Source organism: Streptomyces sp. NPDC047525 (assembly GCF_040643025.1).
Lineage (GTDB): Bacteria > Actinomycetota > Actinomycetes > Streptomycetales > Streptomycetaceae > Streptomyces > Streptomyces durmitorensis.
This window is the reverse complement of sequence record NZ_JBEYTL010000004.1, coordinates 396867-454537: the sequence shown is the minus strand read 5'-3', so window position 1 is coordinate 454537 and position 57671 is coordinate 396867. Positions and strand designations below refer to the sequence as shown.

Sequence of the window (57671 nt, the reverse complement as noted above, 5' to 3'; positions counted from 1 at the left end):
GGCAAGTGCGGTGGCCACGAGCTGAACTACGTGTCGGACGTCGACGTCATCTTCGTCGGTGAACCCGCGGAGGGCACAGGCGGCACGGACGCCGCCGACGAGGGCAAGGCCATCCAGGCCGCCACCCGGCTCGCCTCGCACATGATGCGGATCTGCTCGGAGACCACGGTCGAGGGCACCATCTGGCCGGTCGACGCCAACCTCCGCCCGGAAGGCCGCAACGGCCCCCTGGTGCGCACCCTCAGCAGCCACCTCGCCTACTACCAGCGCTGGGCCAAGACCTGGGAGTTCCAGGCGCTGCTCAAGGCCCGCCCGGTGGCCGGGGACCTGGCTCTCGGCGAGGAGTACGTCAGCACGCTCGCGCCCCTCGTCTGGCACGCGGCCGAGCGCGACAACTTCGTTCCCGACGTGCAGAAGATGCGCCGCAGGGTCGTCGAGAACATCCCGGCGGGCGAGGTCGACCGTGAGTTGAAGCTGGGCCCCGGCGGCCTGCGGGACGTCGAATTCGCCGTGCAGCTCCTGCAGTTGGTGCACGGCCGCGGTGACACGTCGATCCGCAGCGGCTCGACCCTGGCGGCCCTGGAGGCGCTCGCGGCCGGCGGGTACGTGGGGCGCGTGGACGCCGTCCAGCTCGACGACGCCTACCGCTTCCTGCGCTCCCTCGAGCACCGCATCCAGCTCTTCAAGATGCGGCGCACCCACCTGATCCCCGAGGACGACGCGGACCTGCGGCGCATCGGCCGCTCCCTGGGCATGCGCACGGAGCCGATCACCGAGCTGAACCGCGCGTGGAAGCGGCACACCTCGGTCGTGCGCCGTCTGCACGAGAAGCTCTTCTACCGCCCGCTCCTGGACGCCGTGGCCCAACTCGCCCCGGTCGAGACCCGGTTGAGCACGGACGCGGCCCGCGAACGTCTGGTGGCCCTCGGCTATCACGACCCCGCGGCCGCCCTGCGCCACCTGGAGGCGCTCGCGTCGGGCGTCACCCGCAAGGCGGCGATCCAGCGCACCCTGCTCCCCGTGCTCCTCGGCTGGTTCGCCGACTCGGCGGACCCCGACGCGGGCCTCCTGAACTTCCGCAAGGTGTCCGACGCGCTCGGCAAGACCCCCTGGTATCTGAGGCTCCTGCGCGACGAGGGCGCGGCGGCCGAGAACCTGGCCCGCGTCCTGTCCGCGGGCCGCCTGGCCCCCAACCTCCTGCTTCGCGCCCCCGAAGCGGTGGCCCTGCTCGGCGACCAGCGCGGCCTCGACCCGCGCGACCACGCCCACCTGGAGCAGGAGGTCCTGGCCGCGGTGGGCCGCGCGGACGGCGCCGAAAAGGCGGTGACGGCGGCACGAGGCGTCCGCCGCCGCGAGCTGTTCCGCACGACGGCGGCCGACATCATCGGCTCGTACGGCACGGAGGAGAGTCCCGCCGCGGAGGATCCCGGCGCCCTCCTGGACCGGGTGGGCAACGCGGTCTCCGACCTCACGGCGGCGACGATCGCGGGGACGCTGCGGGCGGTGGTCCGCGAAGGCTGGGGCGACACGCTGCCGGTGCGGTTCTCCGTGATCGGCATGGGCCGCTTCGGCGGCCACGAACTGAGCTACGGCTCGGACGCCGACGTCCTCTTCGTCCACGAGCCGCGCGAGGGCGTGGGCGACCACGAAGCGGCGAAGGCGGCCGCCCAGGTCGTCTCGGAGATGCGCAGGCTCCTGCAACTCCCCAGCAGCGACCCGCCGTTGCTGATCGACGCGGATCTTCGCCCGGAGGGCAAGAGCGGACCGCTGGTGCGGACCCTCGCCTCGTACGAGGCCTACTACCGCCGCTGGTCACTGGTCTGGGAGTCCCAGGCGCTGCTGCGTGCCGAACCGGTCGCGGGTGACGCCGAGTTGGGTCGTGCCTTCATCGACCTGATCGACCCGCTGCGCTATCCGGCGGAGGGCCTCGGCGAGGACGCGGTCCGCGAGATCCGCCGTCTGAAGGCCCGCATGGAGGCCGAACGCATGCCGCGCGGCGCCGACCCCACCCTCCACACCAAGCTGGGCCGCGGCGGTCTCTCGGACGTCGAATGGACCGTCCAGCTCATGCAGTTGACCCACGGCTGGGTCGAGCCGGGCCTGCGCACCACCCGCACCCGGGAGGCCCTCGCGGCGGCCTGCGCGGCCGAGCTGATCCCGACCGAGGACGCGGCGATCCTGGACGAGGCGTGGGTCCTCGCCGCGCGGGTGCGCAACGCGGTGATGCTGGTGCGCGGCCGGGCGGGCGACACGTTCCCGTCGGACGGCCGCGAACTGGCCGCGGTGGGGCGCTACTTGGGCTACGACCCCGGACACGTCGGGGACATGCTGGACGACTACCGACGGGTCACGCGCAGGGCGCGGGCCGTGATGGAGGAGCGGTTCTACGGGGCGTAGACCGTCGCCGTCTCGCAGGTGCTCTACAGCATGGTCCGCGCATGCGCCAGGAACCCCGTGAGCGCCAGCTCGAAGGCGCGGTCGGCGCGCCCCCGCGGCGCCGCGTCAAGGGCCCGTGCGAGCGCGGGCGTCGACGTCTCGTCCGGCAGCTCCCACATGGCCTCCGGCGCGGCCAGGTCCAGCGCGGAGCCGAGCACCAGGTTCTCCAGGGCGATGATCACCGGCATGACGTCCGCGAGGGCGAACCCGGCGTCGACAAGGAGCGTCACCGCGCACTCGTACTGCTCAAGTACGCGTGGGGCGCGCACCGGTGAGGTCATGAGGAGCGGGATGACCTTGGGGTGGGCCGCGAAGGCGGCGCGGTAGGAGCGGGCCCAGCCGGACAGGGAATCTTCCCAGGGGCGTCGCGGGTCGAGGGTGCTGGTGTCGATCGCCTCGCTCACCCGCTCGCGGAGCAGCTCCACGATGCCGTCGCGGCCGTCCACGTGGTGGTAGACGGAGCCGGTCTGCGCGCCGAGGCGCTTGGCGATCTGCGGGACGCTGAAGTCGCCCTTCTCGTCGATGAGGGCGAGCGCGGTCGTCGTGATGCGGTCCCTGTCGAGCAGGGGGGTGCGCGGCCGTCCCATGTCTTCGATCTCCTCGCGATCTCTTCCCGTAAGCCCAACGAGAGGTTACATTGCCAAAACCGAAAGCCTTTAGGTTTATGGCTTCCTGCGGTCGGTCCCCGCCGTCGGAAGCCCTTGCCCCGCCTGCCGTCGAAGGGCTTCTCCCCGCATGTCCACAACCACCCGGGGCCCGGCCGCCGAGGCCGGGCCCACGCTCCGCAGCGGCTCACTCGGCACCGCCGACATCGCCTTCTTCGTCGTCTCGGCCGCCGCCCCGCTCACCGTCATGGCGGGCGTCGCCCCCATCGCCATCTCCCTGGGAGGCATCGGCGCACCCGTCGGCTATCTGCTCGCCGGGATCACGCTCGCCGTCTTCGCCGTCGGTTTCACCGCGATGAGCCGCCACGTCCGCAGTGGCGGTGCCTTCTACGCGTACATCACGCGCGGCCTCGGCCGCCCCGCCGGCATCGCCGCCGCGCTGCTCGCCATGCTGGGCTACAACGGCATGGAGATCGGCGTCTACGGACTCCTGGGCACCGCCACGCAGGACACCGCCCACGCCCTGTTCGGCGCGGACATCCCCTGGCTTCCGGTGTCCCTCGCCGGGCTGCTGCTCATCTGGTACGCCGGATACCGCTCGATCGACTTCGGCGCGAAGCTGCTCGGTGTGCTGCTCGTCGCCGAGACCGGGATCCTGGTGCTGCTCGCGGGCGGCGTCCTGATCAAGGGAGGGTCGGGGGAGGGACTGAGCCTGGACGGCTTCGCCCCAGGACACGTCCTCGTCCCCGGCACGGCCGCCGTGCTCGCCTTCGCCTTCGCGGCGTTCACCGGATTCGAGTCGACCGTCATCTACCGCCGCGAGGCGCGGAATCCGGACCGGACGGTGCCGCGAGCGACGTACATCGCGGTGGCGTTCCTCGGGCTCTTCTACGCCTTCGTCGTCTGGACGGTGATCCAGGCCTTCGGCGACGAGGCGGTGGTGAAGGCCGCGGGCTCGGACCCGGCGGGCCTCTTCTTCTCGGCCATCACGACCTATGTGGGCGGCTGGGCCGCCGACTTGATGCACGTGCTGATCGTGACGAGCGTGCTGGCGTCGCTGCTGGCCTTCCACAACGCGATCAACCGGTACGCGCTCGGGCTCTCGGAGGAGGGGGTGCTGCCGAAGGCCCTCGGCAGGGTGCACGGGCGGCATCGGTCTCCCTACCTGGCGGGGGCGGCGCAGACGGTCCTCGGGGCGGTGGTGGTCGTCGCCTTCGCCGCGGCGGGCGCGGATCCTTACGCGCAGCTGCTGCTGTGGGTCAACACCCCCGGGATGATCGGTCTGTTGGCGCTTCAGCTGATCGCGGCGGTCGCGGTCCCCTTCTACTTCCGGCGCATCAGCCATGGGGAGGGTGTGCTGCGGACGGTGGTGGCGCCGGGGGTGGCGACGGTGCTGCTTAGCGCGGCGCTTGTGCTGGTCGCCACGCACATCGACGTCTTCACCGGGGCGAGCCCCTTCGTGAACACGATCCTGGTCGGGGTCGCCCCCGCGGTGTTCGTCCTCGGGCTCGTCCTCGCGATGCGGCTGCGCCGCAGCCGCCCGGAGGTGTACGAGGGCTTCGCCGCGGAGCCGCCGGGCTGACCTCTTTCTTGTCCCCAACCCCGCCCCTTCCCGGCTGTATCTATTGGCGGCTCCGCCGAGTTCGTCCTCAAACGCCGGACAGGCTGGAGATAGCCCGGCCGGCGTTTGAGGCCATCTTGTCGGGGTCTGGGGCGGAGCCCCAGTTTCGGGAAGGGGCGGGATTGGGGAGAGCCCCGCAGGGCCGTCTTGACCGTAACTACCCACCCACCTGAACGGAGTTCCCCCGTGACACCCGCCGACCTCATCCTCACCGGCGCCCACATCCGCACCCTCGACCCCACCAACCCCCACGCCACCGCCCTCGCCGTCCGCGACGGACACATCGCGGCAGTGGGCCACGAGGCAGACGTACGCGACTGGAAAGGCCCCCGCACCGAGCAGATCGACCTCGGTGGAGCCACCCTCACCCCTGGTCTCGTCGACTCCCACAGCCATCCGGTCTGGGGGCTTGAGATGGCCACCGGCCTCGACCTCTCGGCCGTGGCCGATCTCGAAGAGCTCCGCGCCGCCCTGCGCACAGCGGCCCGCGTCGATGGATGGGTCATCGCCTGGGGGCTCGACCACAACGCCTTCGGCGGGCGGCCCGTCGACCGGGCGCTCGTCGAGGACGCCCTCGACGGCGCACCCGCCTTCATCCGCCTCTACGACGGCCACTCCGCCCTGGCCAGCGGCGCGGCCCTGCGCGCGGCGGGGGTCACAGGACCGCGCGAGTTCGCCCAGCGGTCGGCCATCGTGTGCGACGAGGACGGGCGCCCCACCGGCCACCTCGTCGAGCACGCCGCGATGGACCTCCTGAACGACGTCCTGCCCCGCCCCTCCCACGCCGAGCGCCGTACCCGCCTGGTCGAGCTGCTCTCCGCGATGGCGGCCACCGGCCTGACCGGCGCGCATGTCATGGACCTCGGAGGCGGCGACGTACCCGGACTGCTCGCGGCGGTCGAGGGCGACACGGACCTTCCGCTGCGGCTGCGGCTCGCCCCCTGGTGCATGCCCGGCGTCGACAAGGAGGGGCTCGACGAGCTCGTCGCGCTGCAGGCCGAGCGCGGCAGGCACTGGCGCGTCGGCGGTGCCAAGTTCTTCATGGACGGGACCGTCGAGGGCGGCACCGCCTGGCTGGAGCACGCGGACTGCCACGGGCAGGGCACCGACGCCTTCTGGCCGGACCCGGAGGCCTACGCGGACGCCGTGCGGCACCTGCACGCGGCCGGGGTGCGGACGGCGACCCACGCCATCGGGGACGCCGCCGTGCGGCACGTGCTCGACACCGTCGCCTCGCTCGGCCCCGGCGGGCGCCTCGCGCACCGGATCGAGCACATCGAGACCGTCCCGGACGACACGATCCCGCGCTTCGCGGAGCTCGGGGTGATCGCCTCGATGCAGCCGCCGCACACCGCGTACACGCGCGCCGACCACACCGACGAGTGGTCCAGGCGCCTTGGGGACGAGCGGGCCGCGCGGGCCTGGCGGACCCGGGATCTGCGGGACGCGGGCGCTGTCGTCGCCCTGGGCTCCGACTGGCCCATCGCGCACCATGACGCGCGTCAGGTGCTCGCTACCGCGCGTACGCCCCGTGGAGCGGCCTCGGCGGCGGCCGGCCTCACCGGGCTCATGGCTCTGGAGGGGGTCACCTCCCACGCCGCGATCGCGGCGGGCGAGGGGGAGGTCGCGGGGCGGATCGCTCCCGGCTTCCGGGCGGATCTCACGGCCTTCGGGCTCGACCCCGTCCAGGCGCCCGCCGACGAGGTGGCGCAGGCACCGGTCCTGCTGACCGTGTCCGGAGGACGCGTCACGCACCGTCACCCGTGACCGGGTGGGGCAGGGCTCCGCTCAGGCCTTGGACCGGGACTTGAACCAGGTCCTGAACCGGGCCGAAAGGAGCGGAGCCCGCTCCTCCTGCACCGCCACCTCCTGAGGCATCCCGTACGGCATCGCGCCGTACCAGAGCCGCGCCACCGCGAACCCGAACGCGAGGCAGATCATGCCGCCCACCGCGTCGAGCCAGAAGTGGTTGGCGGTGGCCACGATCACGATCAGGGTCGCCGTCGGGTAGAGCAGGCCGAGCACCTTCACCCACGGCACCGAGGCCAGGGCGAAGATCGTCAGGCCGCACCACAGGGACCAGCCGATGTGCATCGACGGCATCGCCGCGTACTGGTTCGACATGTGCTTGAGGTCGCCGGAGGCCATGGAGCCCCAGGTCTGGTGGACGAGGACCGTGTCGATGAAGTCGTGGCCGTTCATCAGGCGCGGGGGTGCCAGGGGATACAGGTAGTAGCCGAGCAGGGCCACCGCTGTCGTCGCGAAGAGCACCATGCGTGTGGCCGCATAACGACCCGGGTGCTTACGGAAGAGCCACACCAGGACACCGAGCGTCACCACGAAGTGCAGCGTCGCGTAGTAGTAGTTCATGCCGACGATGAGCCATGTCACCGAGTTCACCGCGTGGTTGACGCTCTGCTCCACGGCGATCCCCAGGTGCTCCTCCACCCGCCAGATCCAGTCGGCGTTGCGCAGGGCCTGCGACTTCTGTTCCGGCACCGCGTTGCGGATCAGGGAGTACGTCCAGTAACTCACCGCGATCAGCAGGATCTCGAACCAGAGCCGAGGGCGTCGGGGCGTGCGAAGACGGCGCAGGAACGTCCGCCCATTGCGGTCTTCTCGCTCGCCCGCGATGGGTGATGTGGTGGGCCGCTGCTGGCCTTCCAGTGTCGTCACAGTCATCTCACCCATAGGCACAGAGTCTGCCAGATACCGACCCTCCGCCCGATCATCCCAAGGTCTGGTTCAGGTCGCATTCTCTACGCCCTACGGACGAGCGCGTCCCCGAGGGGAAGAAGCGGTTGAACCCCGAACGACCAGCTCCGGCATGAACACGAATTCGCTGTGCGGGGCGGGCGTGCCGCCGATCTCCTCGAGGAGTGTACGCACCGCCGCCTGCCCCATCGCCGGTACGGGCTTGCGCACTGTGGTCAGGGGCGGATCGGTGAACGCGATCAGCGGGGAGTCGTCGAATCCCACCACCGAAATGTCGTCGGGGACCTCGAATCCACGCTGCCGCGCCGTCCGTATCGCCCCCAGGGCCATCATGTCGCTCGCGCACACCACGGCCGTGCAGCCGCGGTCCATCAGCGCGGACGCCGCGGCCTGTCCGCCCTCCAGCGTGTACAGCGAATGCTGGACCAGATCCGACTCGATCTCCTCGGGGTGCAGGGCGAGCAGGTCCTGCACCGTGCGTACGAAGCCCTCGATCTTCCGCTGTACGGGCACGAACCGCTTGGGGCCCAGGGCCAGTCCGATCCGTGTATGACCCAGGGAGACGAGGTGGGTCACCGCCAGGCGCATCGCCGCCCGGTCGTCCGGCGAGATGAAGGGCGCCTGCACCTTGGGCGAGAACCCGTCGACCAGGACGAACGGCACGCCTTGCGCGCGCAGCTGTTCGTAGCGCTGCATGTCGGCGGAGGTGTCCGCGTGCAGGCCCGAGACGAAGATGATGCCGGAGACTCCGCGGTCCACGAGCATCTCCGTGAGCTCGTCCTCCGTGGAGCCGCCCGGCGTCTGCGTCGCGAGGACCGGCGTATACCCCTGGCGGGTCAGGGCCTGCCCGATGACCTGGGCGAGCGCGGGGAAGATCGGGTTCTCCAGCTCCGGCGTGATCAGCCCGACCAGACCCGCGCTGCGCTGGCGCAGCCGCACCGGGCGCTCGTAGCCGAGCACGTCGAGTGCGGCAAGCACGGACTGGCGGGTGGCACCGGCGACGCCGGGCTTGCCGTTGAGCACCCGGCTGACCGTCGCCTCGCTGACCCCCGCCTGCGCTGCGATGTCGGCCAGTCGCGCGGTCACAGGATTGGACTGTACCGGTCACATCTCAGGCTGCCCACCAGACCGTTGAATCTGCCGGGAGGATCGTCGTGTCGGCGCCGGGCGCCGTCTCCGCGCTCGACAGGAGCACGGTGCCGGTGCCGGGGGTGGGGATCGTGACGGGTGCGGCGCCGATGTTCACCGTGCAGACGACCGAACCCCGCGGGCTCGTGCGGCGGAAGGACAGCACGCCCTCCGGTGAGTCGAGCCACTCCACGTCGCGCCCCGCGCCGAGGGCCGGGTGTGCGCGGCGTACGGCGAGTGCGCCGCGGTAGAACTCCAGCGTCGATGTGGGGTCGCCGTCCTGGGCCTCGACCGTGAGCTCCTTCCAGTCGGCGGGCTGCGGCAGCCAGCTCGGGCCGCCCTCGGCCGGTCCGAAGCCGAACGGCGCCCGCCGCCCCGACCACGGCAGCGGCACCCGGCACCCGTCCCGCGTCCCGTCCTGACCCGTGCTGCGGAAGAACGCCGGGTCCTGGCGCACCTCGTCCGGAAGGTCGGTCACCTCGGGCAGGCCGAGCTCCTCGCCCTGGTAGATGTACGCCGAGCCGGGCAGCGCCAGCATCAGGAGCGTGGCCGCCTTCGCCCGGCGCAGGCCGCGCGCCGCGTCGCCGTCGGCGAAGCGGGTGGAGTGGCGCACGACGTCGTGGTTGGAGAGCACCCAGGTGGCGGGCGCCTGCACGGCGTTCATCGCGTCGAGGGAGCGGTCGATGACGGCGCGCAGCTCGGCCGCGTCCCAACCGGTCGTCAGATACTCGAAGTTGAAGGCCTGGTGCAGCTCGTCCTCGCGCAGGTACCGCGCGCTGCGCTCCACGGTCGGCGTCCAGGCCTCGGCGACGGCGATCCGCTCGCCCGGGTACTCGTCGAGGATCCGCCGCCAGCTGCGGTAGATCTCGTGCACGCCGTCCTGGTCGAAGTAGGGGACGGCCTGTTTGCCGAGCAGCTTCACCTGCTCCCCGTGGCCGATGTCGGGCAGGCCCGCCGCCTTGACCAGGCCGTGGGCCACGTCGATGCGGAAGCCGTCGATGCCGAGGTCGAGCCAGAAGCGCAGGATCGAGCGGAACTCGTCGTGGACGGCGGGGTGTTCCCAGTTGAAGTCGGGCTGCTCGGGCGCGAAGAGGTGGAGGTACCACTCGCCGTCCGGCACCCGCGTCCAGGCCGGGCCGCCGAAGACGGACTCCCAGTCGTTGGGCGGCAGTTCACCGTCCTCGCCCTTGCCGGGCCGGAAGTGGAAGCGTCCCCGCAGCGCCGACCCCCTGCCCTCGCGCAGCGCCCGCTTGAACCACTCGTGCTGGTCCGAGCAGTGGTTGGGCACCAGGTCGACGATCACCCGCAGTCCGAGCGCGTGCGCTTCCCGTACGAGGTCGTCGGCGTCCGGCAGGGTGCCGAACACGGGATCCACCGCGCGGTAGTCGGCCACGTCGTACCCGGCGTCGGCCTGCGGGGACGCGTAGAAGGGGGAGAGCCAGACGGCGTCCACGCCGAGCCGCTTCAGGTGGGGGAGGCGGGCCGTGGCGCCCGGCAGGTCGCCCATCCCGTCGCCGTCGCCGTCGGCGAAGCTGCGCGGATAGATCTGGTAGATGACGGCGTCGCGCCACCACTCGCGGCGCGCGGAGTCGTCGGACGAGGCGTCGGCGGGAAGGGCGGCGGTGACGTGCTGGGTCATGAGTCCCTCAGGAGTACGGGGGGTGTGCGGCACTCCGGTGAACGCCGCACGGAAGGTGAAGGTCACGAGGGCGTCCTCCGCACGCCCCGACAGCGACCGAGGGTACGTCGGCCGCGTACGGTGAACTGCTGAGGATTCGTGCGACCGGCCCCGCCCCCGGCCTCCGTACGGCGGGCGAGGGGTGACGGACGCCGTGCCGGTCGCCCGCCGGGGCGAGCGGAGGCGCCGAGGCCTTCGCCCTCCGGCCCGGCGCTCTCTCCGTGGTCCTCGACGCCACCCCTGGAGGTCTGGAAGCAGCAGGTCACGTCAGGCGCGGGCGCGCTGGGTCCCGTACGGGCCGAAGTCGGAGATTCTACTGTCAAGCGGGCCGTGGACGGGGAGAGTTCGCCGAGCTGCACCGTTCCGGGTCGCGCTGTCGCCGTCTTCTCCCCGGGCGTGCGGCGGGGCGCTAACTTGTTGGGGCAGGCACGAGTCGGCCTGCCTCGTCCCGCGGTGAGGGGCTGTCCCGCGTGAGCGTCAAGGGCAAGGCAGTGAGCACGGTCAGCACGGTCCTGGTGGTCGACGACGTGCCCGCCAGCAGGTACGCGCTGAGCGCGGTCCTGCGCAGGGACGGACACCGCGTCCTGCTCGCCGCGAGCGCGGGCGAGGCCCTGATCGAACTCGACGTGCGGATGCGGGCGGGGGACCTGCCGGACGTGGCCCTCGTCGACGTCGGCCTGCCCGACATGAGCGGCTACGAACTCTGCCGCCGCATGAAGCAGTCGCCGCCCATAGCGGCGCTGCCCGTCGTCCACTTCTCGGCGGCGGCCCGCCCGCCCGCCGACCGGTGCCGAGGGCTCGACGCCGGGGGCGAGTCCTATCTGACGGTGCCCGCCGAACCCGAGGAGATCCAGGCGGTCGTACGGGCCGCCGCGCGCGGGGGCCGCTGCCGCAGTGACGCCCAGCTCCGGGTCGGACGCCTCGCGTTGCTCGCCGGAACGATCCTGGACGTGCAGTCGGCGCGCTGCCTGGGCGAGCTGGCCGAGGCGGCGGCCGTGGGCACGGCGCGGCTGACCGGCGTCCCCGCGACGGTGTTCGTGCTCGGCGAGGACGGAGAGCTCCACCTGGGGTTCTCCCGGCGCAGAGCCGCCGAATCGCTGCCGGACGCCGGGGCGCACGAGGCGGTGGCCCGGCTGATGCAGCGCGTCATGTCGGGGCGTACGGGCGTGCGGCACTCGGTCGTGCCGGCTCCGCTGTGGCCGCCGGGGTTCTTCCGCCCGGTGGCATCCGCGGGGCACCGGGGTGACGGGACGCCGGAGGACGCCGGGCTCGCCCTGGCCCGGCTGAGCCAGGGGCGCACGCTGGTGTGCCTCGCGACGCCCGCGTACCAGGAGGAGCCGGCCCCCGAGACGGGGCACCTCGTCGAGCGGCTCGCCCACGCCACCGCACTGGCCGCGGAACCGCTCCTCATGTACGAGGAGGAGCGTCATGTCGCGCTGACCCTCCAACGCAGCTTCCTGCCCTCGCAGTTGCCGGAGCTGCCCGGCACGGACGTCGTCGTCCGCTATGAACCGGCATCGCGCCAGGCGGAGATCGGCGGGGACTTCTACGCGGCGCTGCCCACGCCCGCGGGTGTCCTGACCGGCATCGGTGACGTGGTCGGGCACTCGCTCGAAGCGGCCACCGTGATGGTCGAGATCCGGCACGCGCTGCGCGCGTACTGCGTCGAGGACCCCGACCCCGGCGTGCTCGCGCGGCGCCTCGACCGGATGCTGCAGCACTACCACCCGGGCGTGACGGCCACGATGTGCCTGAGCCTGGTCGATCCGGCCACCGGGCGGACCCGGATCGCCAACGCGGGCCACATCCCGCCGCTGGTCGTGCGGGACGAGGGCACGGCCGCGTACGTCGACGCGAAGGGGCCGCTCCTGGGCCTCGGGCTCGGCCTCGACAGGCCGCCGCCGAGCGAGGTGGTCCTCGCGCGGAGCGAGCGCCTGCTGATGGTCACGGACGGGCTCATCGAGACGCGGGGCACGGATCTCGCGGTGTCGATGGAGCAGTTGCGCCTCGCGGCCGCGGGCGCGCCGCTGGGCGTCGCCGACCTGTGCGACACGCTCCTGACCTGCTTCGGGCACGAACGGGAGGACGACATCGCGCTGCTCGCGCTGCGCAGGACGGGCTGAGGCGCCGCGCGGGGCGGGCTGAAAGAAACCGCCGCACGGACCTGTACCCACGGGCCTACCCGTCAGTACATTGACGCCATGTCTAATACGCAGAGCCGGGAGCCGAAGCCCGTCGCGTCCGAGCACATACCGCTCAAGGCACGCAAAGTCTCCTTCTCCTGGGAGGACACCCCGCTGCACTGGGTGCCGGGCGACCCCTTCGCCACGCACACGATCAACGTGCTGCACCTGCTTCTCCCGGCGGGTGAACGCTGGTTCGTCCACGTGTACAAGCAGGTCCTGCCGTACATCCGTGACGACCGGCTGCGCGAGGACGTGATCGGCTTCATCGGCCAGGAGGCCATGCACGCGCAGGCCCACGACGAGGTCCTGCCGCACCTCAAGGAGCAGGGCCTGGACCCCACGCCCTACACCGCCCAGGTCGACTGGCTCTTCGAGAAGATGCTCGGCGACCGGACGCTGCCGCCCGGCAAGGCCCGCAAGTGGTGGCTGATGGAGCGCGTCGCGATGATCGCGGCCATCGAGCACTACACCGCCTTCCTCGGCAACTGGGTCCTGAACGCCGACGAGCTGGACCGCAGGGGCGCCGACCCGACCATGCTCGACCTGCTGCGCTGGCACGGCGCGGAGGAGGTCGAGCACCGCTCCGTCGCCTTCGAGCTCTTCATGCACGTCGACGGCAGCTACCGCCGCCGCGCCCGCACCTGGGCCACGGCCTTCTCCGCCCTGGTCTTCCTCTGGCAGCGCGGCGCGCGCTTCTTCATGGAGAACGACCCGACGCTCATCGGCGGCAAGGCGTCGTTCAAGGACTTCTACCAGGGCGGCAAGAAGGGCACGCTGCCCACGACCCCGGACATGATCCGCTCCATCCCCCGTTATCTGAGCCGCGCCTACCACCCCTCCCACGAGGGCAGCACGGCACAGGCCGTCGCCTACCTCGCCTCGTCCCCCGCGGCCACCGCCGCCGAGGCCGCGACGGAATCGCTGCCGAAGGGAGCGCACTGACATGCCCCGTATCCGCACCGTCCTGCTCGTCACGGGCGCGGCCCTGCTCGCCAAGCGGGCCATGCGGCGCCGCATCGACGCGTCCCCGCTGTGGCCGCTGCCCGCCCTGGAGGAACCGGTCTCGGGCCGCCCGCGTTCGCGCGCGCTGCGGCTGCTCGTCACCCGGCACGAGACGGTCGCCGACGGCGTCGTACAACTGCGCCTGGAGGGCGACCACTTGCCCGCCTGGGAGCCGGGCGCCCACCTGGATCTGGTCCTGCCATCGGGCCTCGTCCGCCAGTACTCGCTGTGCGGCGACCCGGAGGACACCTCCTCGTACACCGTCGCGACCCGCCTGATCGGCGAGGAGCAGGGCGGCCGCGGCGGTTCGCGCGAGGTGCACGAGCAGCTTCAGGAAGGCACGGAGGTCGAGGTGCGCGGCCCGCGCAACCGCTTCCCGCTGGCCGACGCCGATGCGTACGTCTTCGTGGCGGGCGGCATCGGCATCACGCCGATCCTGCCCATGCTGCGGGCGGTCGAGGCCAGGGGCCACGAGTGGCGGCTCCTGTACGGGGGACGCTCCCGTGCCTCGATGCCCTTCCTGGAGGACGTGGAGAAGCTGGCGGGCACGACCGCGGGACGGCTCACGGTCGTCACGGAGGACGAGGGAGGCCGCCCGGACCTCACCGACTTCCTCGCGGACCTGGCGCCCTCCACCGCGGTCCACGTCTGCGGCCCCGAGGGCCTGATGGAAGCCGTGGCGGCGACGCTGCCCGAGGGCGCCGAGCTGCACCTGGAGCGCTTCACGCCCCACACCTCCACGGACGGCAACGCCCCCTTCGAGGTGGAACTGCGCCGCAGCGGCCGGACCCTCTCCGTGGCCGCCGGCACCACGGTCCTGTCCGCGGTGCGCGCCGAGCTGCCCAACACCGCGTACTCCTGCGAGCAGGGCTTCTGCGGAACCTGCCAACAGCGGGTCCTGGAAGGGGAGATCGACCACCGGGACGAACTGCTCACGGACGCCGAGCGCGCCGACTCGATGCTGATCTGCGTGTCGAGGGCGAGCGGCGAGCGAATCGTCCTCGACATGTGAGACATGTGGCGAGAGATGTGAACAGTTGGGGCGGACCGACCCCTTGGACGGCCGGATCTGCTCGGTAAGGTGTTCGCATGACTACCGGGGTGCGCCGCAGAATGGGTGTCGAGGAGCGGCGGCAGCAGTTGATCGGGGTCGCGCTCGACCTGTTCAGCCACCGCTCGCCCGACGACGTGTCCATCGACGAGATAGCGGCGGCCGCGGGCATCTCGCGACCGCTGGTCTACCACTACTTCCCGGGCAAACTCAGCCTGTACGAAGCGGCGTTGCAGCGGGCGGCCGACGATCTGGCCGACCGCTTCGTGGAGCCGATGGAAGGCCCGCTCGGGGCCCGCCTGCTGCGCGTGATGGGCCGCTTCCTGGACTTCGTGGACGGCCACGGACCCGGCTTCTCCGCGCTGATGCGCGGCGGCCCCGCCGTCGGCTCGTCCACCACCAACGCGCTGATCGACTCGGTGCGGCAGGCGGCGTACATCCAGATCCTCGCGCACCTGGGCATCACCGACCCGCCCGCCAGGCTCGAACTGGTGGTCCGCTCCTGGATCTCGCTCGCCGAGTCCACCGCGCTCATCTGGCTCGACGGACGCCGCATTCCGCGCGCCGAGCTGGAGCTGCAACTGGTGCACGACTTCGCGGCGCTCGCCGCGGTGAGCGCCGCGTACGACGAGGAGATGGCGGGGATGCTGCGCCGCATCCTCGCCGAGGAGCCGCCGGAAGGCCCGTTCACCGAGCTGATCACCCGCCTGGTCGGCCTTGTCCCGCAGGAGCAGAGCAGTTGACCCACCGCCTTGCCGGCGAAGAGGACATCCCCACCCTCGTCGCCCTCTACGACGGCGCCGCGCACTGGATGCGGGCCCGGGGGATCGAGCAGTGGAAGCCGGGCGAGAAGGGCGCGGAGCACTTCCGCGGGCGGATCGCGTCGGACGAGGTCTGGCTCGCGTACGACGGCGAGATGGTCACCGGGGCGTACGAGGTGTGGTGGTCGGACGAGCCCGCCTGGGGCGAACAGCCGCCCGTCGCGGGCTATGTGCACCGCCTGATGACGCGACGCGGCGCCCCGGCGGGAACGGGCCGCGCGATGCTGGCGCGCGCCGAACGGCGCATAGCGGAGGCGGGCCGTGACCGCTGCCGCCTGGACTGCGTGGCGTCCAACCCGCGGCTGCGGGAGTACTACGAGGCGGTGGGTTACACGGTGGTGGGGGAGCTGCCGGGGAAGGTGGCGGCGGACGGGAGCACGTACGGCGTGACCCTCCTGGAGAAGGATCTGCGCGCCCCGGTCCCGTCCGACGCCTGACGCCTCAACGCAGCGTCGACACCTTCGTGCCGTCCGCGAGCCGCCCGGTGAGCCCCGCGCGGGCGCCCCGCTCCAGGGGCGCGGCCAGGGTGTTGCCGCGGGTCGAAGACCCTCCGGCGGCCTTGACCGAGACGACGTCCCTGCTGCCTGCTCCCAGCAGGTACCAGTTCCCGCCGCGGGACTTCCACCGCACCCCCGCGAGCACCGAAGGCTCCCGCGCCCCGCACGCCGCCGAGTCCTCGGCCTTCGCCGCGACGGCCGCCGCGCCCGACGCCTGGAACTGCGCGAGGGCCCGGCCCCCGTCGCCACGCCAGGTGTCGGCCCGGGTGCAGAGCCAGGCCGCCGAGCCGTTGGCCTCGGGCAGCGCCTGACGCGCGTACTGCCAGGAGTTCACGGACCGCACGCCGTTCGAGCGCGCCGCGGCGAGCGAGCAGGCGGTCGACGACCAGTCCACGGCCGACGCCTCGCGCGGGGCCTGCGGGCGGCCCGCGGTGAGATGGGCGGGGACGAGTTCGCCGAGGTCGGAGGAGAGGCGGTTCGTGCCCGTGTCGTCCCGCAGCTGGAGGGCGTTCCAGGACGTGCACTTGCTGGCCTGCGCCGGGCTGGCGAAGGGCCCGGTCACGCCCTCGCCGTCCCGCTCGAGGGGGGTGGCGCTCCCGCCCGGCTTCAGCAGGTCACGTACGCCGACACCGCCCACCCAGGGCGCGGTCAGGTACCGCACGTTGCCGTCGACGCGGTTCACCACCACGGCTCCCGCCTCGGTGCTTGTCGCGCCGTCCACGCGGGCGAAGTCGAGCGCGGCTCCGCTGGTGCCGTCCTTCGGTTCGGCGTACCGCACGATGCGCAGGCCGTCGTAGAGGAGCACGACCCGGGCCGCGTCGACCTCGCCGGCGAAGAGGAGTTGCGCGGGTCCGGGAGGTGCGCCGGCCGCCGTGCCGGGCGTGGCGGAGACCTGCACCGACTCGCCGGGCCTCGCCCAGACGGCCAGGGCCCGCCGCAGCAGGGCCTCGTCGCCGGTGAGCGCGCCCCTGGCGGGCCACACCGAGAAGTCCGCCCGCGCGGAACGCTTCCACGCGCCGGCCGCGACCTTCGTCAGCTGCCCCGGGTCGAGCGCGGCCTGCCCGGCCGGATTCTTCGCGTACGCGGGCGCGGCGGCGCCGTCGGGCCCCCACCCGTCGCCCGGAAGCCCGAGCAGGGCCCCGCAGACCAGGGCGGCCGCGAGCGCGACGCCCGCGGCCTTCATGTGCTGCCTGCGGCGCATCAGATCGGTGGGCCGCGCCTGGAGGGAACAGGGGTCGAACTCGGGGGACTTGAGCAGGTCGTACGCAGCCTCCACGCCGTCGGCCTCGGCCAGCGCGGCGGCCGGCTCGTCGACGCCAGCGGCGTCGAGCACCTTGCGCACGTCGCCGTCGGGGAGCCGTTCAAGGCCCCGCAGCACGTACGCGGCCCGCGCGGCGCCCGACAGGGCCGAGAGCCGCTGGTCAAGGGCGAGTTCGTCGGCGCCGCCCGACCGCGGGAAGAGCCGCAGCCCCCACACCTGCGGAAGGAGCGGCGGCAACTGCGCGCGCCTGGGCCAGGCCTTGCGCCGCAGGGGGAGCCCGGCGTCAAGCGCGGTACGGACGACGCGCAGCCGCACGTACGCGTACCCGGGGTCGCCATTGCGCCCGTCCCCCGAACGCTGTACCGGAATGCCCTCCGCGTCGTCCGGCCTGCGGCTGCGGGGCAGCGCGCGCTGGGTCAGCGCGTGGGCGGTCAGGACCCGCCGGTTGCGCCCGAGGCTGGGCGGGAGGACCAGGTACGCGAGCCGCACCAGGCGCGGATAGTGCTCGACGAGGGCGGCCTCGGCCTGCTCGACATCGACGACGCCGGAGAGATCCTGGGACGGGGCGGGGGACTTCACATTCGACGACACGTTCAGCAAAACGAGCGAATCGTCAGTTGGTCACCTCTCGGTGAGCTCTCGCGCATAGTTGCCCATGGACCTTTGATACCGGGGGAGATGGGGCGCGAGGGCGCCGAGCACGAGCGCGAGTCCTTCGCGCTCGCGCCCGAGACTGGCGAGACAGAGGGCGAGCGTGGCCCGCACGGCATCGTCCAACTCGTCGCCGGGTCCGTCCAATTCAGGGGTGAGCAGCGCGACGCCCTCCTCCGGCTGCCCGATGTTCCGCAGCGAACTGGAGAGTTGGATGAGGGTGCGCCGCCGCCGATACCCGTCGAGCCCGCGCTCCAGGGCCTCCCGGTACAGGGGTACGGCACGGTCCGAGTGACCGGTGGAATCGAACGCACAGGCTCGCTCGAAGGGGGCGAGGGGACTCCCCTCGGGCAACTCGTCGACCAGGGCGTCGATGACGCCCCGGAACTCCCCGGCGCGGTCCTCGCCGTACTCGTCGAAAGTGCCCCACGCCGCGTCCAGCCGCTTCTCCCACGCCATATCCATGGCCACACATTCGCATGCCGTGATGGATGCCGGGAGGAATTGTGCTGCCCCCGGCACCCCGAGCCGCGTACCTCAGTCGATTCCCCACTCACTGAACTCCACGGTCCCCCGCCCTCCGTCGCCCCCATTGGTCGCACTCATGAACAGCCCCACATCCTGCGCCGCCGCGGCCCCCGGCACCTCCACACTCGCCACCACCCGCCAGCCGGCCCCGCCGTCCGTCGAGCACGACCCCGTCACGACGCCACCCTTCCGCCCGAGCCGCAGCAGCACCGGCGCCTTGATCCCCGTGATGCGCTTGTACGTGTCCAGCGTTCCGTCGCCGTTCGTGTCGTACGAAAGGACCACCCCGTTCGCCGGTGTGACCGCCAGGTCGACGAAGCCCGGTGAACCCGCCACCCCCATCGCGTTGCGCGCGATCAGGCCCGCTCTGGCCCAAGGGCCCGTCACCGCCTGGGAATCGACCCGGACCGTCACCGTGACCCCGTCCCGCAGCGCACCCTCCCGGTACAGCGTCCCGAACTCCGTCGTGCCCTTCCACAGGTCCGCGCCCGCGCCGTTGATCGCGTAGCGGCCGTCCAGCTCGCCGAACACCGCCGCGTTGTTCGTGAACTTCCGCCAGCTCGACCCCACCGGGCCCGCCTCGAAGAGCACGCCCTCGTGGACGGCGCGGACCCGCCGCTCGCCCTCGGGCCCGTACCGCACCTCGATCTCGTACGGAAGCGGCCGCAGCGGACGGTCCAGGGGTGTGTCCGGTGCGCTCGCGCGCCACGCCACCCTGCCCGTCCCCGCCGGAGCCACCCGCGGCAGCGACACCGGGCCCGACGGCTCCGCGTCGATCCCGCTCAGCCGGAAGTCGACACGGCCCGTGGCCCGCAGTCCGTTGACGTTGCGGAAGACCGCCTCGACCCGCGCCTGTCCGCCGGGCGGGAGCGACGGCGGGTCGGCCACGACCTCCAGTGACCCCTGGTAGGGCGCCCGCGCCAGCACGTCCCTCACCCGTGAAGCCGTCCGGTACGCGTCGCCGATGCCCCGCAGGGGATAGTCCTTGCGCTCCCGGGTCCACGGCTCCTCCACCGCGAACCAGTCCACATCGCGGGGCTCGCGCCCCGCGTCCAGCGCGTCCGCCAGTTCGTCGAGCCACTTCTGCCACCGGGGGACGTAGAAGTCGGCCATCAGTCCGGCCCATTCACGGTTCCCGTACTCGTGCAGCTTTCCGCCTTCGGACGTCGCCCGGTCGCCCCACACCGTGATCAGCACCTTGGCGGTCCGCTCGAACTCCGCACGCTCCGCGTCGGTCGTGCCCATACGGCGCGCGGACTCCACCCAAGGGCCAAGGAGGAACGCCGAGTTGGTGCCCACCAGCTCGTCCGACAGGCGCATCAGGCGCAGCCACAGCGTCGACAGCGTCCGGAACGTGTCCGCGTCCTTCCGGCCGTACGCCGCCCGCAGCTGCGGCAGCAACTGCCGGCTCCGGTGCGCGAGGGCCTGCCGTGCCACGTCCACCACGTCGTACCGGTACGCGGCGCTGCCCCGCAGCGCGCCACGGACCCCGATCAGACCGGCGAGCGCCGCGTCGAAGCGGCCGGGGTCGTACGTCAGGGCGCGCGGCGCGTACTCGGCGGCGCGGTTCGCCGCCAGGTCGGGGCGGGCCGCGAACAGCGAGTCGTGCGGGTCGCTCCGCTCGACGGCGGTGTGCCGGTAGGCGGTGTCGTGCAGGGCCCGCCACGCGCGCCCCGCGTCGGCGTCGCGCCCTCCGTAGCGGAAGCCCGCGTAGCCGTCGAACCAGGATCGAAGGTCCAACTTCTCCTCCGACCAGGCCAGTTCGGAGAAGAGCTCGAAGGCGGCAGGGTCCCGGTCCGTCGCCTCCGGCATGAACGCCGTCCCCGCGAGCGCGCTCCCGCTCTTGTCGCGCCACGCGAAGAACTTCTCGTTCCAGATGTGGGCGCGGGCGCCGATCGTCGTACGGCCGCCGAAGTTCGGGATGGTGCCGAAGGCGTACGGCGTGCCGCCCCAGTCCTTCTCGCGGTCGGTGACGCTCGTGAACCGGTCGGAGACCCCGTCCACGATCAGCATGCGCCGCCGGTCGATCGCGTCGAGCAGGGCAGGCAGCGGATTGGCCTCCCAGCCCAGGATCACCCAGGTCGCACCGGGGCGCGCCTTCCGCAGGGCCGCCTCCACACCGCGCGCCGCGTCCGGCACCGGGACGTCCCCCGCGGTGCCGCCCTCGTGCAGCAGGTCCATCTTGAAGCTCTCTGCGGCTCCGAAGAGCTGCTCCTGGTGCCGGTAGAAGGAAGCGGCGACCTTCCCGAAGGACGCGGTCCTGGGGTCCAGCCAGTCGGGCCGCTTGAACCCGTGCCAGGTGCCCTGCGGCACCACCCGCGCGTCCCCGCCGTTGCGTGCCACGAATCCGTCCGGGACGTGCCCGTAGTAGCCGGGAAGCACCGGCGCCATCCCCAGCGAGCGCAGCCGGTCCACGATCCTGCGCCCCAACTCGGCGCGTTCGGCGATCAGTTCGGCCGACAACGGGCCTCCGTACCCGGACAGGTTCTGCAGCAGCCACCACGCCTGGTGCGACGGCGCGGGCAGCCACGCGCGCGCCTCCGCGTCGCTGTAGCCGAAGTCCTTGAGCACCCGGTGGTAGACGGCCTCGGCCCCCGCGATCACCAGGACCTCGTTGCAGCCGTGCAGGGCGAGTACGTCGATCATGCGCTCCCAGTACGCCCAGTCGGCGTGCGGCGCGGTGTACCCGTCGTTCGTGTCGTTCAGGGCGAACCGGTGCGCAAGCGCGGTGGACCGCTCCAGCGGGCGGGACGGCGCGGGCAGCTTGCGCGGCAGGTCCAACTGATCGCCGTTCCAGGCGATATGGGCCCCGCAGACGTACTTCAGATACCAGTGGACCCCGGTGAGCAGCACGGCGGGCGTCGTGCCGGACACATCGATGCGCCCCGTCGTGCTCGAAACCCGGAACCGGTCCGTGCCGCCCTTCGCGGGGACGAGTCTGAGACGGAACTGTTCCGTGTGATGCGGCAGGAGTCTGTTGAGTGCTGAGCGCGCGGAATCCGTATCGAGGGCGAAGGCGGGGGCCTTGACGGGCCCTTCGGCGGCGTGGGCCGGAACCGCCACCCCGCCGACGGCGGCACCGAGGCCGATGGCCCCGGCTGTGCCGAGCACGGAACGTCGGGACGGATCGGTCATGTGTACCCCCTGGGTCGAATGGTGCGGCGCACGGTATCCGTGCGGCCTCCCGCGCTCAACGGTGCATACGGAGGTGGCGAGTTCACCTCGCCTGAAGGGACTGGTGGGACGATGAAGGCAGCGCGAAAGACGCTTGCGGGCGCGAGCAGGGGCATGCGAAGGAGCATGCGCACGGGCATGGGTGTGGGGATGCTGCTGGTGCTTGTGGCGTGCGGCTCGGACGGCGACGACGCGGTGCCTGACACGGCGAGCGGCAGCCTGGAGCAGCTGGCGGCCAAGGCGCGGTGCAAGCCCGACATCCAGACGGATGCGGCCGAACTGCGGCAGGCCACCTGTGACAAAGGTGCCCGCCGCTACGTCCTAGTAACCTTTACAAATGCCCGTGGCCAGGCCGAATGGTTCGACGAGGCGACCGATTACGGCGGCACGTACCTCGTCGGCAAGAAGTGGATCGCGGTCGGCGAGGAGAAAGTGGTCATGCGGCTGCGCGGCCGGCTCGGTGGGACGGTGGAGAAGTCCTCGCACCACTCGGGGAGTAGCGGTGGTGGGGATCACGAGGACAAGAGCCCGGGGCACTCGGGCCACTCCGGTCACCACACGAGCTGACCGCGCAGCGGTATGGGGGTCAGCTTGCGTAGGGGTTGCTGCGTACTGAGCCGATCAGCTCGGCTCAGTTGCAGCGCTTGCCGCTGTTGATGCACTTGGCCACGCGCTGCATCAGCCCTTCGTCGAAGACGTTGATGAAGTCACCGTGGTCGGTGATCGGTTTGTGCAGCTGCTCGGGGAACGAGTCGACAGCGAATCCCGGGCCCGGCGGCACGTCGTAGACGATGCGCTGCACCAGCTGCGGAATGGCCTTGAATCCCTGCGGGCATGCGCCGCTCTGCTCGTCGGCGAAGGCCACATGCGTACGGTGGTTGGCGCTGTCGGTGTTCTGACCGTCCCAGCAGCTCTGGAAGTTGAAGGTCCGCACGACCTGGCTGCCTTCGGGGCAGATCGGGTACTTGTCCTTCAGCTGGCGGTCCTCGAAGCCGGTGCAGCTCCAGGACGCGTTGGCGTTCGCGTCGCCATTGGTGAGGGCTTTGGCATCACCGGTGATGATGCGCAGGAAGCGCGGCATCGCGACGACCTTGCCCGTCGGATTCCCGGCGAATTTCAGCGTGACCGATGACGGCGTCTGGATCTTGCCGACATTCTGGTCCTTGCCGCCGCCGTCCGCCTGGGCGTCGTTCTCGTCCTCTCCGTTCTGCAGCCTCAGGACCGGCCAGTAATACGTCGACTTGTCCCCTTGGTTCCGGCATGTGGTGTCGCCGTTGGCGAGATCGTCATCGCTGGAGAAGGCGTCCGTGGCCTGATTTCCGATGTAATCGTGCATGTGGTGAGCGCCATTGCTCACGCCGGGTGCGGCGATGACATTGTCCGGATTGAACTTGCCGTTCTCGTTCGTCCCGCATTTCGTGGTGAAGGTGCCGCGCGACGCGCCGCGCTGTTTGTCGGGGCGGTTGACGTTGGGCTGGACGGAATTGATGTCGACGAAGTCGCCGGCCTCGGGCCCGTTGCCGTTCTGCTGGTCCGGAGGCTGCTGTGCACCGTCGTCCGGCGGCTGCTGCTGGTCGTCGCCGTCGCCGGGCGGCTGTTCGCCGCCGTCCTGCGGAGGCTGCTCCTGGCCGTCCCCGTCCTGCGGGGGCTGCTGCTGCCCGGCCGAGTCGTCGGCCCGCATGGTGCACGGCGCCATGCCGTCGATCCCCTGGGGCGGCTGACCGCCCGCCTGGTCGATGGAGGAGCCGATGCCCTCGATGGTCGGCCGCCGCTGCTCCTCAAGGGGTTCGAGCACGGCCTTGGCCTGCTCGGTGTCCTGTGCGTCGGCGAACTTCTCGTACGCGGCGGTGATCTGGGTGTCCAGCTCCGCGAGTCTGCGGTCGACGTCCTCGCGGGCGTCGTCCGGCACGTCGGAGAGCTGGGTGCCGACGTCCGGGCAGCTGATGGTCGCGAGGCCCAGGTTGTCGCCCTGCGCGCCCGACTGGGTCCTGGCGGACGGCGAATCGGGGCCTTCCCCGGCGTTCGCGTAGACATTCACCGCGACCATTCCGCCGCCGCCCAGGATGAGAGCCGCCGAGGCGGCGATCGCGCGCCCGGCGAGTTTTGATCGTTTTCGTGATGTGCGTCGTGGTGTGCGTCCCATGGGACTACGTACGCAACAGGAGCCGAGCCTGTTCAATCACGCGAGGAATTGCTCTGCAATCCCTCGCGTGATGGGTCCGTCGATCAGTCCGGAGATCCGCTCAACGCTCTTGATCGAGATAGGCGAGTACGGCGAGGACCCGCCGGTTGTCGTCGTCGGAGACCGAAAGGTCCAGTTTCCCGAAGATGTTGGACGTGTGCTTGGCGATAGCCCGCTCCGTCACGACGAGTTCCCCGGCGATCGCCGCGTTCGACCGTCCCTGCGCCATGAGTTCGAGCACCTCGCGCTCGCGCGGCGTCAGTTTGCCGAGCGGCTGGTCCGCCGACCGCCGCGACAGGAGCTGCTGGATCACCTGCGGGTCCATCGCGGTGCCGCCCGACGCGACCCGGCGTACGGCGTCGATGAACTGGTCGGCGTCGAAGACCCGGTCCTTCAGGAGATAGCCGACCCCGCCGTTCCCGTCGGCGAGCAGCTCGCGCGCGTACAGCTGCTCCACGTGCTGGGAGAGCACGAGCACGGGAAGACCCGGCCGTGCCCGCCGCGCCGCGAGCGCGCACTGGAGTCCCTCGTCCGTGTGGGACGGCGGGAGCCGGACGTCGACCACGGCGACGTCCGGCTCCAACTCGGCCAGGGCCTTGGTGAGTTCGGGCCCGGTCTCGACAGCGGCGGCGATCTCGAAGTCGAATGCCTCCAGCATCCGGACCAGACCGTCACGCAGCAGGAAGAGATCTTCGGCTAGGACAACTCGCAAGGGATCTCCATGGTCACCATGGTCGGGCCGCCCGCGGGACTGCTGACGGCCAGTACGCCGTCGAATGTACCGAGCCGGCGTTCGATCCCGCTCAGTCCGGACCCCGCCCCTATGGACGCGCCGCCCTTGCCGTTGTCGGTGACCGCGATGCGCAGCATGCCCTCCGCGTGGTGGATGTCCACCCAGACGCGGTCCGCGCCCGCGTGCTTGATGGTGTTCGTCAGGGCCTCGCTCACCGCGAAGTACGCCGCCGCCTCCACCGGCTCATCGGCCCGCCCGAGCAGCTCCACGTCCACGTCCGTGCGCACCGGAAGGCGCAGGGCCAGGGCCTTCACCGCGTCGCCCAGGCCGCGCTCGGCGAGCACCGGCGGGTGGATGCCGCGGACCAGGTCGCGCAGCTCGGTCAGCGCCTCGCCGGAGTTCTGCCGGGCCTTGGCGATCAGTTCCTTGGCCTTGGCGGGGTTCTTCTCGATCATCGCCTCGATGGTGCCGAGGTCCATGCCCATCGCGACCAGGCGGGCCTGCGCGCCGTCGTGCAGGTCGCGCTCGATGCGGCGCAGTTCGGCGGCCGAGGAGTCCACGGCGTCGTGCCGGGTCTCGGTCAACCGGTCGACGCGCCGGGCCAGTTCACGCTCCCGCATGGAGACGGTGGGCGCGAGCAGCGAGCGGGTCAGGAGGAAGTGGGCGCGGAGGATGGCGGGGCTGGAGAAGATGCCGACGACGCCGAGCGCGGTGCCGAGCAGGGCCGCCATGTTGGCGTCGGTCTGCGAGGTGACGTGGATGAAGCCGTACCACTCGCCGCCGCCCGCGTCGTAGATCGGCTCCCAGACGCCGAGGGCGAGGACGTAGCCGTACAGCGGGTAGAGCAGCAGCGCGGGCGCGAAGATCACCGTGACGAAGCCGGCGGTCATGTCGACGAGAAGCCACTGCAGGTCGCGCCAGGTCGCCGGGTCCTTCAGGAGCAGCGAGGTGCGCTCCACCTGACCGGTGACGCCACTGCGCAGGTCCGCGGGGAAGGGGCGGTAGGGCCGCGGGATGTGGACGTCCGACCACGCGCCGGCCTGGGCGCGGCGCAGGTCGGCCCACTTGCGTACGCCGGTCAGGACCAGCGGGGTCGTGAAGACGCCGATCCCCAGCGTGATGAAGGCGATGGACAGGACCGACAGCACGAAGAGGGTGATCGAACCGGCGAGCATGATGACCGACAGGAAGAGCCCCCGGGCTCCCGCGATCACGGATTCACGGACCCTCGTCATTTTCTGATCCCCATCTCTTCGAACGGCATGGCCACATTCTCGCCGCAGAGATCGGTGCGGGTCATTGGGTCCGGCACCCGAGCAGGGGGTGTACCTGACGACACCCCCGCACCTCGCCCTGTGCTTCGGACAGTGGGGGGCTCGGCGGCTGGGTGGGCGGGCCGCCGATTTCTAGCGTTGTCCCCGTCATCAACCGGCTTATCCAAAGCTTACTTATGGGGGCGAAACGCCATGAGGCCAAACCTCGCGGCACGACTCGGTGTGTGGAGCGCACACCATCGCAAGACGGCCATCCTCGGCTGGCTGCTCTTCGTCGTGCTCGCCACGACCATCGGCGGGGCCTCGGGCATGGTCACCGCGTCCGACGACGAAATGGGGGTCGGCGACTCGGGCCGGGCCGCGACGATCCTCAAGGACGCGGGCGTCGAGGAGCCCGCGGGCGAGCTCGTCATGGTCAGCTCCAGGACGGCGGACGGCTGGCGGGGCGCGGCGAGCGACCTCTCCGAGGCGCTGAAGGCCACCGGCGAGACCCGGGAGATCCAGGCGCCGCTGCCCTCCGAGGACGGCAGGGACGGACTGCTCCGCTTCGAGATGAAGGGCAAGTCCGACGAGGCGGCCGACCGCGTCCAGCCCGTGCTCGACGCGGTGCAGAAGGCCAAGGACGAGGGCGCCGCGAACGGCATCTCCGTCTACCAGTTCGGCGACGCCAGCTCCGAGAAGCACCTCGGCGACCTGCTCTCGGACGACCTCACCAAGGCCGAGTTCACCGCGGTGCCGCTGGCGCTTGGCATCCTCCTGGTCGCCTTCGGGGCCGTGGTCGCGGCGCTGCTCCCGGTCGGCCTCGCGCTGACCGCCTGCATCGGCGCCTTCGGCCTGCTCTCGCTCGCCAGCCACCAGCTGCACCTGTTCGAGACGACGTACTCGGTGATGTTCCTGATGGGGCTCGCGGTCGGCGTCGACTACTGCCTCTTCTACCTGCGGCGCGAGCGGGACGAGCGGGCGGCGGGGCATGACGCCGAGACGGCGCTGCGGATCGCGGCGGCCACCAGCGGGCGGGCCGTGCTGGTCTCGGGCCTGACGGTGATGGTCGCGATGGCGGGCATGTTCCTGTCCGGCCTGCTCCTCTTCAAGGGCTTCGCGGTCGCCACGATCCTGGTGGTGTGCGTGGCCATGCTGGGCTCGGTGACGGTGCTTCCCGCGCTGCTCTCCGCACTCGGCGACCGGATCAACGCGGGCCGCATCCCGTTCCTGAACCGCAAGGGCAAGAAGGGCGCGCACGCCAGCGGCGGCATCGCGGGCAAGCTCCTTCGCCCCGTCCTCGCCAAGCCGAAGTTCTTCGCCGTCGGCTCGGCGGTCCTGCTCCTGGCGCTCGCGGCGCCCGCGCTCGGCATGAAGACCGAACAGCTGGGCCTGGAGAAGCAGTTCGGCTCGGACGCCCCGCTTTCGGTCTCCTTCCGGGAGATCACCCAGGAGTTCCCGGGCGGCCCCGCGCCGGCCCAGGTCGTCGTCAAGGCCGACGACATCGAGTCCAAGGAGATGCGCGCCGCGCTGGCCGCGGTGGTGCGGGACGCGGGCAAGGGCGCCGAACTCACCGTCCACAAGGGCGCGGGCGTGGCCGAGATCGACGTACCGCTGCCCGGTGACGGCAGTGACGCGAAGTCGAAGAAGGCGCTCGGCGAACTCAGGGACGACGTGGTCCCCGCGGCCTTCGACGGCCTGGACGCGGAGGCCTACGTCGGCGGGGACCTCGCCTCGTCCGAGGACTTCAGCGACCAGCTCAGCAAGGGCATCGTGCCGGTGTTCGCCTTCATCGCGGCGGTGACGTTCCTGCTCATGCTCTTCAGCTTCCGCTCGGTGGTGATCGCGGTGACGTCCATCGCCCTCAACCTCCTTTCGGTGGGCGCCGCCTACGGCGTGATGACCGCGGTCTTCCAGCACGGCTGGGGCGCGGAACTGATCGGCTCGGAGCAGGTGGGGGCGATCGAGAACTGGATGCCGCTCTTCGTCCTCGTGGTGCTCTTCGGCCTGTCGATGGACTACCACGTCTTCGTGGTCTCGCGGATCAGCGAGGCGCGCGACCGGGGCCTGGACAACCGCGCGGCGATCCGCGAGGGCATCACGCGGACCGCGGGCGCGGTGACGGGCGCGGCCGTGATCATGGTGGCGGTCTTCGGGGTCTTCGGCACCCTGTCCATGCAGGACATGCAGCAGATGGGCGTGGGCCTCGGCGTGGCGGTCCTGCTGGACGCGACGGTCGTACGGATGGTGCTGCTGCCGTCCCTGATGACGCTCCTGGGCGAGCGCAACTGGCGTACGCGGGGGCCGGTGGCACCTGAGCAGTCTGACCCCCGGCCGGTTCCGTCCGCCGCGGTGTAGCTCTGTTGGGGAGCGCGGTGATCTGCGGGCCGGCTGTGGCTGGTCGCGCAGTTCCCCGCGCCCCTTACAGGGCTCCCCGTGCCCCTGCTAAAGCCCCAGCGCCTTCGCTTCCTTCTCCGGGGCCAGGCCCACCACCGGACGGTCGGGGCGCTGCGGGGCCACTCCGCCGATCGACCGGAGCCAGGCCCACGTGTCCGCGACCGTCTCCGCGACCGGACGCACACGGAGCCCCGCGGCCACCGCCTTCTTTGGCGACGTGCGGTGCATGGAGTCGTGCATTTCTCCCGGCGGAGCCCACACCGGGAGCTCCGTCCACGGCTCGATGCCGTGCTCGGCGATCACCGAGGGGTCGGTCCACCGCAGTTCCACGTCGTCCGCGCCGGCCACGGCCACGCACGCCTTCAGGAGCTCTTCCGTCGTCATGTGCGCGATGGGGGAGACGATGTTGTACGGGCCGTGCAGACCCGCGAAGGCCGCGTCGAGAACCCACTCCGCGAGGTCCCGCCCGTCGATGTACTGGAGGTCCAACTCCTTTGGCCCCGGGGCCAGTACGGGACCACCGTCGGCGACGCGATTCAGCCACCAGGGCAGCCGCCCGATGTTCTCGTACGGACCGAGGATCAGCCCCGCACGGGCGAGCACCGTGCGCTCGGCCCCGAACTCCGCGACCGCCGCGAGCTCCCCGCCCCGCTTGCCCTCGGCGTACGCCACCGCGTCCGCGCCGGGATCACCCTCGACGAGAGGGTGGTTCTCGTCGGAACCCGCCGCGATCGGCCACTGGTACACGGAGACGCTCGACACGTACACATACCGCCCCGCCCGCCCCGAGAGCAGCCGCGCCGACTCGCGCACGGCCCGCGGCGCCCCCGACCAGGTGTCGACGACGACGTCCCACGCGCCGTCGGAGGCGGCGAGCGCGTCGAGGCCGCCCTCCGCCGTCCGGTCACCGAGCAGCGACACCGCTCCCGCGGGTGCCTCATGGCGACCGCGGTGGAAGACCGTCACCTCCCAGCCACGCGCAAGGGCCGCCTCGACGACGGCCCGCCCCACGAACTCCGTACCACCCAGCATCAGAAGTCTCATGCCGACGACTCTGCACGCCGGGAGCCGCCCGGGGAACAGGTTTCTGCTAGCGGCAGAGCCCGGCCCCGGGCGGGAAGCCCGAGGTCAGCGGGTCGTCGGCGGTGCGTACTTGTAGCCCACGCGCCGCACCGTCTGGATCGTCTGACGGTGATCGGAGCCGAGCTTGCGCCGCAGCCGCGCGATGTGGACGTCGACGGTGCGCCCGTCGCCCACATGCCCGTACCCCCACACCGTGGTCACCAACTGGTCGCGCGTGTGCACCCGGTGGGGGTGGGCGACGAGGTGGGCGAGCAGCTCGAACTCCAGGTACGTGAGGTCGAGTTGGCGGCCGTCGACCTCCGCCGCGCGCTGCACGGTGTCGATCCGGACAGGCCCACCGGAAGCGGGCCCCTGCGCCTGACCGGCGGGCTGCAGCGGCTCGGGCTCGGCGGCGTGCGGCTCCTGCCCGGCCGGTACGAGGACCAGGTAGCCGATCATCGGCGGCTGGCCCGGCAGTGTGGGCAGCGTGTGCTGGGGCGCGGGCAGCCAGGTCGCGCCCGGCGGCAGGAAGTCGGTGATCTGCACCACCTCGTCCGGGGCGACGGCCCGCAGCCGCCCCCGGCCGGGGCTGGTCAGGGGCGTGGCGGTGGCGGTGGAAGCGGTGGACGCCGAGAAAGTACGGGAGTTCGCCATGGAGGTCAGCTCTTTCGCGCGGAGGAGTCGTCAGTCGTCGAGGACGTACGTACGTGCGCGTCAGGCGAAGGCCGGGTGAACGGCTTTAGAAGGCCTGCGCGTTCCTCGCGCGGCAACACACCCGGTCGAAGTCATGGTGCTGACGGGAAGGCCAGAACGGCTCGAGGTCGTGGTGACGACCTGTCGCGGTGTTCCCGTAGCTGCCCATGACCCCATTGAAGCAGATGGGAGGGGCCGCGGTCGTTCCCTCTCGCACGCTGATACGCCTCCTTGGACAACCCTTGGCGTGAATTGGTCCCTCCGCTCCCGCATGCCGCAGGGGGCGCCCACCGGTTCGGCGGGCGCCCCCTGCGCAATCCTGCGGACGGGCGGGATCAGACCTGGCCGGCCTTCTCCAGGGCGGTGCAGCACGTGTCGACGAGCAGTCGCGTCACGACGTACGGGTCGACGTTCGCGTTCGGGCGGCGGTCCTCGATGTAGCCCTTCTGCTCCACCTCGACCTGCCACGGGATGCGGACCGAGGCGCCGCGGTCGGAGACGCCGTACTTGTACTCGTCCCACGGGGCGGTCTCGTGCAGACCGGTCAGGCGGTCGTCGATGCCGGCGCCGTAGTTCTTGACGTGGTCGAGCGGCTTCGAGCCCTCGCCGAGGGACTCGCAGGCGGTGATGATCGGCGCGTAGCCCTCGCGCATCGCCTTCGTCGAGAAGTTCGTGTGCGCGCCCGCGCCGTTCCAGTCGCCCTTCACCGGCTTCGGGTCGAGCGTGGCCGACACCTTGAAGTCCTCGGCGGTGCGGTAGAGCAGCCAACGGGCGATCCACAGCTGGTCGGAGACCTCGAGCGGCGCGAGCGGGCCGACCTGGAACTCCCACTGGCCCGGCATGACCTCGGCGTTGATGCCGGAGATCCCGAGGCCCGCCTTGAGGCAGTTCTCCAGGTGCGCCTCGACGACGTCACGGCCGAAGATCTCGTCCGCGCCGACGCCGCAGTAGTAGCCGCCCTGCGCGGCCGGGAAGCCGCCGACGGGGAAGCCGAGCGGGCGGTCGCCCTCGAAGAAGGTGTACTCCTGCTCGATGCCGAAGATCGGCTCCTGCGAGGCGAAGCGGTCCTCGAGCTCGGCGAGCGCGGCACGGGTGTTGGTCTCGTGCGGCGTCATGTCCGTGTTGAGGACCTCGCACAGCACGAGTACGTCGTCGCCGCCGCGGATCGGGTCGGGGCAGGTGAAGACCGGCTTGAGCACACGGTCGGAGGCGTGACCCTTGGCCTGGTTGGTGCTGGATCCGTCGAAGCCCCAGTTGGGGAGCTCCGCGCCGTCCGCCATGATCTTCGTCTTCGAACGGAGCTTGGCGGTCGGCTCGGTGCCGTCGATCCAGATGTACTCAGCCTTGAAGGTCACGGGGGCCATCCTTTAAATGCTCGGTACGGCGCAGAACGTGCGGGTGCTGCGGTGCCGTGGTGATGCGGGCAGCCTGCCAACGGGCGATTTCCCGTCCATTGCTCGAATGTGAACCCCGTGTTACCTGCGGTGCGTGTGGCTCACTTCACGTCCCGCGTCACTTGATGACGGCGTTGGCCGCCACGATGAGCAGCCCGATCGCCGCGTCCGCCAGGCCGAGCAGCACCGCCGAGCGCCGCCGGTAGCCCGCTCGGAGCGCGGCGAAGGTGCCCCAGGCGAGGAGGAGGGCCGCGTTCAGGAGGAGCGCGGTGTAGGTGACGGGCGCCTCGGGCCAGCCGAACGTTCCCGCGAGCAGCAGCAGCCCCACGGTGGGCCAGCAGGCGACCACGACCGGCCACTCGTCCATGAGCTCCCACGCCAGTTGCCGCCACCGGTGCAGACCCGATCCGGGCCGGTGCGTGGACATGTGGTGCGCGTATCCGTGCGCGAGGGCGGCGGTGCCCGCGGTCACCATGATCCAGGCCGCGTCGTAGCAGGGCGTGTAGGCCTGTGCCTCCGAGTGCAGTGCCGCGATCAGCGCGCTCGCGAGGATCGTGCCGTATACGCCTCCAGCGGTCAGGTTCCGCACGGTGCGCTCCTCTCCGTTCCCCGGATCCGTCGTCCGGCCGGCGGTGTGTGGAGTGCCCAACGCTATGGAGGCATATGTAACGGTTTGACGGAGACGGCTCATCGGTCGGCAGTCATCTGCTCCGCGCCCGGCCCCGCACCGGCGTCCGTCGGCGGCTACCGGGACAGCGCGTCCCGTACCGCCTCCTCCGTGCGCCCCACCACGGCGGTGCCGTCGTCGGCGGTGATGATGGGGCGCTGGATGAGCTTGGGGTGCTCGGAGAGCGCCGTGATCCAGCGGTCTCGGCCCGAGGCGTCGCGCGGCCAGGCCTCGCGGTCCTTCAGGTTCAGCTCCTTGGCGGCGTCCTCCTGGGTGCGCGTGATGTCCCACGGCTCCAGGCCGAGCCGCTCGAGGACGGCGCGGATCTCGTCCTCGGTGGGGACGTCGTCGAGGTAGCGCCGGACGGTGTAGTCGGCGCCCTGAGCGTCGAGCAGCGTGAGTGCGCTGCGGCACTTGGAACAGGCGGGATTGATCCAGATCTCCATGCCGCACACGCTACCCGCGACCCATCCGTCACACCGCCTCAAAGGCCGTCTGGCCAGCGGCGATTGTCAGTGCCCGGCGGTAGAATTGAAGCAATGTTCGAGGGTTCCCGACGGGGGTTCCTGATCGCGACAGGAGGATGCCTGTGCCCGCTGCCGCACTCACATCTAAGTCGAAGCGCAACGCTTCCCGGCCCGTGTTCATCGACCCGACATACGCACCACTGGAGAAGCGACCGCTCCCCGCGGGACGGCCGCGCGAGTGGTACATCACGCACAACCGGCGCCTGAAGGCCATGCGCCTTGCGATAGCCCTGCTCGACTCGGGCGTCTATCTGGCGAACCAGGCCAACAACACCAGGATCCGGAGCATGGCGGAGGACGTGGGAATCCACCCGCCGTCGGACATCACCTGCCACATGGTGCGCGCCCTGATGCGGTACAGCCGCTGAACTGCCGCGCGGACGCGTAAGGGTGGGGGCCAGGGGTCCCCACCCTTACGCGTGGTTCATGCTGACCGCATGACTCAGCCGGAAACCGCCCCCGCCCAGCAGGAGCCAGCAGGCGAGCTGCCGCTGCTCGTCACCGCTCAACTCCCGGACGGGGCGCGGTTTCCCGTGCGCGGCCTGCGCGGGAGCGAGACCCCTTCCCGCCCCGCGCCGGCCGTCCTGATCCTGCCCGCCATGGGCACCCCGGCCCGCTATTACCGCGCGTTCGCACGCCAGTTGCACGCGGAGGGGCTCACCGCCCTGACCGTGGACATGCGGGGACAGGGGGAGAGCACCCCGCGGGTCACGGACGCGGACGCCGTCGACCACGGCTACCGCACGATCGTCGAGCAGGACCTCGTGGCGGTCATCGAGGCGATACGCACCGAACTGGGACCGGAGCCCGCCCTGTACCTCCTCGGCCACAGCATGGGCGGCCAACTGGGGCTCGTGCACGCCGCGTTGGGGATCGGACCCGGAGTCGACGGAGTCGCCCTGGTCGCCTCGGGCTCCGTCTGGTTCCGCGCGTACGGCCCTCTGCGCGGGCCCCTGCTGCTCATCGGCGAGCTGTTCGCCGCGGCGGCGTCGACCCTGCTCGGCCGGTGGCCCGGGATCAGGCTCGGCTTCGGCGGCAACCAGCCCAAGGGCGTCATGCGCGACTGGGCACGCCAGGGGCGTACGGGCCGCTACTCGTCCCCCGGCTCCCCGCACGACTACGAGGCGGCCCTGCGCACCCTCGGCCTGCCCGTCCTCGCGGTCTGTGTGGAGGGCGACACCTGGGCACCCGCACCCGCCCTCGACCACCTCGTCGGCAAGGTGCCGGGCGCCCGCGTCACGCGCACCCGGTACTCCACCCAGGAGGCGGGCGGCCGTCTGGACCACTTCGCGTGGACCCGGGCGGGCGGAGCGCTCGCCAAGAAGGTGGCGGCATGGGCGGTCGCGGGCGGAAGCTGAGGTCCCGACACACGTGCGGGGACAGTTCACCCGTTCGGCGTACCCGGCATGCGTAGCCGCCCGTGGGGGCATTGGCTGCTCCTGACGGGAGGCTGCTGCGGGGGGCTGCCGACGGAGAGGGGAGCGGGGCGATGACCACTCCGGACGAGCGTGCCCGGCAGGGCAAGGACGCCCGCAAACGTGCCTCCCGCTCCTCGCACGGGGCCTGGATACCCTCCGCCGACCGCGCCGACCCCGTCGCGGTCCTGGAGCGGCAGGGCGCGGGCCGCGTCCAGGAGCTGCTGCCCATCCGGTACTCCCGCATGGCCGCGTCCCCGTTCTCCTTCCTGCGGGGCGCCGCCGCCGTCATGGCGGGGGACCTCGCCGTCCAGTGGAACACCGGGCTCACCGTCCAACTCTGCGGCGACGCCCACCTGTTGAACTTCGGTCTTTACGCATCCCCGGAACGCGCCCTGCTCTTCGACCTCAACGACTTCGACGAGACCTGCCCCGGCCCCTTCGAGTGGGACGTCAAACGCCTGGCCGCGAGCATCGCCGTCGCGTCCCGCGACAACGGCCACCCGGAGAGCGGAGGACGCGAGGCGTGCCTCGCGGCGGTGGCGGCGTACCGCGCGTCGATGAGGCGCCTCGCGGGGCTCGGCGAACTGGCGGTCTGGTACGAACGGACGGACGCAGAGGCCCTGTTGCCCCTCGTCCGCTCCACCCGCCACCGCAAGCGCGTGGCGAGCGCCCTGGACCGGGCCCGCAGGCGCACGAGTCTCCAGGCGCTCGGCAAGCTGACCGAAGAGGTCGAGGAGGCAGGCGGAGGCCGCCGGATCATCCACGACCCGCCGCTCCTCGAACCGGCCGGTGTCACGGAACTCGCGGCCGTGCGCAAGATCTTCGGCGACTACCGCTCCACGCTCTCCGAGGAGCGCCGGCTCCTCCTCGACCGCTACCACTTCGTGGACGCGGCGCGGAAAGTGGTGGGCGTGGGCAGTGTCGGCACCCGCTGCTTCATCGTGCTCCTCGCCGGGCGCGACGCCGACGACCCGCTCTTCCTCCAGATCAAGGAGGCGGTCCGCTCGGTCCTTGAGGAGCACCTTCCGGCGGGCCCGTACGTCCACCCCGGGCACCGCGTGGTCGCGGGCCAGCGCCTCATCCAGGCGGCGAGCGACATCTTCCTCGGGTGGATGACGGGTCCCCAGGGCCGCGCCTTCTACTGGCGTCAGCTGCGCGACATGAAGGGCTCGGCGGACGTCGAGGCCATGTCCGCAGCGGAGCTGCGCTCCTACGCCGGGCTCTGCGGCACCGCCCTGGCCCGCGCCCACGCGCGCTCCGGCGACCGCATCGCCATAGCGGCCTACCTGGGCGCGTCCGACACGTTCGACCGCGCCCTTGCGGACTTCGCGCTGCGGTACGCCGCACAGAACGCCCAGGACCACGCGGCCCTGACCGAGGCCATCGCCTCGGGCCTGGTGAACGCCGCAGGGGCGGAGGACACCGCCGGTGCCTGAGCCGCGCCCGCCGAAGGCCTGAGCCGCTCCCGTGGAAAGATCGCGGCGTGGCGAATCCAGTGACCGTATGCACGCTCGGCGGCACCATCTCAGCCCGGGGCGGCGGCAGTTCACCCCGCCTGACGGGTGCCGAGATCCTCGCCGGAGTGGCGCCCGACGTCACCGTGGACGTGCGCGACGTCCGGCGCCTGCCCAGCTCCTCCCTCACGATCGAGGACATCGCCGCCCTGGCGGAGCTGATCGACGAGGCGACGGCCGCGGGCCACGGCGTGGTCGTGGTCCAGGGCACCGACACCCTGGAGGAGACCGCGTTCCTCCTGGACCTCACCTGCACCGCACGCCCCCGCACCCCGATCGCCGTGACCGGCGCCATGCGCCGCCCCGACCTGCCGGGCGCCGACGGCCCCGCGAACCTCGCCGCGGCGATCGCCGTCGCCGCCGACCCGGCCTGCGCCGGTCTCGGCGTCGTCACCGTCATCGCGGACGAGGTCCACGCCGCACGTCACGTACGCAAGACGCACACCACCTCGACGGCGACGTTCGCGTCCCCCGGCGCGGGCCCCCTCGGCACGGTCACCGAAGGCACGCCCCGCATCCACCTCCGCCCCACGCGCCCCACCGTCCAACGGCCCCTGCGCCTCCGCGCGCCCGTGCGCGTGGCCCTGCTCACCCTCTCCATGGGAGACCGCGGCGAACTCCTCGAAGCCGTGGACCACCGCTTCGACGGACTGGTCGTCGCCGCCTTCGGCGCGGGCCACGTACCGACCTGGCTGGTCGAACCCCTGGCCGCCCAGAGCGCCCGCATCCCCGTGGTCCTCGCCTCGCGCACCGGCGCGGGCCCGATCCTCGGCCACACCTACCGAGGCCCCGGCTCCGAGTACGACCTGCTCGGGCGAGGCCTGATCTCCGCGGGCCCCCTGGACGCCCCCAAGGCCAGGCTCCTCCTGCACGCCCTCCTGGCGGACGGCGCCGACCGCACCAGGACGGCGGACGCCTTCGCCGCGCTGCGGGAGTGACCCCCACCGCCCATGATCGAACCCATGGGCACGAACGACGAGGCCGCCGCGGCGAAGCCGCAACCTCTCACCGAACGCCACGCGTCCTGGATCGAGCTCTTCTTCGACCTCGTCGTCGTCGCCGGTGTCGGCCAGCTCGCCCACCTGCTGCACGAGGACCCCTCCCTCGCCGACGCGGGCCTCTACCTCCTCCTGTACCTGGCCTTCTGGACGGCCTGGGCCTGCTTCACCGTCTACGGAAACGTCGAGGGCGACCGCGTCAGGGCGCCCAGCATGCTCCTGGCGATGTTCGGCCTCGCCGTGATGGTCGCGGCGGTTCCCGGCGTACGCGAGGACGAGCACGTCGCGGCGTTCGTCGTCGCCTACGTCTTCCTGCGCTGGCTCGCGGGCCGCGTCTGGCGGCGCGGGCAGGTCGTCGTGGACTGGCCGCTCGCGCAGTTCGGCGTGGGCGCCCTGCCCTGGCTGATCTCGCTCTGGGTGCAGGCGCCCGCGCGCTACTGGCTGTGGGCGGCGGGCATCGCGCTCGACCTGGTGATCATGCTCTGGGTCGACAGCGACCGCATGCTGCGCGGGGCGCGGGAGAAGTTCGACCAGGCCGTCGCGTACCGGGGCGGCGGCAGGCGGAACGACGCGCGGCGCCACCCGGAAGGCGAGGCACCGGTGATCGCGGCGGCCCCCTCCGAGTCCGGGCATCTGGCCGAGCGCCTGGGCCTGTTCGTCATCATCGTGCTCGGCGAAGGCGTCATCCAGATCACCACGGCGGCCTCCGACACCCCCTGGGACGCGGCGCTCGCCGTCACGGCGACCGGCTCGTTCGCCCTGCTCATCGGAGTGTGGACGCTCTCGCTCCTGTACGGCTTCGCGGGCGTGCCGCATCTGAAACCGGCCAGGCTGCCCGTGCGGTTCGCGATGCTCCTGCAGTGCGTGACGACGGCCGCGATCGCCGCCCTCGCCGCGGGCCTGGGAGCGGCGGCCGAGCACGCCCACGGGCCCGCCCCCGACGGCGTACGCAGGCTGCTCTGCGCGAGCGTCGCGGCGTACTTCGGGATCAGCCTGCTCACCGGGCTCTTCACCGGCGCGGAACGCCCGTGGCTGCTCGGCTGGAGCCTTCCCTGCACGCTCGCGCCCCTGGCCCTGGGCTTCTTCGGCGACGGGATCGGCGTCGGCTGGCTCGTCTGGGCGCTCGCGGCCACGGTGTTCTGGCAGGTGCTCTACGCGCCGGGACCGCCCGGCACGACGCTTCCGCCGGGCGGGCACGGCACCCGGCGGAAGCGGCTCAGACGTACCTGGGACGACTAGACGCCCCGGCCTTCGGGAGGGCTAGCGGATCTCGTCCGGGACCACCGTCAGCCACCGCTTGTCGGCGGTCACCTTCTGGCCGAGCTCCCGCTGCCGGTCGGCGTTCTTCTTCTTCATCCCGTCCAGCTGCTTCATGTAGTCGTCCTTGCGGTTGACCCAGACCCGCGCCCCGCCGTGCTCCACGTCCGCCGAGTGGAACAGCATCGGGCCGTCGCTCGCCGGGGTGTCGCCCGCCACCAGGACGGGCTTCTTCCACTCGTCGATGTACGTGTTGATGGCCGCGGGCTTGCCCTGGAACCAGGTCATCGGCGCCCACAGGTTCGGCGTCAGCTCACGCCCCGCGAGCTTCTTCTCGTCGAAGCGGCCCTCCGCGATCTCCTTGCGGGAGCTGGTCACCGCGCCGGTCTTGCGGTCCTTGAGCTGCAGGCCGACGCCGATGACGTTCTCGGGCTTCACGTCGTAGCCGTACTTGGGGTCGGACAGGACCATCCGCACCAGGTCCTCGCTGGCCGCGCTGACGACGTACACCTCGATGCCGTGCTTCCGCAGCGACTTGTGGAGCTCCTGCATGCCGGTGAAGAACTCGGGGGTCTTGACCTCGGTCTTCGTCAGCTTCCCGTCCTCGTAGTACTCGGCAGGGATGGGCTTGTCGTGGGCCAGGAGCTCGTCGACGTACCCCTTGAGCTCCTTCAGCGTGAAGCCGGAGAAGATCTGCGCGGCCCACGGGTAGCAGACCTGGTCGTCGACCTCGCAGAGCCGGTTGTAGTAGCTGTAGAGGCTCTCCTTGTGCTTCGCCGTGTCCTTGAAGGGGATGATCTTCAGCGACGGGTCCATCGACTTGCGGGTCAGCACCCCCTTCATCTCCAGGAAGGGCAGGAGGGACTCCTCCAGGTCGTTGCGGTAGGTCGTGTTGTCCGCGTCGAAGACGGCGTACGCGCCCTTGTCCTCGTTCTTCGCGATGACCTTGCCCAGCTTCTTCGCGACCGGCTCGGGCCAGTGCGCCAGCTCGGTCGCGATCTTCGCCGAGGACTTCGCGGTCTTCGCGGAGGCGTCCGCCGCCGTGGCGTCCGTGCTGGGCCACAGCGCCGTCCCCGCCAGGACGGCCGCGGTGAGCGCGCCCGCCGTGCCGAGTACGGCCAGCTTGCCCTTTGCCTTTACTGCCATGATTTTGTGCCCCCTGAGAGCGGTCTGCGCCCCGTCCGGAGCGGCGGGTCATCGTATGAGGTCGGGCGGTGGATTCCCATGATCGACATCACCGGACACAGTGGGCATGGGACGCGCGCCCGCGGGTAGTCGCATCGGGCGCCCGTCAGGCGTACGGGCCTGCTCCGGAGCCGTGCCCATCGCATACTGGAAGGCATGGAGACCGTCTCCCGGGAGTTCGTTCGGGCCGCTCCGCGGCTCGACGGCATGGTGGTGTCCGCCGTCGGCTACCGCACGGCGGGGGAGCACCCCGGATTCCACCGCGGCCTGCCGTCCCCGTATCTGACGCTGATCTTCTCGCTGGACGGCCCCGTCGTCACCGGCGAGAGCCCCGAGCAGGCGGGCGGCCCCGACGCGTCCCGCACCGACATCGTCGTCGGCGGCCTGCACCAGTCCCCGGCGTACGTGGTGCGGCCCGAGCACGAGGCGGGCATCCAGCTCGCCGTGCACCCGCTCGCCGCCCGCGCCCTGTTCGGCGTACCGGCGGCGGAACTGGCCGACGCCCTGGTGACGTCCGGCACCGACGTGATGGGGCGCCGCGCCGCCGACGTACGGGAGCTGCTGTGCGAGCAGGGCGGCTGGCAGGAGCGATTCGCCTCCCTGTCCGCCTACTTGAGGCAGCGCGTGGCCGCCGGGGACACCGCCGGATCCGTACGTCCCGAGGTCGCGGAGGCCTGGGCCTGGCTGGCCCGGCACCGGGGCGCGGGCACCCTGCGCGGTCTCTCCCGGCACGTCGCGCTGAGCGAACGCCGCCTCACCACGCTCTTCCGCGCGGAGACGGGCCTGAGCCCCAAGCAGGCGGGACGCCTGATGCGCTTCCAGCGCGCCCGCGGCGCCGTCGCACGCTCCGTGGCGGCGGGCGTCGCTCCCGATCTGGCCCGCGTCGCCGCGGACTGCGGTTACTACGACCACTCCCACCTGGTGCGGGACTTCCGGCAGTACACCGGGGTGAGCCCCAGCGGCTGGCTGGCCGAAGAGTGCCGGAATATCCAAGCCGGGAGCTATGGCGGGGGCGAAGAGTAGGCCCCATGAACACCACCGAGAAGCAGCAGCAGTCCCCGTCCGCCTCCGCCGGGCGTGCCCCCGCCGTCTGGCCCTCCCTCCAGGCTCACGACGCCCCCGCCCTGATCGACTTCCTGGTCGGCACGGTCGGTTTCCTGCGCACCGCCGTCTACGAGGACGGCGACCGCGTGGCCCACGCCGAGCTCGACTGGCCCGAGGGCGGTGCGATCATGCTCGGCTCGTACGACGAGAAGTCCGAGGCCTGGTGCCTGAAGCCGGGCACGTTCGGGGCGTATGTCGTCACCGACCACGTGGACGACCTCTACCAGCGGCTCACCGCCGCCGGGGTCGAGATCATCCGTGAGATCGAGGACCAGCCGTACGGCAGCCGGGAGTTCGCGATCGCCGACCCCGAGGGCAACAAGTGGTCCTTCGGCACCTACCGCGGGGCACCGAGGCCCGACAAGGCGGCCTGACCTCGCGTGACGGCAGATGCCCTGGCCTCGCGCGACGGAAGACGCCCTGGCCCTGCGTGATAGCTTGCGGACGCCAGTCAACCCACACCAGGGCCAGGGAATCCGGTGCGAATCCGGAACTGACGCGCAGCGGTGAGGGGGAACGGGCGGGGCCACGGCCACTGGGCGTCCACGGACGCCTGGGAAGGCGCCCCGCCCGGCCGATCCCCGAGTCCGAAGACCTGCTGGCACCTTCGCCCGCGCACCGAGCGGCGGAGGTGACGAAGCAGGCCAGGCTCCGCGTATGAGCCGTGAGACTCAAGGGATCGTGTGTCCTCCACAGCCCGTCGTGTACGTATGTCCGGCTTTCTCGCCGCAGCCCTGGCCGTCACCCTGAGCGCGTGTGGCTCGTCGGGCGGCTCCTCGGACTCCTCGGACTCCGCGAACTCCTCGGCCGAGAAGGCCGGCGGCTACCCGCTCACCCTCACCTCCTGCGGCAAGAAGGCGGAGATCAAGGCGCCGCCGCAGCGGGCGGTCTCCCTCGACCAGGGCTCCACCGAGATCCTGCTCTCGCTCGGCCTCGCGGACCGCATGGCCGGCACCGGCACCTGGACGGACCCGGTCCTCAAGGGTCTGGAGAAGGACAACTCCAAGGTCGAGCGGCTCGCCGACAGCTACCCCTCCTTCGAGAAGGTCCTCGCCGAGGAACCGGACTTCGTCACCGCCTCCTTCCTGGCGACGGTCAGCAAGGGCGGCGTCGCCGACCGCGCCAAGTTCGCCGAACTCGGCGTACCCGCCTATGTCTCGCCCTCCGACTGCGCGGGCAAGGACAACAGCGGCGACGGCGACGGCCGCCGCGACAAGACGCTGACCATGGACACGGTGTACGGCGAGATCCGGGACCTGGCCGAGGCCTTCGGGGTCGAGAAGCGCGGCGAACGCCTGATCGCGGAGCTCAAGGGCCGGGTGGCGAAGGCCAAGAAGACCATCAAGGTGAGTGAGGCGTCCGACACGACGCTCCTCTACTGGTTCGCCAACTCCGACGCGCCCTACATGGCGGGCTGCTGCGGTGCGCCGGGCATCATCACCCGCGAACTGGGCGTGAAGAACGTCTTCGACGACACCCGCGAGGAGTGGCCCCAGATCAACTGGGAGACGGTGGCGGACCGCGACCCGGACGTCCTGGTCATCGGCGACCTCACGCGCAAGTCGCAAACGGCCGAGAGCGCGAAGAAGAAGATCGAGTTCCTGGAGTCCAACCCGGTCACCAAGAACCTGACCGCCGTGAAGAAGAAGCGGTACGTGCTCCTGAGCGGCCAGGCCATGAACCCGACGATCCGCACGGTGGACGGCGTGGAGCAAGTCGCCGACGCCTTGCGCGAGTTCGGGCTCGCCAAGTGACGGGAGCCCTCACGGGCGGCATACGGCAGACCCTGCTCTGGACGGCCGGTGTCGCCGCCCTCGCCCTCTCCGTGGCGGTGGCCGTCACCATCGGCCCCGCGGACATCTCCGTACCGGACGTGTGGTCGGCGGTGGCGGCGCACCTCGGCTGGGGAGAGGCCACGCTCACGCCCATCCGGGACGGCATCGTCTGGAACCTGCGCATGCCGCGCACGCTCCTCGCGGCGGTCTGCGGCGCCGGCCTCGCGGTCTGCGGAACGGTCCTCCAGTCCCTCCTGCGCAACCCGCTCGCCGACCCCTTCGTGCTCGGTGTCTCCTCGGGGGCGTCCACCGGCGCGGTCGCGATCGTCGTCCTGGGGGTCGGCGGGGGAGTGGTGTCGATCTCGGCGGGCGCCTTCGTGGGGGCCGTGTTCTCCTTCGCCCTCGTCCTGCTGCTCAGCCACACCCTGGGCGGGAGCACCGACCGCGTGGTGCTGTCCGGAGTGGCGGCGATGCAGCTCTTCTCCGCGCTCACCTCGTTCGTGATCCTCACGGCGGGCGACGCGGAGACGACGCGCGGCGTCCTGTTCTGGCTGCTCGGCTCGTTGAGCGGGGTGGGCTGGACGGATGTGTGGATGTGCGGGGCGGTGCTCTTCGTGTCCCTCGCGGTCTGCCTGGCGCACGCCCGCACCCTGGACGCGTTCGTGTTCGGCCAGGACGCGGCGGCGACGCTGGGGGTCCATGTCGCCCGCACCCGGCTGATCCTGCTCTCCGTCACGGCCCTGCTCACGGCGGCCCTGGTCAGCAGCGCGGGCGCCATCGGCTTCGTGGGCCTGGTCCTGCCGCACGCGGCGCGCGCCCTGGTCGGCTCCGGGCACGCGAGGCTGCTCCCGGTCACGGCGCTCGCGGGCGCGGTGTTCCTGGTGTGGGTGGACACGCTGGCCCGTACGGTCCTCGACCCGCAGGAGGTGCCGGTGGGTGTGGTGACGTCCCTGATCGGCGTCCCGGCGTTCGTCCTGGTCCTCTACCGCACTCGGAAGACGACATGACTGCACGCACGGACGGCACGCCCTCACCCTCATTTGCCGGACCCGGCCTGCGCGCCGACCGGGTGACCAGAGAGGCAGGCGGCCGCCTCATCGTCGACGGGGTGACCCTGGCCCCGCCCCCCGGAGCCACGGTCGGCCTCCTCGGCCCGAACGGCTCGGGCAAGTCCACGCTCCTGCGCGTCCTGGCGGGAGTCCTGGCCCCCGCATCGGGAGTGGTCACCCTGGACGGCCGACCGCTGCGGGACGTGGGCCGCCGCACGGTGGCACGCCGGGTGGCGGTGGTGGACCAGGACGCCACCACGCAGGTCGAGCTGTCGGTGGAGGAGGTCGTACGCCTGGGCCGCATCCCGCACCGCAGGGCGTGGTCACCCTCCATGCCCCAGGACGACGAGGCGGTGCGCGAGGCCCTGACCCGCACCGGTCTCTCCGACCGGGCGGGCCAGTCCTGGCACACGCTCTCCGGCGGCGAACGCCAACGGGTCCAGATAGCAAGGGCCTTGGCCCAGACCCCCCAGGAACTCCTCCTGGACGAACCGACCAACCACCTGGACATCCAGCACCAGTTGGACCTCCTCTCCCTGGTGGCGGACCTCCCCCTGACGAGCGTCATCGCCCTGCACGACCTGAACCTGGCGGCGATGTTCTGCGATCACGTACTGGTCCTGCGCGAGGGAGTCGCGTACGCGTCGGGCACGCCGGGCGAGGTGATCACGGAGGAGCTGATCGCGAAGGTGTACGGGGTGAGGGCGGTGGTGACGACGGCGGACGACGGCCCGGAGCCGCGCCCGTCGATCCGCTTCCTGCGCGCCTGAGTTCCTCCGGGCCTCAGCTCCCCGTCCGACCGGCTCAGCCCAGGCTGAGACGGTCGGCGAGACCGGCGGCGGCGAAGGCGGACACCAGCTCGTCCCGCCCCTCGGTGAAGTGGGCCCAGCTGTCGAAGTGGACGGGGACGACCCGGCGCGCCCCGAGGATCTTCGCGGCCTCGGCGGCCTGGGCGCTGTCGAGGACGAGCGGTGCGCCGTCGAACAGGACGGGGAAGCGGGGAGCGCCCGCGAACAGGACGGCGGTGTCCACCGGGCCGAACCGTGCGGCGGTCTCCTCGACCGCGCCGAGTGAGGCGTTGTCGCCGCTGACGTAGACCGTGGGCAGGCCGTCGCCGGTCAGGACGAAGCCGACGACCTCGCCGACGAACGGTTCGACGTCCTCGCGCCTGCCGGGACCGTGGACGGCGGGCACGCCCGTCACGGTGACCTGTCCGCCGCCGGGCCTCTCGAGCTCGACGGACTCCCAGTCGCCGAGTCCCTTCACCTTTGTGCCCAGGCTCTCGCGCAGGCGGCGCCCGCCGCCGGGAGTGGTGAGGGTGAGCGGTATGCCGGCGAGCAGGGCCCGGCCCGAGGTGTCGAGGTTGTCGGGGTGCTCGTCGTGCGAGAGCAGGACCACGTCGACGGGACCGAGGTCGTCGGGGGAGCCGGCGGCGGGCGCCGTCTTGGTGAGGGCGGGGCCGCCGGGGGCGGGGTAGTCGCCGGGAGCGTCGAAGGTGGGGTCGGTGAGGAATCTCAGACCGCCGTACTCGAAGAGGGCGGTCGGGCCGCCGAAGACGCGTACGGGGATCTGCTGGTCGGTCGTGCCGGTCGTGTCGGAAGCAGCCATGAAAGAAACACACACCTCACGGATCGGGGACCTCACGGATGAGGTGCCTCACGGATAGGGGGCTTCCTATCCGTGATAAACCGTAGCTGTTTCTCACGGATGAAGGCAAGGCGTACCATGAGACTCGTGAAGGAGACCGTAGAAACCGCGACCGCCGAACCGGCCCCGCCGCCCGCGCCGGGCGCGGAGCAGTACGTGGCACTGGACTTCGCGAACAGCGCCCTCGCCCTGCCCGGCGGCCAGTTCACCGACCTCCTCGGCACCCCGGCGGACGCGAACCGGTGGCTCACCGAACGCGACCTGGCCCCGGCCGACGCGGGCCTCCAGGAGATGTGCACGGCACAGCTGCGAACCCTGCGGGAGCAGATCAGGTCCCTCCTGGCAGCGCGGCTCGCGGGCTACGCACCCCCGGCGAGCGCACTGTCGGCCCTGAACGAAGCCCTGACCAGAGCGCCCGCGGCCTCCCTGCTGCACTGGGACCCCGCCCGCGGCCTGTACCGCGCGGCCTCCCACCCCACGACCCAGATCGTCGAACACGCCCTGGCGACCCTGGCCGCCGACACCGCGGACCTCCTGACGTCCCCCGAAGCGGACCGCCTCACGGCCTGCGGCTCCCCACCCTGCAACCGCTACCTGCTCCGCCACGGCCGCCGCCACTGGTGCTCGACCCGCTGCGGCGACCGCGCCCGAGCGGCCCGCGCCTACGCACGACGCGCGCAGCCGAAGGCGGGCTGACGGGACCGAGGAGGACGCACGACACAGCAGCGAGGGCCGCCGCCTCCGGTGGGAGGCGGCGGCCCTCGCTGCTTGCGTCTGAGCTGGAGATGCCGCCTAGCGGGGCCGCGGCTCGTCGAGGTACTGGTCGGCCCAGGCGCTGATGATGTGGGCGGCCCGTTGCGCCTGCCCTCGCGCGGTCAACAGATGGTCCGCGCCTTCGAGCGAGATGAAGCTTCGCGGGTGCCGTGCCTCCTGGAAGATCTCCGCGGCATTGGAGATGTCGACGGTGGAGTCGGTGGGCGAATGCGCGACGAGGAGCGGAAGGTCCACCTCGCCGATCCGGTCGCGCAGGTGAGCCCGGCGCACGTCCTCGACGAAGGCACGCTTGAGAACCAGAGTCCTCCCGCCGACGAACCACTCGTGCGCCCCGTCACTGAGGACCTTCTCCAGGACCGAGTCGTACTGCAGCTCGACATGACTGGGATCGACGGGCGCCGCAATCGTGGCCAGCGCGCGCAGGCCGACGATCTCGCGCGCGGCTGCGATCGCGGCGGCGCCTCCCCACGAGTGCCCCACCAGCAAATCCACCGGAGTCCCTCGCTCCGCCATGAAGGCCGCGGCACGGACGGTGTCCTGCACCTTGACGGTGAAGGAACCGTCCCCCCAGTCGCCCTCGGAGTCTCCGATCCCGAGATTGTCGAAGCGCAGCATGCCGATCCCCTCACGTGCCAGCTGCTTGCTGACGCGCGAGGCGGCCGGTGATTCCTTGCCCAGGGTGAATCCGTGCGCGAAGAGCCCCCAGCCTCGGATCTCGCCCTCCGGCAGGTCGATCACCCCGGCCAGCTGGGGGCCGACGACGCTCGGGAATCTCACTTTTTCGTTCATGTGGGGTGCTCACCTAAGCAGGGACTGATGGTGGGGGGGGGAGGGAGACGAGAGCGACACTAGCCGGTGCTGGCGCGAGACCAACAGAACAGTGGGCCGCCTCCCCGTTCCGGGAGACGGCCCACTGTCCATGCTGACGCGACGTCGGGCTCACCCGACCCGCGATTTAGATGTCGAAATACAGCTCGAACTCGTGCGGGTGCGGCCGCAGCTGGATCGGGGCGATCTCGTTCGTGCGCTTGTAGTCGATCCACGTCTCGATCAGGTCGGGGGTGAAGACACCGCCAGCCAGGAGGTACTCGTGGTCCGCCTCGAGGGCGTCGAGGACGGCCGGGAGGGAGGTCGGGACCTGGGCGACGCCCGCGTGCTCCTCGGGGGCCAGTTCGTAGAGGTCCTTGTCGATCGGCTCCGGCGGCTCGATCTTGTTCTTCACGCCGTCAAGGCCGGCCATCAGGAGGGCCGAGAACGCGAGGTACGGGTTCGAGGACGGGTCGGGCGCGCGGAACTCGACGCGCTTGGCCTTCGGGTTCGAGCCCGTGATCGGGATACGCATGGCGGCCGAGCGGTTGCGCTGCGAGTACACCATGTTGACCGGCGCCTCGAAGCCCGGGACCAGGCGGTGGTACGAGTTCACCGTCGGGTTCGTGAAGGCGAGCAGCGACGGGGCGTGCTTGAGGATGCCGCCGATGTAGTAGCGGGCGGTGTCCGAGAGGCCCGCGTAGCCCTGCTCGTCGTAGAAGAGCGGGTCGCCGTTGGCCCACAGCGACTGGTGGACGTGCATGCCCGAGCCGTTGTCACCGAAGATCGGCTTCGGCATGAAGGTCGCGGTCTTCTCGTTGCGCCAGGCGACGTTCTTCACGATGTACTTGAAGAGCATCAGGTCGTCGGCCGCGGCGAGCAGCGTGTTGAACTTGTAGTTGATCTCCGCCTGGCCGGCCGTGCCGACCTCGTGGTGCTGGCGCTCGACCTGGAGGCCGTTCTTGTCCAGCTCCAGGGAGATCTCCGCGCGGAGGTCCGCGAAGTGGTCGACCGGCGGGGCCGGGAAGTAGCCGCCCTTGTAGCGGACCTTGTAGCCACGGTTGTTCTCGACCGCACCGGTGTTCCAGGCGCCCGCCTCGGAGTCGATGTGGTAGAAGCTCTCGTTCGCCGACGTCTGGAAGCGGACGTTGTCGAAGACGTAGAACTCCGCCTCGGGGCCGAAGTACGCGGTGTCCGCGATGCCGGTGGACGCGAGGTAGGCCTCGGCCTTCTTGGCGATGTTGCGCGGGTCACGGCTGTACTGCTCGCCCGTGATCGGGTCGTGGATGAAGAAGTTGATGTTGATGGTCTTGTCGCGGCGGAAGGGGTCGACCCGGGCGGTCGACAGGTCCGCGCGCAGCGCCATGTCGGACTCGTGGATGGCCTGGAAGCCGCGGATCGACGATCCGTCGAAGGCCAGCTCCTCGTTCGGGTCGAACGCCGCTGCCGGGATCGTGAAGTGCTGCATCACTCCGGGCAGGTCGCAGAACCGGACATCTACGAACTTCACGTCCTCGTCCGCGATGAACTTCTTTGCGTCGTCGGCGTTCTGGAACATCCAACTCCTCCTACTCCCGGCCCCCAGGCGGGGACGGGGTTGCAGCTCGTTGTGCGGCCAGTGCGGTGGCACACGCTGGGACCCGACCATAGGGACGGGGGATTTCTCAAGCATGACCCATTTGTTTCGCCGAAGTTAACCGAGCCGGGTTCGAGCCGGGTGTCATTCGCCCTACCCCGCCCGTCCTCGTACGAAATCGGGCGCAGTACCGTGGACGGGTGGACAACAGGCAAGTAATCGGATCGTGGCTCTCCGGCCCTCGTGCGGCGGCAGAGGACGCGGGCGTCGACTTCGGGTACCGGGGCGAGCAGCTCGGCCTGCCGGAGGAGGGGCCCGGCTCGATCGCGCGGCCCGGACGGCGCATGGGCGCCGTCGTCGTCGACTGGGCACTGTGCATGCTCATCGCATACGGCCTGTTCGCTCGCGGTGACCAGCAGGCCATGGGCAACTGGGCGCTGGGCATCTTCTTCGTCATGACCGTCCTGACGGTCGGCACGGTCGGCTGCACCCCCGGCAAGGCCCTCTTCAGGCTCCGCGTCGTCGCCGAGGGCGGCGGCCGGCTCGGCGCCGTCCGGGTCCTCATCCGCAGCGTGCTGCTCTGCGTCGCCATCCCGGCCCTGATCTGGGACCGCGACGGCCGCGGCCTGCACGACCGCCTCGCCCGCGCCGTTCAGGTACGGATCTGAACCCGGCTCCAGCTGGTTCTCAACCCCCTTTCGGAACCCCGTGAAGTGAAGCGCCCCTCCACCGTGCCGGAATGGCACGGCGAAGGGGCGCTGGGCACCACGGGTCCGGGACGATCGGCAGAGGGCAATTCCTCGACCTCGCGGGGGTGTCACCCGGCAGGCGAGCAGATCGCCCCGATACGCCCCTGGCAAGAGCCCTCCGACCGGAGGAGACTGAGTGACAGCGGTAGGCCGCTCCCCTGTGCAAGGGTGTCCCCAGATCACTCGGGAGGTGGGCGGGCGTGCCCGAATTGGCTCGTGAAGAGCAGGTGTCCGTCGCGTTCGTCGAACTGGCCGACACCTTGGTGCAGGACTTCGATGTGATCGCGTTCCTGCACATGCTCGCCGATCACTGTGTGGCCCTGCTGGATGTGACGGCCGCGGGGGTGCTGCTGGCCACGCCGGACGGGCACCTGGTGGACGCGGCAGCCTCCGATGAGCGCACCCGGCTGCTGGAGATGGCGAGCATCGAGTGGGACGAAGGCCCCTGCCGGGACTGCTACAAGAGCAGGAAGCCGGTTTCCGACGTGCCGTTCGGCACGGACGAAGCCATGGCCAGGTGGCCCCGGTTCGCGCCACGCGCCCTTCAAGCGGGCTTCACGTCAGTCGTCGCCGCTCCGCTGCGACTGCACAACCAGGTGATCGGGGCCCTGAACCTCTTCCGCGACCGGCCCGGTGCCCTGGACGGGCCCCAGGTCCGGCTGGGACAGGCGCTGGCCGACACCGCGACCATCGGTGTCCTGCAACAGCGGGCGGTGACGGAACAGATGACCGTAAGTGCCCAGCTGCAATACGCCCTGGACAGCCGCGTCATCATCGAACAGGCCAAGGGCTACCTCGCCCACCGGCGGGCTACCGGGGTCGAGGAAGCATTCCACGCCATGCGCGGCCACGCACGGGCTCACCAGATGCGCCTGACCGAGGTCGCGCGTCAGGTCCTGCAGGGCAACGCCGACCCCTCATTGCTCACCCCGCCCACCCGGTGACGAAGGCGCCCGTCGACGGGATGTGGTGGGCAGGCGTTCCGCTCACTCGCACGGCGCCCGGAAGGGGGCCACGGTGCCCCATCCGGTAATGATCGAATACCTGCGCGCCCTCAGCGCTCACACCGGGGTGGGCATGGCCTCCCTGCCGCTCGAAGCGTGCGCCGACATGCTCGGCCTTGACGGCCTGGCCCTGCTGCTGAGCCCCGGCAGCCGCAAAGCGGAACTGGTGCAGTCGTACGGCAAGCGCACCAGTGCCCTGGAGGACGTGCAACAGGTTCAGGGCCAGGGGCCCAGTCTGGACGCCGCGCAGTTCGGGAATCTGCTGCTGTTGCCCGATGTGGCAGAAGCCCTGGCCTTCAGCACTCTCCGCTGGCCCGGCCTGCCCAGTGCCATCGAAGCCCTGGACGTCCGCGCGGTGTTCTCCTTCCCCCTGCGCATCGGAGTCATCGCGCTCGGCGCCCTCACGGGCCACCGCACCCGCCCCGGTCCCATGACCACCGATCAGCTCGCCGACGCGTTCGGCCTGGCCGACACCATCGCCCAGATCACCATCGCCACGGCCGCCCAAACAGGCCTGCCCCACACCCCGCTGCTCGACGAACCCGGCCTCCACTTCGCCGAAGTCCACCAGGCCACCGGAATGGTCGCCGCCCAACTGAACATCGGCATCGACCACGCACTCATCCGGCTGCGTGGCCACGCCTTCAGTCACGGCCTACCCCTGCTGGAGGTCGCGCGGGAGATTCTGGCCCTGCGCCTGTTCCTGGACGACGACGGTCGGGGCCCCGGGAACGAGTAATGGGCGCCCCGGAGGGCGCCCATGGCGGCATACAAGCGGCGTCGTACAAGCAGCGTCGTACAAGTAGCGAGGCCTCACCCTCTCCCGCCCATGGAAATGAGGGGAGAGGTGAGGCCCGGTGTCATCCGCGCGGCATTTTCGGGGTGCGGCCTCGTCCGGCACCCTTCGGCATCGGACCCTTCGGCAGCGGCATGTTGCTCATCAGGTCGCCCATCGCACGCAGTCGGTCGTTCGTCGCCGTGACCTGCGGGCCCTGGAGGACGCGGGGCAGCTTCAGAAGCGTCGTACGCAGCTTCTTCAGCGGGACCTGGCCCTCGCCGGTGCCGACGATGACGTCATGCACCGGGACGTCGGAGACGACCCGCGCCATGCGCTTCTTCTCGGCCGCCAGCAGGCTCTTCACCCGGTTCGGGTTGCCCTCGGCGACGAGCACGATGCCGGCCTTGCCGACCGTGCGGTGCACGACGTCCTGGCTGCGGTTCATCGCCACCGCCGGAGTCGTCGTCCAGCCACGGCCGATCTTGTCGAGCACCGCGGCCGCCGCACCGGGCTGGCCCTCCATCTGCCCGAAGGCCGCACGCTCAGCCCTGCGCCCGAAGACGATCGCCATCGCGAGGAAGGCGAGCACAAAGCCGAGAATGCCGAGATAGATCGGGTGACCGATCAAGAAGCCGATCGCGAGGAAGACACCAAAGGTGACGATTCCCACAGCCGCGATGATGAGACCGATCCGCGGATCGGCCCTGCGGGTCATCTTGTAGGTCTGGGCAATCTGCTTGAGTCGCCCGGGGTTCGCGGCGTCCGCCGCGGTTTCCTTCCTCGCCATGTCGTGAAGTCTACGTGTCCCTGGAAGTGACTACGACGTGCGGGTTGTCATCGCCTCTTCGAGCACGCGCAGCGCCTCTGCCCGGTCCTTGGCGCGACGCCGGTCGTCGAGCACGGACGTCCAGGCATTGCGGCGAGCTGTGCGCTGGCCGCTGCTCATGAGAAGCGACTCGACGACGCGCAGTGCGTCGGTGACGGACGGGATGGCGGTGGCGCGTACGGGCGCGGCCTGCATGGTGGGGCCCTCCTGAGCGGCTATGGGTAGGGCTGTACGTGGGGTAATTCCAGGGTCACTGATTGGTGTTACCAGGGCGTGACCGACCGGTCAAACACGGATGAAGCCTTGACGCCGCGCCCCGAAACATTGACGTGGCCCGTACGGTCCCCTCACCTGCGGGGACCGTACGGGCCACGTCATCTCGGCCACTACCAGCCGGTAGTCACTTGTGCGCCGATTCACACAGTCGGACTCTCGCCCGGAGTGCTGTCGGGCTCCCGCCCGGGATCAAACCGCCTGCGAGGCGACGTACGCCCCACGCTTCTCGACCGCCATCTGGAACAGGCGCCCGGCGCGGTACGAGGAGCGGACCAGAGGCCCCGACATGACGCCGGAGAAACCGATCTCCTCGGCCTCCTCCTTCAGCTCCACGAACTCCTGCGGCTTGGCCCAGCGCTCCACGGGGTGGTGCCGCGGCGTCGGACGCAGGTACTGCGTGATCGTGATGAGCTCGCAGCCCGCGTCGTGCAGCGCGTGCAGCGCCTCGCTGATCTCCTCGCGCTCCTCGCCCATGCCGAGGATGAGGTTCGACTTGGTGACCAGACCGGCCTCGCGGGCGCGGGTGATGACCTCGAGCGAGCGCTCGAAGCGGAAGCCGGGGCGGATCCGCTTGAAGATGCGCGGCACCGTCTCCACGTTGTGCCCGAGGACCTCGGGGCGCGAGGAGAAGACCTCGGCCAGCTGGTCGGGGTCCGCGTTGAAGTCGGGGATGAGGAGCTCGACCTTGGTCTGGCCCTCGGCGCGGTCCGCCGTCATCGCGTGGATCTGGCGCACGGTCTCCGCGTACAGCCAGGCGCCGCCGTCGTCCAGGTCGTCGCGGGCGACGCCGGTGATCGTGGCGTAGTTCAGGTCCATCGTGACGACGGACTCGCCCACGCGGCGGGGCTCGTCACGGTCGAGTGCCTGCGGCTTGCCCGTGTCGATCTGGCAGAAGTCGCAGCGCCGGGTGCACTGGTCACCGCCGATGAGGAAGGTGGCCTCGCGGTCTTCCCAGCACTCGTAGATGTTGGGACAGCCCGCCTCCTGGCAGACCGTGTGCAGGCCCTCGCTCTTCACGAGGTTCTGCATCTTGGTGTACTCGGGGCCCATTTTCGCCCGGGTCTTGATCCACTCGGGCTTGCGCTCGATGGGGGTCTGGGCGTTCCGGACCTCCAGGCGCAGCATCTTGCGTCCGTCGGGTGCGACTGCGGACACATCGGCTCCCTGTAGCTTCGATTCTTCGGCGCACACCAGGGTACGCCCGTGATGTCGTTGGGCTTACGTTCGGCCAACCTCTGGCCGACGGGGTGCATTCCCACACGGCCCCGACGGCCCCGGCAGCCCGAGCTGTCTAGGCGGTCGCCTTCTCGGTTTCCGGGTTCTCAACCGTCGTCCCGACGGCCTTCTCGACGGTGCGCGGCTTGAGCTCCGCGCCCTCCAGGATGTCCCGCAGATGCTTCTCGGCGACGGGCAGGACGTCGGCGATCGTGATCTCGCGGCCCAGTTCGTACGAGAGCGACGTCACGCCGGCGTCGCGGATGCCGCACGGGATGATCTTGTCGAACCAGGTGTTGTCCGGGTTCACGTTCAGGGCGAAGCCGTGCATCGTCACGCCCTTGGCGACGCGGATGCCGATGGCCGCGATCTTGCGGTCCTCCCGGCGCTGGCCCGCGTTGGACGGGGCGTACTCCGGGCCGTTGAACCGGGCGTCGAACTCGTCGTCCTGCGTCCGCGGATCGAGGTCCAGGGTCAGCCCGCCGAGCGCCGGGCGCTGCTCCACCGGGTCGCCGAGGACCCATACGCCGCTGCGGCCCTCGACCCGGCTCGTCTCCAGGCCAAACTCCGCACACGTACGGATAAGTGCCTCTTCCAGACGGCGCACGTGTGCTACGACGTCCACCGGGCGCGGCAGCTTCTGGATCGGGTACCCCACGAGCTGTCCGGGGCCGTGCCAGGTGATCTTGCCGCCGCGGTCCACGTCGACGACGGGGGTGCCGTCCAGAGGGCGCTCGCTGTCCTCGGTGCGGCGGCCCGCGGTGTAGACCGGAGGGTGCTCGAGCAGCAGACATGTGTCCGGGAGCTCGTCGGCGAACCGGGCGGCGTGCACGCGGCGCTGCTCGTCCCAGGCCTCCTGGTACTCGACCGAATCCGGGCCGAAGCCCAGACGGACGAACTGAAACTCACTCACGGCAAGTGCCTCCCTAGAACCTGCACCGTGCACATATCGCGCCCCCAGCCACTGTACGGGCCGCGGATTCTCGTCAGTCGTCCGGTCAATCCTCACACGATCGGATGAATGCGGGTCGAAGGGCGCGATGAGGGCGGTGAGGGCCGCTACATTCACGCCGTTCACAGAGCCATAAGGGCTGCTCAAGGCAACGCCCGAAAGGCAGGAGACCGCACAGCTGATGACGGAACGACCTCCGCAGCGCACCCCCAACCGCCAGCTAGCCTCGCTCATCTCAGAAGCCGGGTTCTCCAATGCGGGGCTCGCGCGCCGCGTCGATCAGCTGGGCCTCGAGCACGGTCTCGATCTGCGGTACGACAAGACATCCGTGACCCGCTGGCTGCGCGGGCAGCAGCCGCGCGGCACCACCCCCGCCCTCATCGCCGAGGTCTTCACCCGGCGGTTAGGGCGCCGCCTCTCCGCGCAGGATCTAGGGCTCGACGCCTGCGCGCCGGTGTACGCCGGGCTCGAGTTCGCGGCGAGCCCCGAAGAGGCGATCGACATCGTCGGCGGGCTCTGGCGCAAGGACTCCGGAAGCCATGCCGAACTGCGGAAGATCGCGTTCACCCCGGCAGGACTCGTCGTCCCCAGCAGGGACTGGCTGATCGGCCGCGCGGACGACCGCGTAGGGCGCGGTGACCTCGGGCCGGGCGCCGGCCGCGTGCCCACGCAGGGGCGTCCGGCCATACCGCGCCAGCGCAAGGAGCCGGAGCGGGGCGTCGGAGCGAAGGTGACCAGCGGCGACATCTCGGCTCTGCGCTCCGTCGGCGAGCTCTTCCGCGCGCTCGACCACGCGTACGGCGGAGGGCATGCCCGGCAGGCCCTGGTGCGCTATCTGGAGCACGAGGCCGAGCCGATGCTGCGCGGCTCGTACGGCGAGCAGGCCGGGCGGCGGCTCTTCGCGGCCGCCGCCGACCTCACCCGGCTCGCGGGCTGGACGTCGTACGACATCGCGGCGCACGGTCTCGCCCAGCGCTACTACGTCCAGGCGCTGCGGCTCTCGCAGGCGGCGGGCGACCGCGCGTACGGCTCGTACGTCCTGGTCACGATGAGCCGCCAGGCCGTCTACCTCGGGCACGGCAGAGAGGCGGTGCAGCTGGCGCGGGTGGCCCAGCAGGGCGTCGGCTCCTCGGCGCCGCCCGTCGTGCAGGCCCTGCTGCACGCGGTCGAGGCGCGCGGGCACGGCGTGCTCGGCGAGGTGCGGGCGTGCACGGCGTCGATGGTGCGCGCCGAGCGCGCCCTGGAGACCGCGCGGCCCGGCGACGAAGTCCCCTACTGGGCGCGCTTCTTCGACGAGGCGCAGCTCGCGGACGAGTTCGGGCACTGCCACCGGGACCTCCAGCAGTACCGCGTGGCCGCTCAGCACGCGGAGCGCTCGCTCCAGCTGCGCGCCCCCGGGTACGCCCGCAGCCGCCTGTTCTGCCGGGTGGTGCTCGCCTCGTCGCGGCTCGGCCTCGGGGAGCTGGAGCAGGCCTGCCAGCTGGGCGCGGAGGCGGCGCAGGCGGCGGGTGAGATGCGCTCGGTGCGTGCGGTGGAGTACGTACGCGACTTCGAGCGGCGGCTCGAGCCGTACCGCGACGCGGCGGCGGTGCGCGGGTACCGCGACCGGGTGGCGGCGCTGGGCTGAGTGACCATCCCGGGTTGATGGGAGATGTAAGGGGCGGGCCTGCGCAGGCCCGCCCCTTACCTGTGTGCTCGACGCGGGTCAGCGCAGGCGCTCGACCTCCTCGGAGGACAACGCCTCGTCCCACGTGGTGAGTTCGTCGAGGTCGCCCCGCAGGCTCGCCTTCTCCGTCCCGATGGACCGCAGCGGCAGGGGGATCGACGCCGCGACGGACCCGACCCGCTCACCGTCGGCGTACAAGGTGGTGTGCCCCGGAGTCGTCACCCACGTCAGCCGTGTCCAGCGGTCGAGGGGCAGCGTGAAGTCGAAGCTGTGGTCGGCCTCGCCGTACCGCGTGAAGCCGACCTTCCCGGTGCCGTGCTGCATCAGCTTCAGCGCGCCCGCCCTGGAGCTGAGCAGCACCTGGTCCCCGGTCCTGGCCGTCGGACGGACCTGCACCGACACGGTCCACGGCTCGGCGACGTCGAGCCCGCCGAAGCCCACGCCGTCCCGGTCGGAGTCGAAGCGCCAGGCCTGGCCGCGCACGCCTGCCACCGGGGTGGGGTTGTTGATGATGTACGAGGTGCCGGACAGGCCGCCCGCCACGTCCTCGGCGAGGATCGTGTTGCCGGGACTGCCCGCGTACGTCCAGCCGCTGGGGTACGAGGCGTCGTCGAACGTCCAGTGGTGGCTCGGGCGGCCCTCCACTCGCGGCGGCACCGGCGCGGGCGTCGTGCCCGGCGGGTCGCCGATGCGGGCGGCGCGGGCCCTGAAGCCGGCGAGCGTGTCCGGCGTCGTGGACTTGTTCCAGGTGCGGTCGGCGAGGATCGCGCGGGCGCCCGCCATGCTCTTCTCGAAGTAGCCGTCGTCGGCCCAGAAGTTGTAGTCCGCCCAGTTGGTGACGCCGGAGCCGAGCATGTCCGGGTCGGAGTTCGGCGCCCAGCTGTCGTACATCCAGGGCTCGTCCGGATACAGGTGGTGGTAGTTGTTCGGAGTGTCGTAGAAGGGGCCGATGGCGATCTCGTCGTGCCCGGGGATCTCCGGCTCGGCGCCCGTGCCCTCCCAGGTGAGGAAGACGACGGGGGCGTGGACCTTCTGCTGGGGCGCGGCCAGGTGCTCGGAGCCGTTGTAGACGGCCGTGCGCTTGCCGTGCGAAGTGACCACGTCGTCCAGGGTGTTGATGTAGCGGTTGAGGAGGTCGCCGAGCGTGGACACGTCGGGCGCGCTCGCCAGGTGGTTCTTCACGCGCGGGCACTCGGCCAGCTGACCGGGGACCTCCTCCGCGCCGATCGAGAACAGCGGTGCGTCGAACCAGCCCGCGAACTCGTCGACGATCTCCTTCGACTTCGCGATCGCCTTGTCGCTGGTCATGTCGATGATCCAGTCGGGCGTGAGGTGCGAGTGCGTGTGCGCGCCCGTGCACGCGTCGGCGCCCGATCCGAAGCCGATGCCGAAGGCCTCGCTGATCACGGTGGCGTGGCCGGGGAGTTCGAGTCCTGGCATCAGCTGGACGTGATGGCGGGCCGCGAAGGCCTTCAGGTGTTCGATGTCGGCGCGGCTGTAGCTGTGGTCGGGGTCGGCGAGGCCCGGGAACTTCGGGCTGTGGAGGCGGAAGCCCTCGGACTCGGAGAGGTGCAGGAAGAGGGTGTTGAGCTTCTGGTCGCCCATCCTGCGGATCAGATTCTCCAGGTAGGAGATCTTCCAGTACCTGCGGCCCGCGTCGAGGTGCACCATGCGGATGGCCTGCGCGGGGCGGTCGGTGGAGCGGGCGCGGGGGACGGCGCGGTGGTCGTCGGCCGTGGAACGCAGGAGCTGGAGGAGGGTGCGGGTTCCGTAGTAGAGGCCGTGGGTGGAGGCGGCTTCGACGCGGATGGGGCCCGCGCTGTCGAAGCGGTAGCCCTCGGCGCCGAGATCCCCCTTGGCGGTGAGGCCGAGCGTGATGTCGCCGTCGGCGGGACGGCCCGTGTGATGGGCGATCCGGGGCGTGATACCGGTGACCTGCTTGATCTCCGTACGGAGCTGGGTGGCGAGCTTGCGTACGGACTGGTGTGCGGGGCCCGGGAATTCACTGCGGCCCGAGGGGAGCGCGGTGGTGGATCCGGCGCGCGGGTCGATCAGGATGCGGGTGCGCTCGGTGAGTCGCGTGCGGCCGTCGAGCGCGGTCCAGTCGGTGGGGCGGGGGACGACGGAGGGCACTGCGGTCTCCGTGGCGGCCGTGTCGCCCGAGGCTGCTGTGTCATCTGTGGCTGCTGTGGCGGTCGGCAAAGATAGACCTCCTATGAATAGGCCGAGGATGAGCGATATCACCGGCATGGTGCGACGCACGTGAGCCTCCTGCGGCTTGGCGATCCGGAGGGGACCGTAGCCGGGGGGTACCCGTGTGGCAAGGGGAGTTGCAGGGGTGTGTGAGGTTCGGCGGGTTCTACGAAGAGGGCGTGCGGGAAGGCGGAAGCCCTCGCGTGGGGGCGCGAGGGCTTCCAGGGGGTGTGGCATATAGGTCGGATGGATCGGTCCGGTCAGGCGTCAGGGTCAGTCAGGGCGTCAGGCCGCCATCGGTAACTGCCCCGTCCCATGCGCGGGGTCCACGCCGAAGTCCGCGAGCGCGGCCCGCGCCGCGCGACGGCCCGAGTACAGCGCGCCCTGCACCGTGCTGGTGTCCCGGTGGTCCCCGCACACGTAGAGCCCCGAGAGCAGCCGCACCGGGCGGCGCAGATCGTGCGGGGGCGGCATCGCGGGCACCGCCTCGCGGGTGTGGTGGACGGCGAGGGACTCCCACCGGGCGGTCGATGTGCCGTACAGCTCGGCGAGATGGGCGAGGACGGCGCGCTCGTCCGGCGGCGGGCCGAGGACCGTCGAGGAGATGAGGGCCCGGCCCGCGGGTGCGCGCGACGGGTCGACGTGG

General features: G+C 71.2%; 50 protein-coding genes and 1 riboswitch (2 of these 51 cut by a window edge). Of the genes, 25 read left to right on the top strand and 25 right to left on the bottom strand.

Annotated elements, in window-relative coordinates; all coding sequences use genetic code 11:
- Positions 1-2397: the 3' portion of a bifunctional [glutamine synthetase] adenylyltransferase/[glutamine synthetase]-adenylyl-L-tyrosine phosphorylase gene (locus tag ABZ833_RS14450; RefSeq protein ID WP_361045800.1), read on the top strand. 615 nt of this gene lie to the left of the window's left edge; only the last 2397 of its 3012 coding nucleotides appear in the window; its start codon lies off the left edge, out of view; the stop codon is at positions 2395-2397.
- Positions 2398-2420: 23 nt separating this feature from the next.
- Here ABZ833_RS14450 and ABZ833_RS14445 read toward each other — a convergent pair whose 3' ends face one another.
- Positions 2421-3023: a TetR/AcrR family transcriptional regulator C-terminal domain-containing protein gene (locus ABZ833_RS14445; RefSeq protein ID WP_361045797.1), complete on the bottom strand. Its 603-nt coding sequence runs from the start codon at positions 3021-3023 to the stop codon at positions 2421-2423.
- Between the two features lie 148 nt (positions 3024-3171).
- Between ABZ833_RS14445 and ABZ833_RS14440 the strand changes: the two genes are divergently transcribed.
- Positions 3172-4623: an APC family permease gene (locus ABZ833_RS14440; protein ID WP_361045795.1), complete on the top strand. Its 1452-nt coding sequence runs from the start codon at positions 3172-3174 to the stop codon at positions 4621-4623.
- Between the two features lie 225 nt (positions 4624-4848).
- Complete coding sequence (locus tag ABZ833_RS14435) at positions 4849-6429, top strand: amidohydrolase (protein WP_361045793.1); 1581 nt, start codon at positions 4849-4851, stop codon at positions 6427-6429.
- A gap of 21 nt (positions 6430-6450) precedes the next feature.
- Here ABZ833_RS14435 and ABZ833_RS14430 read toward each other — a convergent pair whose 3' ends face one another.
- The 3 genes from ABZ833_RS14430 to ABZ833_RS14420 form a co-directional block, all read right to left on the bottom strand.
- The gene (locus tag ABZ833_RS14430) at positions 6451-7353 is read right to left on the bottom strand and encodes a phosphatase PAP2 family protein (RefSeq protein ID WP_361045790.1); all 903 of its coding nucleotides are present in this window, start codon (positions 7351-7353) and stop codon (positions 6451-6453) included.
- 75 nt (positions 7354-7428) lie between these two features.
- Entirely contained in the window at positions 7429-8463 is a 1035-nt protein-coding gene (locus ABZ833_RS14425) for a LacI family DNA-binding transcriptional regulator (protein WP_361045788.1), read from the bottom strand.
- Positions 8464-8488: 25 nt separating this feature from the next.
- Positions 8489-10144, bottom strand: a complete 1656-nt coding sequence (locus ABZ833_RS14420) for a glycoside hydrolase family 13 protein (protein ID WP_361046312.1) — start codon at positions 10142-10144, stop codon at positions 8489-8491.
- 509 nt (positions 10145-10653) lie between these two features.
- On the opposite strand from ABZ833_RS14420, the gene ABZ833_RS14415 reads away from it, so the two are divergent.
- The 5 genes from ABZ833_RS14415 to ABZ833_RS14395 all read left to right on the top strand — a co-directional run bounded on the left by ABZ833_RS14415 (position 10654) and on the right by ABZ833_RS14395 (position 15680).
- Entirely contained in the window at positions 10654-12306 is a 1653-nt protein-coding gene (locus ABZ833_RS14415; RefSeq protein WP_361045786.1) for a fused response regulator/phosphatase, read from the top strand.
- Positions 12307-12384: 78 nt separating this feature from the next.
- The gene (locus ABZ833_RS14410; RefSeq protein WP_249590286.1) at positions 12385-13311 is read left to right on the top strand and encodes a metal-dependent hydrolase; all 927 of its coding nucleotides are present in this window, start codon (positions 12385-12387) and stop codon (positions 13309-13311) included.
- A gap of 1 nt (position 13312) precedes the next feature.
- A complete protein-coding gene (locus ABZ833_RS14405; RefSeq protein ID WP_361045783.1) occupies positions 13313-14383 on the top strand; it encodes a PDR/VanB family oxidoreductase in 1071 nt (356 codons plus the stop codon).
- A 77-nt stretch (positions 14384-14460) separates the two neighbouring features.
- Positions 14461-15165, top strand: coding sequence for a TetR/AcrR family transcriptional regulator (locus ABZ833_RS14400; RefSeq protein ID WP_361045781.1), 705 nt, complete (start codon positions 14461-14463; stop codon positions 15163-15165).
- On the top strand, positions 15162-15680 hold the full coding sequence (locus tag ABZ833_RS14395) for an N-acetyltransferase (RefSeq protein ID WP_361045779.1): 519 nt from the start codon (positions 15162-15164) through the stop codon (positions 15678-15680). The genes ABZ833_RS14400 and ABZ833_RS14395 overlap by 4 nt, the downstream gene beginning before the upstream one ends.
- Before the next feature lie 4 nt (positions 15681-15684).
- On the opposite strand, the gene ABZ833_RS14390 is transcribed toward ABZ833_RS14395, so the two are convergent.
- From ABZ833_RS14390 to ABZ833_RS14380, 3 genes are all read right to left on the bottom strand, one after another.
- Entirely contained in the window at positions 15685-17592 is a 1908-nt protein-coding gene (locus ABZ833_RS14390; protein ID WP_361045777.1) for a hypothetical protein, read from the bottom strand.
- 30 nt (positions 17593-17622) lie between these two features.
- Entirely contained in the window at positions 17623-18117 is a 495-nt protein-coding gene (locus ABZ833_RS14385; protein ID WP_361045774.1) for a tetratricopeptide repeat protein, read from the bottom strand.
- A gap of 72 nt (positions 18118-18189) precedes the next feature.
- Positions 18190-21315 (bottom strand): alpha-N-acetylglucosaminidase, encoded by a 3126-nt coding sequence (locus ABZ833_RS14380; protein ID WP_361045772.1) that lies wholly within the window; start codon positions 21313-21315, stop codon positions 18190-18192.
- 189 nt (positions 21316-21504) lie between these two features.
- Between ABZ833_RS14380 and ABZ833_RS14375 the strand changes: the two genes are divergently transcribed.
- The gene (locus ABZ833_RS14375) at positions 21505-21921 is read left to right on the top strand and encodes a hypothetical protein (RefSeq protein WP_361046309.1); all 417 of its coding nucleotides are present in this window, start codon (positions 21505-21507) and stop codon (positions 21919-21921) included.
- Between the two features lie 64 nt (positions 21922-21985).
- Here ABZ833_RS14375 and ABZ833_RS14370 read toward each other — a convergent pair whose 3' ends face one another.
- The 3 genes from ABZ833_RS14370 to ABZ833_RS14360 form a co-directional block, all read right to left on the bottom strand.
- A complete protein-coding gene (locus ABZ833_RS14370) occupies positions 21986-23497 on the bottom strand; it encodes a DUF1996 domain-containing protein (protein WP_361045770.1) in 1512 nt (503 codons plus the stop codon).
- Between the two features lie 100 nt (positions 23498-23597).
- Positions 23598-24248, bottom strand: a complete 651-nt coding sequence (locus ABZ833_RS14365) for a response regulator transcription factor (protein WP_361045768.1) — start codon at positions 24246-24248, stop codon at positions 23598-23600.
- Positions 24233-25504 (bottom strand): sensor domain-containing protein, encoded by a 1272-nt coding sequence (locus ABZ833_RS14360; protein WP_361045765.1) that lies wholly within the window; start codon positions 25502-25504, stop codon positions 24233-24235. Before ABZ833_RS14360 ends, ABZ833_RS14365 begins: the two co-directional genes overlap by 16 nt.
- Positions 25505-25735: 231 nt before the next feature.
- Between ABZ833_RS14360 and ABZ833_RS14355 the strand changes: the two genes are divergently transcribed.
- Positions 25736-27880 carry an MMPL family transporter gene (locus tag ABZ833_RS14355; RefSeq protein ID WP_361045762.1) on the top strand — a complete coding sequence of 715 codons (2145 nt, stop codon included), beginning with the start codon at positions 25736-25738 and terminating at the stop codon, positions 27878-27880.
- A gap of 87 nt (positions 27881-27967) precedes the next feature.
- Here ABZ833_RS14355 and ABZ833_RS14350 read toward each other — a convergent pair whose 3' ends face one another.
- The 5 genes from ABZ833_RS14350 to ABZ833_RS14330 form a co-directional block, all read right to left on the bottom strand.
- Positions 27968-28963 (bottom strand): NAD-dependent epimerase/dehydratase family protein, encoded by a 996-nt coding sequence (locus tag ABZ833_RS14350; RefSeq protein WP_361045760.1) that lies wholly within the window; start codon positions 28961-28963, stop codon positions 27968-27970.
- An 84-nt stretch (positions 28964-29047) separates the two neighbouring features.
- Complete coding sequence (locus tag ABZ833_RS14345) at positions 29048-29635, bottom strand: winged helix-turn-helix domain-containing protein (protein WP_361045757.1); 588 nt, start codon at positions 29633-29635, stop codon at positions 29048-29050.
- Positions 29636-30009: 374 nt separating this feature from the next.
- Complete coding sequence (gene glnII / locus ABZ833_RS14340) at positions 30010-31029, bottom strand: glutamine synthetase (RefSeq protein WP_283779117.1); 1020 nt, start codon at positions 31027-31029, stop codon at positions 30010-30012.
- 157 nt (positions 31030-31186) lie between these two features.
- On the bottom strand, positions 31187-31657 hold the full coding sequence (locus ABZ833_RS14335) for a hypothetical protein (RefSeq protein ID WP_361045753.1): 471 nt from the start codon (positions 31655-31657) through the stop codon (positions 31187-31189).
- Positions 31658-31812: 155 nt separating this feature from the next.
- A complete protein-coding gene (locus tag ABZ833_RS14330) occupies positions 31813-32181 on the bottom strand; it encodes an arsenate reductase family protein (protein WP_361045751.1) in 369 nt (122 codons plus the stop codon).
- A 143-nt stretch (positions 32182-32324) separates the two neighbouring features.
- Here ABZ833_RS14330 and ABZ833_RS14325 point away from each other — a divergent pair, with 143 nt between their 5' ends.
- The 5 genes from ABZ833_RS14325 (at position 32325) to ABZ833_RS14305 (ending at position 37431) form a co-directional block, all read left to right on the top strand.
- Complete coding sequence (locus ABZ833_RS14325; RefSeq protein WP_361045748.1) at positions 32325-32630, top strand: hypothetical protein; 306 nt, start codon at positions 32325-32327, stop codon at positions 32628-32630.
- 69 nt (positions 32631-32699) lie between these two features.
- Positions 32700-33620, top strand: a complete 921-nt coding sequence (locus ABZ833_RS14320) for an alpha/beta fold hydrolase (RefSeq protein ID WP_361045746.1) — start codon at positions 32700-32702, stop codon at positions 33618-33620.
- Positions 33621-33751: 131 nt separating this feature from the next.
- Positions 33752-35116 carry a DUF2252 domain-containing protein gene (locus ABZ833_RS14315; protein ID WP_361045743.1) on the top strand — a complete coding sequence of 455 codons (1365 nt, stop codon included), beginning with the start codon at positions 33752-33754 and terminating at the stop codon, positions 35114-35116.
- A gap of 47 nt (positions 35117-35163) precedes the next feature.
- Entirely contained in the window at positions 35164-36132 is a 969-nt protein-coding gene (locus ABZ833_RS14310) for an asparaginase (protein ID WP_361045741.1), read from the top strand.
- 24 nt (positions 36133-36156) lie between these two features.
- Positions 36157-37431, top strand: coding sequence for a low temperature requirement protein A (locus ABZ833_RS14305; protein WP_361045739.1), 1275 nt, complete (start codon positions 36157-36159; stop codon positions 37429-37431).
- A 21-nt stretch (positions 37432-37452) separates the two neighbouring features.
- On the opposite strand, the gene ABZ833_RS14300 is transcribed toward ABZ833_RS14305, so the two are convergent.
- Positions 37453-38595: a haloacid dehalogenase-like hydrolase gene (locus tag ABZ833_RS14300; RefSeq protein ID WP_361045736.1), complete on the bottom strand. Its 1143-nt coding sequence runs from the start codon at positions 38593-38595 to the stop codon at positions 37453-37455.
- Between the two features lie 195 nt (positions 38596-38790).
- Between ABZ833_RS14300 and ABZ833_RS14295 the strand changes: the two genes are divergently transcribed.
- From ABZ833_RS14295 to ABZ833_RS14275, 5 genes are all read left to right on the top strand, one after another.
- Entirely contained in the window at positions 38791-39657 is an 867-nt protein-coding gene (locus ABZ833_RS14295; RefSeq protein WP_361045734.1) for a helix-turn-helix domain-containing protein, read from the top strand.
- Positions 39658-39662: 5 nt separating this feature from the next.
- Complete coding sequence (locus tag ABZ833_RS14290; protein WP_361045731.1) at positions 39663-40112, top strand: VOC family protein; 450 nt, start codon at positions 39663-39665, stop codon at positions 40110-40112.
- 57 nt (positions 40113-40169) lie between these two features.
- A riboswitch (cobalamin riboswitch) is annotated at positions 40170-40356 on the top strand.
- A 92-nt stretch (positions 40357-40448) separates the two neighbouring features.
- A complete protein-coding gene (locus ABZ833_RS14285; RefSeq protein WP_361045729.1) occupies positions 40449-41492 on the top strand; it encodes an ABC transporter substrate-binding protein in 1044 nt (347 codons plus the stop codon).
- Complete coding sequence (locus ABZ833_RS14280) at positions 41489-42520, top strand: iron chelate uptake ABC transporter family permease subunit (RefSeq protein WP_361045726.1); 1032 nt, start codon at positions 41489-41491, stop codon at positions 42518-42520. Before ABZ833_RS14285 ends, ABZ833_RS14280 begins: the two co-directional genes overlap by 4 nt.
- Positions 42517-43332 carry an ABC transporter ATP-binding protein gene (locus ABZ833_RS14275; protein ID WP_361045724.1) on the top strand — a complete coding sequence of 272 codons (816 nt, stop codon included), beginning with the start codon at positions 42517-42519 and terminating at the stop codon, positions 43330-43332. Before ABZ833_RS14280 ends, ABZ833_RS14275 begins: the two co-directional genes overlap by 4 nt.
- 34 nt (positions 43333-43366) lie before the next feature.
- Here the strand turns inward: ABZ833_RS14275 and ABZ833_RS14270 are convergent, their stop codons facing one another.
- Positions 43367-44170 (bottom strand): MBL fold metallo-hydrolase, encoded by an 804-nt coding sequence (locus tag ABZ833_RS14270; protein WP_361045723.1) that lies wholly within the window; start codon positions 44168-44170, stop codon positions 43367-43369.
- Positions 44171-44287: 117 nt separating this feature from the next.
- On the opposite strand from ABZ833_RS14270, the gene ABZ833_RS14265 reads away from it, so the two are divergent.
- Positions 44288-44905, top strand: a complete 618-nt coding sequence (locus ABZ833_RS14265; RefSeq protein ID WP_361045721.1) for an ABATE domain-containing protein — start codon at positions 44288-44290, stop codon at positions 44903-44905.
- A 96-nt stretch (positions 44906-45001) separates the two neighbouring features.
- Here ABZ833_RS14265 and ABZ833_RS14260 read toward each other — a convergent pair whose 3' ends face one another.
- Together ABZ833_RS14260 and glnA are read right to left on the bottom strand one after the other, a co-directional pair.
- Positions 45002-45772: an alpha/beta fold hydrolase gene (locus ABZ833_RS14260; protein WP_361045718.1), complete on the bottom strand. Its 771-nt coding sequence runs from the start codon at positions 45770-45772 to the stop codon at positions 45002-45004.
- A 166-nt stretch (positions 45773-45938) separates the two neighbouring features.
- The gene (gene glnA / locus ABZ833_RS14255; protein WP_361045716.1) at positions 45939-47348 is read right to left on the bottom strand and encodes a type I glutamate--ammonia ligase; all 1410 of its coding nucleotides are present in this window, start codon (positions 47346-47348) and stop codon (positions 45939-45941) included.
- Between the two features lie 218 nt (positions 47349-47566).
- On the opposite strand from glnA, the gene ABZ833_RS14250 reads away from it, so the two are divergent.
- The 3 genes from ABZ833_RS14250 to ABZ833_RS14240 all read left to right on the top strand — a co-directional run bounded on the left by ABZ833_RS14250 (position 47567) and on the right by ABZ833_RS14240 (position 49858).
- The gene (locus tag ABZ833_RS14250) at positions 47567-48034 is read left to right on the top strand and encodes an RDD family protein (RefSeq protein ID WP_249590317.1); all 468 of its coding nucleotides are present in this window, start codon (positions 47567-47569) and stop codon (positions 48032-48034) included.
- Positions 48035-48315: 281 nt separating this feature from the next.
- Positions 48316-49059 carry a GAF and ANTAR domain-containing protein gene (locus ABZ833_RS14245; protein ID WP_361045714.1) on the top strand — a complete coding sequence of 248 codons (744 nt, stop codon included), beginning with the start codon at positions 48316-48318 and terminating at the stop codon, positions 49057-49059.
- Positions 49060-49132: 73 nt separating this feature from the next.
- Positions 49133-49858, top strand: a complete 726-nt coding sequence (locus ABZ833_RS14240) for an ANTAR domain-containing protein (protein WP_361045712.1) — start codon at positions 49133-49135, stop codon at positions 49856-49858.
- A gap of 121 nt (positions 49859-49979) precedes the next feature.
- Here ABZ833_RS14240 and ABZ833_RS14235 read toward each other — a convergent pair whose 3' ends face one another.
- From ABZ833_RS14235 to lipB, 4 genes are all read right to left on the bottom strand, one after another.
- The gene (locus ABZ833_RS14235) at positions 49980-50684 is read right to left on the bottom strand and encodes a DUF4191 domain-containing protein (RefSeq protein WP_361045710.1); all 705 of its coding nucleotides are present in this window, start codon (positions 50682-50684) and stop codon (positions 49980-49982) included.
- Between the two features lie 30 nt (positions 50685-50714).
- Positions 50715-50918, bottom strand: a complete 204-nt coding sequence (locus tag ABZ833_RS14230; RefSeq protein WP_249590319.1) for a hypothetical protein — start codon at positions 50916-50918, stop codon at positions 50715-50717.
- A 270-nt stretch (positions 50919-51188) separates the two neighbouring features.
- Positions 51189-52154, bottom strand: coding sequence for a lipoyl synthase (locus ABZ833_RS14225; protein ID WP_249590320.1), 966 nt, complete (start codon positions 52152-52154; stop codon positions 51189-51191).
- A 136-nt stretch (positions 52155-52290) separates the two neighbouring features.
- Positions 52291-53127, bottom strand: a complete 837-nt coding sequence (lipB, locus tag ABZ833_RS14220; protein ID WP_361045706.1) for a lipoyl(octanoyl) transferase LipB — start codon at positions 53125-53127, stop codon at positions 52291-52293.
- A gap of 220 nt (positions 53128-53347) precedes the next feature.
- Between lipB and ABZ833_RS14215 the strand changes: the two genes are divergently transcribed.
- Positions 53348-54793, top strand: coding sequence for a regulator (locus tag ABZ833_RS14215; protein ID WP_361045704.1), 1446 nt, complete (start codon positions 53348-53350; stop codon positions 54791-54793).
- 78 nt (positions 54794-54871) lie between these two features.
- Here the strand turns inward: ABZ833_RS14215 and ABZ833_RS14210 are convergent, their stop codons facing one another.
- Complete coding sequence (locus ABZ833_RS14210) at positions 54872-56965, bottom strand: family 20 glycosylhydrolase (protein ID WP_361045702.1); 2094 nt, start codon at positions 56963-56965, stop codon at positions 54872-54874.
- A gap of 345 nt (positions 56966-57310) precedes the next feature.
- On the bottom strand, positions 57311-57671 hold the 3' portion of the coding sequence (locus ABZ833_RS14205) for an NAD(P)/FAD-dependent oxidoreductase (RefSeq protein WP_361045700.1). It continues 980 nt past the right edge of the window; only the last 361 of its 1341 coding nucleotides appear in the window; the start codon falls outside the window, past its right edge; the stop codon is at positions 57311-57313.

Coding starts and splice junctions, on each gene's coding strand:
- ABZ833_RS14445 (WP_361045797.1), bottom strand. CDS start 3,023: ATGGGACGGCCGCGCACCCCCCTGCTCGACAGGGACCGCATCACGACG.
- ABZ833_RS14440 (WP_361045795.1), top strand. CDS start 3,172: ATGTCCACAACCACCCGGGGCCCGGCCGCCGAGGCCGGGCCCACGCTC.
- ABZ833_RS14430 (WP_361045790.1), bottom strand. CDS start 7,353: ATGGGTGAGATGACTGTGACGACACTGGAAGGCCAGCAGCGGCCCACC.
- ABZ833_RS14420 (WP_361046312.1), bottom strand. CDS start 10,144: ATGACCCAGCACGTCACCGCCGCCCTTCCCGCCGACGCCTCGTCCGAC.
- ABZ833_RS14410 (WP_249590286.1), top strand. CDS start 12,385: ATGTCTAATACGCAGAGCCGGGAGCCGAAGCCCGTCGCGTCCGAGCAC.
- ABZ833_RS14405 (WP_361045783.1), top strand. CDS start 13,313: ATGCCCCGTATCCGCACCGTCCTGCTCGTCACGGGCGCGGCCCTGCTC.
- ABZ833_RS14400 (WP_361045781.1), top strand. CDS start 14,461: ATGACTACCGGGGTGCGCCGCAGAATGGGTGTCGAGGAGCGGCGGCAG.
- ABZ833_RS14385 (WP_361045774.1), bottom strand. CDS start 18,117: ATGGATATGGCGTGGGAGAAGCGGCTGGACGCGGCGTGGGGCACTTTC.
- ABZ833_RS14380 (WP_361045772.1), bottom strand. CDS start 21,315: ATGACCGATCCGTCCCGACGTTCCGTGCTCGGCACAGCCGGGGCCATC.
- ABZ833_RS14375 (WP_361046309.1), top strand. CDS start 21,505: ATGCTGCTGGTGCTTGTGGCGTGCGGCTCGGACGGCGACGACGCGGTG.
- ABZ833_RS14370 (WP_361045770.1), bottom strand. CDS start 23,497: ATGGGACGCACACCACGACGCACATCACGAAAACGATCAAAACTCGCC.
- ABZ833_RS14360 (WP_361045765.1), bottom strand. CDS start 25,504: ATGACGAGGGTCCGTGAATCCGTGATCGCGGGAGCCCGGGGGCTCTTC.
- ABZ833_RS14355 (WP_361045762.1), top strand. CDS start 25,736: ATGAGGCCAAACCTCGCGGCACGACTCGGTGTGTGGAGCGCACACCAT.
- ABZ833_RS14350 (WP_361045760.1), bottom strand. CDS start 28,963: ATGAGACTTCTGATGCTGGGTGGTACGGAGTTCGTGGGGCGGGCCGTC.
- ABZ833_RS14345 (WP_361045757.1), bottom strand. CDS start 29,635: ATGGCGAACTCCCGTACTTTCTCGGCGTCCACCGCTTCCACCGCCACC.
- ABZ833_RS14330 (WP_361045751.1), bottom strand. CDS start 32,181: ATGGAGATCTGGATCAATCCCGCCTGTTCCAAGTGCCGCAGCGCACTC.
- ABZ833_RS14320 (WP_361045746.1), top strand. CDS start 32,700: ATGACTCAGCCGGAAACCGCCCCCGCCCAGCAGGAGCCAGCAGGCGAG.
- ABZ833_RS14315 (WP_361045743.1), top strand. CDS start 33,752: ATGACCACTCCGGACGAGCGTGCCCGGCAGGGCAAGGACGCCCGCAAA.
- ABZ833_RS14305 (WP_361045739.1), top strand. CDS start 36,157: ATGGGCACGAACGACGAGGCCGCCGCGGCGAAGCCGCAACCTCTCACC.
- ABZ833_RS14300 (WP_361045736.1), bottom strand. CDS start 38,595: ATGGCAGTAAAGGCAAAGGGCAAGCTGGCCGTACTCGGCACGGCGGGC.
- ABZ833_RS14295 (WP_361045734.1), top strand. CDS start 38,791: ATGGAGACCGTCTCCCGGGAGTTCGTTCGGGCCGCTCCGCGGCTCGAC.
- ABZ833_RS14290 (WP_361045731.1), top strand. CDS start 39,663: ATGAACACCACCGAGAAGCAGCAGCAGTCCCCGTCCGCCTCCGCCGGG.
- ABZ833_RS14285 (WP_361045729.1), top strand. CDS start 40,449: ATGTCCGGCTTTCTCGCCGCAGCCCTGGCCGTCACCCTGAGCGCGTGT.
- ABZ833_RS14275 (WP_361045724.1), top strand. CDS start 42,517: ATGACTGCACGCACGGACGGCACGCCCTCACCCTCATTTGCCGGACCC.
- ABZ833_RS14270 (WP_361045723.1), bottom strand. CDS start 44,170: ATGGCTGCTTCCGACACGACCGGCACGACCGACCAGCAGATCCCCGTA.
- ABZ833_RS14265 (WP_361045721.1), top strand. CDS start 44,288: ATGAGACTCGTGAAGGAGACCGTAGAAACCGCGACCGCCGAACCGGCC.
- ABZ833_RS14260 (WP_361045718.1), bottom strand. CDS start 45,772: ATGAACGAAAAAGTGAGATTCCCGAGCGTCGTCGGCCCCCAGCTGGCC.
- glnA (WP_361045716.1), bottom strand. CDS start 47,348: ATGTTCCAGAACGCCGACGACGCAAAGAAGTTCATCGCGGACGAGGAC.
- ABZ833_RS14235 (WP_361045710.1), bottom strand. CDS start 50,684: ATGGCGAGGAAGGAAACCGCGGCGGACGCCGCGAACCCCGGGCGACTC.
- ABZ833_RS14230 (WP_249590319.1), bottom strand. CDS start 50,918: ATGCAGGCCGCGCCCGTACGCGCCACCGCCATCCCGTCCGTCACCGAC.
- ABZ833_RS14215 (WP_361045704.1), top strand. CDS start 53,348: ATGACGGAACGACCTCCGCAGCGCACCCCCAACCGCCAGCTAGCCTCG.